The organism is Clostridia bacterium, assembly GCA_035561135.1.
GTDB lineage: Bacteria > Acidobacteriota > Terriglobia > Terriglobales > Acidobacteriaceae > DATMYA01.
Genome location: DATMYA010000079.1, coordinates 115,344 through 160,203 on the forward strand (window position 1 = coordinate 115,344; position 44,860 = coordinate 160,203).

29 protein-coding genes (1 of these 29 running past the window's edge) are annotated in these 44,860 nt (G+C 56.7%); 12 read left to right on the forward strand and 17 right to left on the reverse strand.

Going from position 1 to position 44,860, the window contains the following annotated elements:
• The 4 genes from VN622_16320 to VN622_16335 form a co-directional block, all read right to left on the reverse strand.
• On the reverse strand, positions 1–599 hold the beginning of the coding sequence (locus VN622_16320; GenBank protein HWR37428.1) for an MFS transporter. 709 nt of this gene lie to the left of the window's left edge; 599 of the gene's 1,308 nt are visible here — the first part of the coding sequence; its start codon is at positions 597–599; its stop codon lies off the left edge, out of view.
• Positions 600–752: 153 nt separating this feature from the next.
• Positions 753–2,204 (reverse strand): NADP-dependent phosphogluconate dehydrogenase, encoded by a 1,452-nt coding sequence (gndA, locus tag VN622_16325; protein HWR37429.1) that lies wholly within the window; start codon positions 2,202–2,204, stop codon positions 753–755.
• A gap of 8 nt (positions 2,205–2,212) precedes the next feature.
• Positions 2,213–3,481 carry a lactate racemase domain-containing protein gene (locus tag VN622_16330; GenBank protein ID HWR37430.1) on the reverse strand — a complete coding sequence of 423 codons (1,269 nt, stop codon included), beginning with the start codon at positions 3,479–3,481 and terminating at the stop codon, positions 2,213–2,215.
• 39 nt (positions 3,482–3,520) lie between these two features.
• Complete coding sequence (locus tag VN622_16335) at positions 3,521–4,408, reverse strand: SDR family oxidoreductase (GenBank protein ID HWR37431.1); 888 nt, start codon at positions 4,406–4,408, stop codon at positions 3,521–3,523.
• 119 nt (positions 4,409–4,527) lie between these two features.
• On the opposite strand from VN622_16335, the gene VN622_16340 reads away from it, so the two are divergent.
• The 3 genes from VN622_16340 to VN622_16350 all read left to right on the forward strand — a co-directional run bounded on the left by VN622_16340 (position 4,528) and on the right by VN622_16350 (position 8,648).
• Entirely contained in the window at positions 4,528–5,916 is a 1,389-nt protein-coding gene (locus VN622_16340; GenBank protein ID HWR37432.1) for a tagaturonate epimerase family protein, read from the forward strand.
• Between the two features lie 22 nt (positions 5,917–5,938).
• A complete protein-coding gene (gene uxaC, locus VN622_16345) occupies positions 5,939–7,378 on the forward strand; it encodes a glucuronate isomerase (protein HWR37433.1) in 1,440 nt (479 codons plus the stop codon).
• Positions 7,379–7,538: 160 nt separating this feature from the next.
• The gene (locus VN622_16350) at positions 7,539–8,648 is read left to right on the forward strand and encodes a DUF4861 domain-containing protein (protein ID HWR37434.1); all 1,110 of its coding nucleotides are present in this window, start codon (positions 7,539–7,541) and stop codon (positions 8,646–8,648) included.
• Between the two features lie 505 nt (positions 8,649–9,153).
• Here the strand turns inward: VN622_16350 and VN622_16355 are convergent.
• From VN622_16355 to VN622_16380, 6 genes are all read right to left on the reverse strand, one after another.
• Positions 9,154–12,987 (reverse strand): TonB-dependent receptor, encoded by a 3,834-nt coding sequence (locus VN622_16355; protein HWR37435.1) that lies wholly within the window; start codon positions 12,985–12,987, stop codon positions 9,154–9,156.
• Positions 12,988–13,398: 411 nt separating this feature from the next.
• The gene (locus tag VN622_16360; protein HWR37436.1) at positions 13,399–14,922 is read right to left on the reverse strand and encodes a glycoside hydrolase family 28 protein; all 1,524 of its coding nucleotides are present in this window, start codon (positions 14,920–14,922) and stop codon (positions 13,399–13,401) included.
• A gap of 263 nt (positions 14,923–15,185) precedes the next feature.
• On the reverse strand, positions 15,186–16,799 hold the full coding sequence (locus VN622_16365; GenBank protein ID HWR37437.1) for a glycoside hydrolase family 28 protein: 1,614 nt from the start codon (positions 16,797–16,799) through the stop codon (positions 15,186–15,188).
• 193 nt (positions 16,800–16,992) lie between these two features.
• Entirely contained in the window at positions 16,993–18,300 is a 1,308-nt protein-coding gene (locus tag VN622_16370; GenBank protein HWR37438.1) for a glycoside hydrolase family 88 protein, read from the reverse strand.
• Between the two features lie 28 nt (positions 18,301–18,328).
• Positions 18,329–20,563 (reverse strand): endo-alpha-N-acetylgalactosaminidase family protein, encoded by a 2,235-nt coding sequence (locus VN622_16375; GenBank protein HWR37439.1) that lies wholly within the window; start codon positions 20,561–20,563, stop codon positions 18,329–18,331.
• A gap of 212 nt (positions 20,564–20,775) precedes the next feature.
• Positions 20,776–21,600: a DeoR/GlpR family DNA-binding transcription regulator gene (locus VN622_16380; GenBank protein ID HWR37440.1), complete on the reverse strand. Its 825-nt coding sequence runs from the start codon at positions 21,598–21,600 to the stop codon at positions 20,776–20,778.
• A 235-nt stretch (positions 21,601–21,835) separates the two neighbouring features.
• Between VN622_16380 and VN622_16385 the strand changes: the two genes are divergently transcribed.
• Complete coding sequence (locus VN622_16385; GenBank protein HWR37441.1) at positions 21,836–23,200, forward strand: alpha-L-fucosidase; 1,365 nt, start codon at positions 21,836–21,838, stop codon at positions 23,198–23,200.
• A gap of 96 nt (positions 23,201–23,296) precedes the next feature.
• Entirely contained in the window at positions 23,297–24,994 is a 1,698-nt protein-coding gene (locus VN622_16390) for a glycosyl hydrolase family 28 protein (GenBank protein ID HWR37442.1), read from the forward strand.
• A 118-nt stretch (positions 24,995–25,112) separates the two neighbouring features.
• On the opposite strand, the gene VN622_16395 is transcribed toward VN622_16390, so the two are convergent.
• Together VN622_16395 and VN622_16400 are read right to left on the reverse strand one after the other, a co-directional pair.
• Positions 25,113–26,489 (reverse strand): alpha-L-fucosidase, encoded by a 1,377-nt coding sequence (locus tag VN622_16395; GenBank protein ID HWR37443.1) that lies wholly within the window; start codon positions 26,487–26,489, stop codon positions 25,113–25,115.
• Between the two features lie 68 nt (positions 26,490–26,557).
• Entirely contained in the window at positions 26,558–27,619 is a 1,062-nt protein-coding gene (locus VN622_16400) for a glycoside hydrolase family 88 protein (GenBank protein ID HWR37444.1), read from the reverse strand.
• A 167-nt stretch (positions 27,620–27,786) separates the two neighbouring features.
• On the opposite strand from VN622_16400, the gene VN622_16405 reads away from it, so the two are divergent.
• The 4 genes from VN622_16405 (at position 27,787) to VN622_16420 (ending at position 32,812) form a co-directional block, all read left to right on the forward strand.
• The gene (locus VN622_16405) at positions 27,787–28,476 is read left to right on the forward strand and encodes a (2Fe-2S)-binding protein (GenBank protein ID HWR37445.1); all 690 of its coding nucleotides are present in this window, start codon (positions 27,787–27,789) and stop codon (positions 28,474–28,476) included.
• A gap of 3 nt (positions 28,477–28,479) precedes the next feature.
• The gene (locus tag VN622_16410; GenBank protein HWR37446.1) at positions 28,480–30,858 is read left to right on the forward strand and encodes a xanthine dehydrogenase family protein molybdopterin-binding subunit; all 2,379 of its coding nucleotides are present in this window, start codon (positions 28,480–28,482) and stop codon (positions 30,856–30,858) included.
• Positions 30,855–31,844, forward strand: coding sequence for an FAD binding domain-containing protein (locus VN622_16415; GenBank protein ID HWR37447.1), 990 nt, complete (start codon positions 30,855–30,857; stop codon positions 31,842–31,844). Before VN622_16410 ends, VN622_16415 begins: the two co-directional genes overlap by 4 nt.
• 314 nt (positions 31,845–32,158) lie before the next feature.
• Positions 32,159–32,812, forward strand: a complete 654-nt coding sequence (locus tag VN622_16420) for a hypothetical protein (protein ID HWR37448.1) — start codon at positions 32,159–32,161, stop codon at positions 32,810–32,812.
• Between the two features lie 89 nt (positions 32,813–32,901).
• On the opposite strand, the gene VN622_16425 is transcribed toward VN622_16420, so the two are convergent.
• From VN622_16425 to VN622_16435, 3 genes are all read right to left on the reverse strand, one after another.
• Positions 32,902–35,061: an LUD domain-containing protein gene (locus tag VN622_16425; GenBank protein ID HWR37449.1), complete on the reverse strand. Its 2,160-nt coding sequence runs from the start codon at positions 35,059–35,061 to the stop codon at positions 32,902–32,904.
• A gap of 10 nt (positions 35,062–35,071) precedes the next feature.
• Positions 35,072–35,617, reverse strand: a complete 546-nt coding sequence (locus tag VN622_16430) for a lactate utilization protein (protein HWR37450.1) — start codon at positions 35,615–35,617, stop codon at positions 35,072–35,074.
• Between the two features lie 130 nt (positions 35,618–35,747).
• Positions 35,748–37,472 carry an alpha-L-fucosidase gene (locus VN622_16435; protein ID HWR37451.1) on the reverse strand — a complete coding sequence of 575 codons (1,725 nt, stop codon included), beginning with the start codon at positions 37,470–37,472 and terminating at the stop codon, positions 35,748–35,750.
• 297 nt (positions 37,473–37,769) lie between these two features.
• On the opposite strand from VN622_16435, the gene VN622_16440 reads away from it, so the two are divergent.
• On the forward strand, positions 37,770–39,197 hold the full coding sequence (locus VN622_16440; protein HWR37452.1) for a polysaccharide lyase 6 family protein: 1,428 nt from the start codon (positions 37,770–37,772) through the stop codon (positions 39,195–39,197).
• An 84-nt stretch (positions 39,198–39,281) separates the two neighbouring features.
• On the opposite strand, the gene VN622_16445 is transcribed toward VN622_16440, so the two are convergent.
• A complete protein-coding gene (locus tag VN622_16445) occupies positions 39,282–40,760 on the reverse strand; it encodes a DUF362 domain-containing protein (GenBank protein ID HWR37453.1) in 1,479 nt (492 codons plus the stop codon).
• 245 nt (positions 40,761–41,005) lie between these two features.
• On the opposite strand from VN622_16445, the gene VN622_16450 reads away from it, so the two are divergent.
• Positions 41,006–41,542 (forward strand): YgjV family protein, encoded by a 537-nt coding sequence (locus VN622_16450; GenBank protein ID HWR37454.1) that lies wholly within the window; start codon positions 41,006–41,008, stop codon positions 41,540–41,542.
• 231 nt (positions 41,543–41,773) lie between these two features.
• Here the strand turns inward: VN622_16450 and VN622_16455 are convergent, their stop codons facing one another.
• On the reverse strand, positions 41,774–42,064 hold the full coding sequence (locus VN622_16455) for a hypothetical protein (GenBank protein HWR37455.1): 291 nt from the start codon (positions 42,062–42,064) through the stop codon (positions 41,774–41,776).
• Between VN622_16455 and VN622_16460 the strand changes: the two genes are divergently transcribed.
• On the forward strand, positions 42,063–44,860 hold a 2,798-nt coding region (locus tag VN622_16460; GenBank protein ID HWR37456.1), incomplete at its 3' end, for a beta-L-arabinofuranosidase domain-containing protein. The genes VN622_16455 and VN622_16460 overlap by 2 nt on opposite strands.

A 44,860-nucleotide genomic window follows, 5' to 3' on the forward strand; every position in this document is an offset into this window, starting at 1 on the left:
CAGAACGCGAGCCACACAAAGCCAATCGCTCCGGTGGCAACGAATGCGCCCTGCCAACCATATGTTAGCGTCAACCATGGAATAACCAGCGGCGTTACGATCGCGCCAACATTTGTGCCGGAGTTGAACAGGCCCGTGGCGAGCGCCCGCTCTTTTTTCGGGAACCACTCTGCCACCGTCTTTATGGAAGCCGGAAAACTACCAGATTCGCCCAACCCGAGTCCGAAACGGGCCAGGCTGAAGGTGAATACTGAACGCGCCCCGGCATGGGCCATCGCCGCCAGGCTCCAGAGGAAAACGGCCAGCGAGAAACCTTTCCGTGTACCCAGCCAATCCATCACCCGGCCCACGACAATCAACCCAATGGCATAGGCCAGCTGAAACGAAAAAACGATGTTGCTGTAATCGATCTCGTTCCAGTGCAGGTCAGCCTGCAACGTGGGTTTCAGAAGCCCGATTACCTGACGGTCGATGTAATTGACTGTCGCCGCGAAGAACAACAATGCACAAACTACCCAGCGCTGGCGTCCTGCGGACGAAGATGGCCCAGGCTCGGGGATATGAACTTCCGTTACGGCGGCCGCGCTTTTCGCTGCCATGCTATTTCTCCAAACAACCGGCACTACGCAAACCTATGACACTCGTTACTGCGATTTTTGACCGATGCGACACTGCATTCCTGCGTATCGCAATATGAAACTCTGTTCCGAATAGCGAACTTCTGCGCAGGTTCTCACCTGCGAAGCTAACTGTCAAGCAGAGTTCCCGGAACGCTTTGCTTTTTCAGTTGCAGGCGCACTCGACCAATCTGTGTGGAATGTGCCCTCTCGATCAACGCGGCGATAGGTGTGTGCCCCAAAGTAGTCGCGTTGGGCCTGGGTGAGATTTGCAGGGAGGCATTCGCAGCGGTATGCGTCGAAGTACGCCAGCGACGAACTCATCGCGAGCACAGGAATCCCGATGCCGATACCGGTTTGCACCACCAACCGCCATGCTTCTTGCCGGCTTTCGACGGCCTCCCGGAATGCGGGATCAAGCAACAGGTTGATCAGCGCCGGATCGCGACGATAGGCCCCCATGATTTCGTGCAGCAGAGTCGCGCGGATGATGCACCCTGCACGCCAGAGCCCGGCGATTTCTCCAGGTTGCAAGTCATATTTGTATTCGGCGGAAGCGATCCGCATTAGGCCCAAGCCCTGCGCATACGACGTGATCTTGCTGGCGTACAACGCCTGCTCAATAGCGCTAATGAGTTTCTTGCGATCTCCGCTGTAGGACGGCGAAGGACCCCGCAGGATCTTGCTGGCGGCCACGCGCTCTGGCTTCAGTGCCGACAATATACGGCTTTCCACTGCCGCATTGATCGTGGGAATGGGCGCGCCGATATCGAGCGAATTCTGGCTCGCCCACTTGCCGGTTCCCTTCTGCTGTGCTTCGTCGAGAATCACATCAACGATCGGCTTGCCGGTAAGATCATCGCGCTTCCCAAAGATGCTGGCTGTGATTTCGATCAGATACGACTTGAGCTCACGCTGATTCCACTCGTTGAAGATGTCGTGCAATTCGTCGGCGGGAATACCCAACCCGCGGCGCATCAGGTCGTAGCATTCGGCAATCAACTGCATGTCGCCGTACTCGATCCCGTTGTGAACCATTTTGACGTAGTGTCCGGCGCCTCGTGGCCCGATGTACTTGACGCAAGGTTCACCATCTTCCGCACGCGCTGCCATGGCGCGCAGGATGGGTGCGACCGCCTCCCACGCATCCGTTTGTCCGCCGGGCATGATGGCAGGTCCCCAAAGCGCTCCCTCTTCGCCGCCGGACACACCTGTGCCGATGAAGTTGATCCCCTCAGCCTCAAGCTCTTTGCTGCGCCGTTCCGTGTCGAGAAAATACGAGTTTCCGCCGTCCATCAGAATGTCACCGGGTTCGACATGCGGCTTCAGGTGAGCAATGGCACTATCCACAGCGGAACCCGCTGGCACCATAATCAGGATGCGCCGAGACTTCTCGAGAACTTGCATCAGAGCCGCCGGCGTATCGACCGCGATTATTTCTTTCCCCCTGGCCCGGCGTTCAACGAAGTCACGTCTTTTTTCAGGATCCAGGTCGTAGCCCGCCACCGGAAAGCCGTTCCGCTCCATGTTGAGCGCCAGGTTCGCACCCATCACGCCCAACCCTACAACACCGATCTTGTATCTCATCCTGCCTCCTACTGTGCTGCTGCGCTCTGCTGTTTCAAGCGGAACAACGTCTCACCGGCGCGCGGGATCATCATGATGCCCTCATGCTCACGGCCGCGCCATTCGTCCATGTTGATGGTTGCGGGGTTCAGATATCCGAGATTGATTCGGCGGCAGCGCTCTTCCGGGATGCCGGTCGCAAGCGTCACGCGAATGCGCGGGGTCTCTACACCCGTTGACGCGTTGTACTGACCCAAGCCCTTGACGTGAGTCGAGTGCGCAAGCACCCCACCGGGATAGTGCTTGAAACGTTCCCATTGGTTGAGGAAGTAATCACGGCAGTGGTAACCAACCTCGTCGATTAGTTTGCCGTGCGTGTAGCTGACCTCGGTGATATTCGGACTGTAGATGACAACCTCACCGCCATCGGCGATCGCGGGTTCCAGCTTGTAGGTGCCCTTCGCCGCCGTCCAGAGGTCGTCATACATTTCCGGCATGACGGCGAGCACACGACGGAGAGGCTTATCCATATAAACGATGTGCTTTTTTGCGGACAGAGCCGATGCTGCTGTCCATGCTTCCTGCGGCGATCCGAAATACAGGCCAGCAATGCCTTCGTGCGTGACCACCAGTGCGAAGCAGGACGTCGGACGCGGAATGAGTGCTGCCGCTCGATCGATAACCGCCCGCACCGGCGTATATCCCGCGCCGATCACGTGATAGCTGGTGATGAGCGCACCGAGCCAATGCGTGAAGTTGATAATTTCGGAACCGCCAATGCCTGGGAAGAAGTACTTGTTCCCGCCCGAGAAACCGACAACTTCGTGCGGGAAAACCGGGCCGCAAATCAGGATATGGTCATAGTCGAGGATCAGCTTATTGAGAGTTACCGAGACATCCCGCGACAGCAGACCGCCGCTGATCTGCGAAATTTCATTTGCGGGAATCTCGCCGAGCTTAACGAACGTAGCGGGGTCCTCCCAATGGTGATTGAAGATTCGGGTATCCCCGACCTTCCCATCCAAAACCGGCTGACCGACGAGTTTCGTCAGCTGCGCATCGGTCATTGGCGGATGCGTCCCGAGAGCGACGAGATAGTCCAGCTTATTTGTCCGCGGCCGCAGCAGTTCCTGGAGATTGGCGAACATTTCCGGCATGGGCATGGTGCGCGTGCCATCCGGAATGATGACCAACACTCGTTTGCCGTCCAAGGGTGCTGAGGCAAGCGCGTCGACGACGATCTGGCGTGTCTCCTCGGCAGTCAAATACCTATCTGCAAATCCAGTTCCTACCGGCATACGTCCACTCCTTGCGAGCGTGCTCCGAGCTAGTAACGATTACACGCCGCTGTATGCGGCAAAACCGCCGTCAACCGCAATCACCGAGCCGGTTACGAAGGAAGAAGCCGGGGACAACAACCACAACACCGCGCCGAACAGGTCCTCCGGCTCGCCGAACCGCGCCATTGGAGTGTGGCTAATGATTGACTTGCCGCGAGGCGTTAACCCGCCCGTTTCGCGATCGGTCAGCAGAAAACGGTTCTGATTCGTCAGGAAGAAGCCTGGAGCGATCGCGTTCACGCGAATTCGAGGCGAATACTCCTGGGCCATGTGCACTGCGAGCCACTGCGTAAAGTTGCTCACGCCCGCTTTAGCAGCCGAATATGCCGGAATCCTCGTCAACGGCCGGAACGCATTCATCGACGAAACGTTCAAGATGGTTCCGTGCCCCTGCTCCGCCATCACCTTCCCGAAGATCTGGCACGGCAGAATAGTTCCGAGGATATTCAGGTCAAAGACCCAGCGCAGTGCGTCGGTAGGAAGGTCAAAGAACTTCAGGTCGGCGCCGGTGGTGGCTTGTGGCTTGTTGCCCCCGGCGGCGTTGATCACACAGTCAATCTTTCCGAACCGGGCCTTGACTTCGGCGGCCGCCTTGTTCAGGCTTTCGGTCTGAAGCACATTACATGCGAATAGTTCGGCTTGTGAGGCCCGCTCTCCCATCCGCTCCAGAAGCGCCTTGCCCGACTCCAGGTTGAGATCCAGGATGGCAACCTGGGCACCGCACCCAACCAGCGCGCACGCTATATCCCCGCCGAGAATGCCCGCGCCACCGGTAACTACTACGGTCTGCCCGGTGAAGTCGTACATGGCAGTGAGCTTTTGCAAATCGAAGGGCGTCGGCGATTCAGGACTTTTAGATTTCGTATCAGTTTCCAGTTGTGGCATAGAACCTCCCGTTGGTGACCGGCGGCCACGGCTGGTCGCTGGAATTGGCCTGCAAAGATGAGAGTTGACACACAGTAGAAAACACGAAAATATCACCTTTGTCAAACAAACGCTTCAAAATGATTCATAACGTTTCACAATGTGAGTTTAAGCGGTTTTCAAGGGGACACTTGAACCACAGAAGGACCAACCAAATGAGAGACTCACGCTTACACCTGCAGTGTAGTGCCGACTACTTACGCCTGGCGAAGTTTTCTTTCGGAGTAGGGGATCGGTTTGTCAAGGAGGCCAAAGCCCAATTGAAGGCGTGCATGCTGGCCGGGGAGAGTGGTGTCGAAATCGTTCCCGTGTGGAACAAGTCAAACCGCGAGCACAGCATTGTGGGCTCTCTACCCCTCGCCACGCGCGCCGCGGCAGATGCCGCCGTACGCGAACTCGGATGGACTAAGCCTTACCACGTTGATGCGGACCACATCACACTCGCGAATGTAGATAAGTTTCTGGCCGCGAGCGACTATTACACGCTGGACGTTGCCGATGCGATCGCCAAGCCGGCCGCCGAAAATGATGTATATGCCTTTCTCAACCGCCACCCCGAACTGATTGGAACCAGCGAACTCCCCGGAGTTGCAGTCCCCATCACCCTGTCAAAATCGAATGTAGCTGAAATTGCCCGCAAATACCTGGTCGCGGCAAGGGAAGCGGGACAAATCTATCGCCGAATTGTCGCTGCCAAAGGCGCGGGCTGTTTCATCACCGAAGTATCGATGGACGAAACCGATGCTCCGCAGACTCCAGCCGAATTGCTGGTTATCCTGGCAGCGCTTGCAGACGAGCAGGTCCCGGTCCAGGCGATCGCGCCGAAGTTCACCGGCCGCTTCAATAAGGGCGTGGACTACGTTGGCGACGCTGCACAGTTCGAAGCCGAGTTCCGCGGCGATATAGCAGTCATCGCACACGCCGTCATCGCCTATGGGCTGCCGAAAGAGCTGAAGCTCAGCGTTCACTCGGGCAGCGATAAGTTTTCGATTTACCCGGCGATTCGGCGGGCTATTCAGGACTTCAACGCCGGTGTTCACGTAAAGACCGCCGGCACCACTTGGCTCGAAGAAGTAATCGGGCTTGCCGAGGGGGGCTCTGACGGCCTCGCTCTAGCCAAAGAGATTTACGCGCAAGCCTTTGAACACCGCGAAGATTTGTGCGCGCCGTACGCGACCGTGATCGACATAGACCTCGCCAAGCTGCCTGCCCCCGCTCACGTAAGAGCGTGGACTGCCGAGCAGTATGCCAACGCCTTGCGCCATAACCAGCAATGTCCCGAGTACAACCCGAGCTTCAGGCAACTCATTCACGTGGGCTACAAGGTTGCCGCCAAGTTCGGCGACCGGTACCTCGACATGCTGGATGCATGCGCCGAAACGATTTCACGCAACGTAACTACCAATCTTTTCGAGCGGCATTTAAAGCCCCTCTTCCTGCCGGAAGCAAAATCCACAACGGCACGGTAACTGCACGATGAAAGGATTCGCAATGCCATTCATCCACGATGATTTCCTGCTGCACTCGGAGCAGGCCAACCGTCTTTATCACACCTATGCTGCATCAGAACCGATCCTTGACTACCATTGCCACCTCTCTCCGCGAGAGATTGCGGAAGACCGTCGCTTCGATACCCTGACTGCGATCTGGCTCGATGGCGATCACTACAAGTGGCGCGCTATGCGCACGAACGGCGTGGCCGAGCGGTACTGCACGGGCGATGCCGAGCCGTTCGATAAGTTCATGGCATGGGCACGGACCGTCCCCCAGACACTGCGAAACCCGCTGTATCACTGGACTCACCTGGAGTTGAAGCGCTACTTCGGGATCGACGATCTGCTCGACGAACGCAGCGCACCAGCTGTCTGGGAGAGAGCGAACTCGCTGCTGGGCAGTCTGCGAGCCCACGACATTCTGAGAAAATTCAATGTCAAGGCGGTATGCACCACGGATGATCCGACGGACGATCTTTCGGCTCACCGCCAGCTCGCCGCGTCGCCCCTGTCAACGCGCGTGTTCCCTACGTTTCGTCCGGACAAAGCGCTCAACGCCGGCGACCCGGAACAGTTCAACGCCTGGGTTGACCGGCTCTCGGCAGCTGCAAACATAAACATCTCGCGGCTCAGTGACCTGCTTGCTGCTCTGCGTCAGCGGCACGACTATTTCCACCAGATGGGCTGTCGGCTTTCTGACCACGGCTTGAGCCATTGCTATGCCGACTTCTGCTCCGAAACAACGGCCGGTGCCATCTTCGAGCGAGTACGAAGCGGAGCCACGATCGATGCGCGAGAACGAGAGCAGTTTGCTTCTTTCATGATGCTGTTCTTCGGCCACCTCGATGCAGAAAAGGGCTGGACCAAGCAGTTGCACCTGGGAGCGCGGCGAAATAATAACGCCCGCATGATGACGGCTCTTGGGCCGGACACCGGGTTCGACTCGATTGGCGACTGGCCCCAGGCCGACCTGCTCGGCGCGTATCTGGATCGCCTTAACAGTGATGGCGCGTTACCCAAAACGATTATCTACAACCTAAATCCCGCCGACGACTACGTTATCGCCGCGATGATCGGCAACTTCCAGGACGGATCGATTGCCGGGAAGATCCAGTTCGGCAGCGGCTGGTGGTTCCTTGATCAGAAAGAAGGCATGGAACTTCAGCTCAACGCCTTGTCGAATGTCGGCTTGCTGTCGCGCTTTATCGGAATGTTGACCGATTCGCGCTCTTTCATGTCATACCCGCGGCATGAGTACTTCCGTCGCGTCTTGTGCAACCTGCTCGGCTCGAACATGCAACTTGGCGAACTGCCGAATGACGACGCCATGATCGGCAGCCTCGTCCGCAATATCTGCTACAAGAACGCGAAACAATACTTGGGTCTAAATGTTGCGGAGAAAAGTGCGGATATGCAGGCTGTGGCCGCGCCCAAATAAGGTTCTTGGCTCACGAGTCATGCAGGAGTACTAAAGAACTGTCGTTCAGTTTCGAAGGTGTTTAGTCACAGGCTGAATGAACCTTTGAAACGGGAGAATCATGAGAGTGCCTTTACGGCCCGTTCTTATTGCTTTCGCTCTATTCTGTGCGACGGCCTCAGTGGCAGCGGCTCCTCCCGCTGCCACTGTAACCGTGCGCAATCCCGCCAGCGTCACTCGGACGAGTGAGACCATCGTGCTGGATGCGGAACAACTACGCGGAATGTTAGGTCTGAAAGATGTCAGGCGCGTACACGTGCGTGACGAAGCTTCCGGAAAGGAGCTTCTGATTCAGGCAGTCGATACAGACGACGATGGAACTTTTGAGGAACTTATTTTTCAGACTGACTTGGCGCCCGGCGAGACGCGCAAATTTGTCTTGAGCACGGGTGAGCGTCAGGTTCCGCGCCGCGAAGACTTCAAAGCTTATGGCCGGTTCGTGCGGGAGCGGCGTGATGATTTCGCCTGGGAGAACGACCGGATTGCTCACCGTATGTATGGCGCGGCGCTTGAAACCTGGGCGCAGGAGCCCCTCACAAGTAGTGCTGTCGATGTGTGGACAAAGCGTGGCCCTGGGCTGGTGATCGACGCATGGTACATGGTGGACGACTATCATCGCGACCACGGCCAGGGCGGGGACTTCTATTCGGCCGGGCCCAGTCGCGGTTGCGGCGGAAGCGGCATCTGGTCCGGTGGACGACTCTATCCTTCAGCAAACTTCCGCGGGTCGCGTGTACTGGCCAACGGGCCCATTCGGGTGATTTTTGAACTTACGTACGAGAGCTGGGATGCAGGCGGCGTTCGCGTCTCGGAGGTGAAGCGCATCACGCTCGATGCTGGGCACCAGTTCTCCCGATTCGAGTCGCGTTATAGAGTCGTCGCTGGCGACCCGCAGACGCTTACGTACGCCGTAGGTATCAAGAAGGGCCTCGGCACCGCTAGTTCGACGCTGCGCGAGCAGGGCGCACTACGCACGTGGGAGTCGCTTAAGGAAAACGGCCAACTCGGTTGCGCGATCATCATTGATCCCGCCAACGTCCTCAGCTTCACGGAGGACAAGGCCAATTTCCTGATTACTGGGAAGGCGCTTCCCGGCAATACGGCCGTCTACTACGCCGGCTTCGGTTGGAGCAAAGCTCACTTCCCTACAGTGGAAGACTGGGACCGCCACGTCGAGAACTACGCCACCAGGCTGAAGCCACCGGTTCAAGTCACGCTGAGCGCACAATAGGCGCATCGGTCCATTCTCAACCGTGGGGGATCATATCTGATTCCCCCATCCCTTCCCTAGTAATGGGTAATGGCCCGCTGAAGCCGTCCCCTTTCAAACCTGCCAAGCCGAGCCTTGCAAAAACAGCACTGCGGTCTGGGTTAGCGAATCCCGGATACAACGACGGCTTACCTCCGCGTGCTTCACAGGCTCTGAAAAAGTATGCTGGAAGCTCTCGTTGTTCCGTGACGCCAATTTTCCAGCTTCAAGTTTTTCTCTGCAAGTGCTTGTAGCCCCGCAGAAGCACTTCCCCCGTGCTACAGCTCAGGAGGACACGGCTTCCTGTAGTTCAGCGACTCAGTAGCTCAGTAGCTCAGTAGCTCCTTGTCTTCCCGGGCGGAGCGACTCAGTCGCGGGGTCGAAGGATTTTTCTAATCGTATTGCCGAAAAGGAAACGCCGCTCCAGCAGCAGCCTATTGGCTGCTACTGGAGCGGCGGCATGGAGGCAACTTATGCCTTGCTGACCTTAGAACGTGAAGCGTGCAGATAGCTGCAATCTGCGCGCGCCGCGTTCGCCATCAACCTGACCAAAGGTAGCGGTAGCGGGCGATTTCACCTGTCCGCAACCGTTGGCGCCGTTCAAACCGCTTGTCTGGCAGGAGCTGCTGGTGTCGAAAGGCAGAGCCATATCTACACTGTTAAATGAGACATGGTTGAAGACGTTGTACGCCTCGACGCGGATGGTGAACTTCATCTGTTCGCGGATCGGGATGTTCTTCTGCAACGCCATGTCCCAATTGTTGATTCCGGGGCCGCGGCCAATATTGAGGCGGGTCATGCCGTAGGTATTAGGTGTCGGCAGGAATCCCACTTCCTTGCAATTCGCCACTGCAATTGCCTCAGTGGACATCCCTGGCGCGCACGGCAGGAACCACACGTTCGGGTTGATGAACTGCAGGGTGTCGTGGATCTGATCCTTCGGCGCATACGGATCGCCGAAGAGCAGAGGACGCGCACCATCGCCGCCGCCAGTAAGGTTGGCTGCACCGCTATCGTCAACTCTGAGAGGTTCGCCGGTCTGGAATTGCGCGATACCCGACCATTCCCAATTGTCGCCGATCGCCTTCAACACTTTGTTATTCCAAAGACTGCTGGCCTTCGGCAGATTCGCAGTCCAGTGGAAGACGAAGTTGTGGGAGCGATCGAAGTCGGCCAAACCGTAATTCCAGAACTTGCGATCCTGGAAGTTGGCGACCGAGCCGTTCACCGTGTCCATATAGGTGAGCACCTTGGACCAGGTGTACGAGGCTCCGAACTGCAATCCCTTGGTAAAGCGACGGTTGACTGACGTCTGAAGGGCGTTGTAGTTGGAGGTTGCTCCATAATCCCGGAGATTGACGGCACCGTAGCCAGGATATGCCCGGAAATAGTTGTCGCTCAGAAGCTTCGGCTGGCAATACAGATCGCTTCCGCTGGCAGCCTTTCCGAAGTAGCAGTTCTTACTCGTCTGGGATGGATCAATCCACGCGGGGTTCCACGCCGTACCATACGCAGCGTTGGGATCGAACTGGGCCCCATACGGAATTGCGTTCAGGTTAACTTGCTGGTTGAGGTGCCGTCCGAAGGTACCGACGTAAGCCACATCGACTACTGTACTGAACCCGATGTTGCGCTGGACTCCGAGATTGACGCCTAGTGTGGATTCGACGGCTCGATTCGGCTGCAGAATCCTAGTGTCAACCGGGCCGGCATTTACTTTCGTCGCAGTACCGTAACAACTACCGTCTGATCCGCAGCCAGGCTTGAAGGACTCCTGCGTAATCTGGCCAAAACCGACTGAAGCATTCGTTACGAGGGGAGCTATAAGCGAGTAGTCACCCACAGTGCCGCCGCCCTCGCGGGTGTTGTAGTAAAGGCCCGCGCCTAGGCGGATCGCGGTCTTCCCATCCTTGAAAGGATCCCAAGAAACACCAAAACGAGGCGCAAGGAGCACTCCGTTGCCGTAGCGCAGAGAGCTCGGATAGCTCGGATCGGTATTGATCACCGTACCGCTATAGTTAAACGGATTCACGAATGTGCCGATGAACGCATCAGACTTGATGTCTGCGGGGTTGTTCGGGTTCTGTGCACAGCGGCTTGGGGTGGAACGAGAAAGGCCTTTGCAGGCTGTTTTCGCAGTGGCGGACAGACTGTTGTAGGCTACCGGCTTATACAAATTCGGAGCCTGCGACGGATCGTACCGGTCCGGAACGAAGCCGGCACCCATCCCAGACTGCAACTCAGTTGGCAGGTCATAAGTGAAGCGTATTCCGTAGCTCACCGTGAGGTTTGACTTTACCCTCCAGCTATCCTGCCCGTACCACTCGAGGATGTGCCAGCGAGGAGCATAGTTGACGATGTTCGAGCCCTCCTGGTAGGAGCCGTAGCTGCCCAGCAGCAGGTTGGAATATGCGTACTGGGTATCGTACGGGCTGGAGCTGTTCGCGCCAAAATTGAAGTTTCCGCTGAATACGGAGCCAATGTGGCGCTGAGTGTAGTTGCCGAGCTGGAAGTAAACTCCACCTTTGAACGTGTGATTGTTCCAGACTTTAGTCAACCCGTCTGTGATCTCCCACGTGCCGGTGGAATTGTCCATCGGGAAGCGATTATCAAAGTTGATTTCGGGAGCCCTCTTCAACTGGAAAGTACCACTTGAACCGCCGCTGCTCATGCCCGTAATTCTGGGTAGCAGGTTCAAAGGGTTCTGGTCCGGATTGTTCTGGCCCAGGGTAACGCCAAGAGCGCTCCTCGACAGTTTTTCAACATCCGCGGCGACATCGAAACCCTGTTGTTCTGCCCAGCTCGCATACCCAACCGTGAATTCGTTTACCAGGGTAGGGCTTGCGATATAGGTCACGTTAATTCCGGCATTCTTCGATGGCGTTGAGTAATAAGTGGGAATGCCCCATTGGTGCTTATTGGTGGTGGAGTTAAGTCCGCGGTTCTCCCTGTTGATTCTCATTCCGCGGAAGTACATCTTCCATTTGCTGCTGAGGTTGTAATCGAGTCTCAACAGGATCTGGTCCGACGGGTCCTCTCTAGGTCCGGTGATTTCGTAGTTGTACGGGTCGCCACTGGTACCGTTGGTTAGCGGACATGGTGTCCCTCCGCCTGCGCCATTGATCACGCAGTCAATGTTGGGCAGGGGGAAGACATTCATGACCTTCTGGGTGTTGAGATTAATCCGGTCGGTCGGAATAATGTTGCCGGGGAAACAGGCAGCCTGGTTGCTTGCGCTGCATGTCCCGCTCAGCAGTGGATCGCGAACGTATACCTTGTTCCCTTTGAAATCGTAGGTCTTCGAGAAGTCGCCCTTGCGCTCGGCGGCAGTCGGCATCAAGTATCTTTGAGGGCCGGTGCTTCCTTTTGTAGGCCACTTCTCCTGCGAGTAGAAGAAGAAGAGCTTGTCCTTCTTGCTATTGAACTTGTTCGGCACGAAAATTGGACCGCCAACGTTCCATCCGTATGTGTTGTAGCGGTACCTCTGCCTGGGCGTGCCTTCGTAATTGTTTAACCAACTGTTGGCGTTTAACGCCTCATTGCGGCCATAGTAGTAGGCGGCGCCATGAAAGTCCTGGGTGCCGGACTTGGTCGTCATGTTGATGATCGCGCCGGCGCTCTGGCCATACTCGGCCTGATAGCTGTTCAGAACAACTTTGACTTCGGCGACAGCATCCATGGCAACCGGCGTATCCAGCTTGTTTCCGTCGCCTCTCGGATTGCCGTTCACACCATCGATGCTGACGGCGTTGCTGCTCTCGCGGACACCCGCGATGGTTCCGGCGCCCTGGGTGCCGAATCCGTTAGAACCGTTGTCGTCCTTAACCACACCAGGGAGAATTCGGAGAAGAGCCAGAGGATCACGTCCCAAGCTCATCAAGGTGGACATTTCCTTGCTGTCGATCAATGCGGAGCGTTCCGAACTGTCCACTTGAACGGTTGTGGCCTCAGCCTCGACGCTGACCGTTTGTGAAACTGCGCCGACCTCCAGGACAATCGTACCTGCGGACAAGCGGTCTGATGCGCTCAGCTTCAGTTCCCGCTTCTCGGATTGCTTAAAGCCGGGCGCCTCGATGATGATTGCGAATGTACCCGGCTGCACGGCCACGAATACAAAATCGCCCGTACCATTCGTTTGAGTCTTGCGCGTATCGCCGGTGGATTGACTTGTTAAAGTGACGCGGGCATTGACCACGACAGCATTTCCTGGGTCAACGACTCGGCCTCTGATTTCGCCGCTGGACGTCTGCGCGAAAGCGATACTGGCAATCATTAAGAAACTCGCCAGCACCGCGAGGATACAGTAAAGCCGATGCTTCATAGCGCTATCTCCTCCAAACACTTCACGCGGGCATCTCGGGTCGCTCTCTAGGCCTTGATAGCAACTCCGGACGTCACCCACGCAGAACACTACCGTCGGCAACGACAAACATTGCCGAGTTTCACAACATTAGAGACGAACAGCTTGGAATAAGCCGCGGCTAAGTTAAACCGCAAAGTTTCACAATGCAACCAAAAAAATTCTAAACGGTTCACATCGTGAAAACTTATTTTCGAATTGGGCCTTGGAACAATAACTCGGGAGCTGAACCTAAAGAAGCGATTCTTTACTCAGTCGCTGACTTACCCTATCTAGGCGAACGGGGGATGCGTAAGCGTCGCGTAAAAAAGGGCACCACCGACGAGACGTCGGCGGTGCCTTTGACACTTCAAGCCATAAAGGTCGATCACTTTAGAACTGCTTTTGCTTCACGCTACCCAACTTCAAGTCGGGCAGTGACCCGCTGTGAAAGAGGGTGAACCCGTCTACATCCTGCAATGAGAATGTCGGGACTCCGGGCGCCTGCTGCGCTTTCACCAGGTTGAAATCGGCGTCCTTCACGTTGTGGAGGACAAACGCTGGGCGAAGGTCAGGGGTGATAGTGCTGACCTCCACATTCGTAAATTCGATGCCCTTGACGTGCCGGATGAAGAAGCCATACGACGGCATTTCGCCGTGGCGATACGGCTCGGGGTACTCTTTCTCTTTTTCCGGAGGAATGATGGCGGCCTGTTCCTTGGTGCCACCGCCTCTTTGGTAAATACGGATGTTGCTCAGTTTTACGTCTTCGATGTCGTGTCCCGGGATGCCCATGATCATCGAACCGTAGCGAGGATCCGCGTCGTAAACAACGATGTTACTGATATTCACGCGGTGCAACGTTCCTACCGGTACGCCTTCAGGAGCGCGCATACGGGCGCCCAGGCGGATGTAGATAGGAGCATTCGAGATGTCGCGCATGGTGATGTTGCTGATACTGACGTCTGAGATCTCGGCGCCGTCCACGGTCTCTAAAGCGAGGCCGCGGGAGTAGTCAAAGACGCAATTGGAGATCGTGATATTGCGGAATGCACCTTCGGATTCCGTGCCAATCTTAATCCGGCCAGTCGGACCGTTGCGCTCGGGCGGCGGTCCGCTCTTCTTATAGGTGCCGTTTAGGAACGTGCCATTCTCAAACCCGCTCACTTCGCAGTTGGTGATCGTCACGTCTTCGGTATCACGGGCAAAGCCGAGCGCGTGTGACCCTTTCAGCACGATTGCGTCATCCCACGGCGAGTTAACGGACACGTTCGAGATGCGCACGTGGCGGCAGGAATCGATATCGATTCCGTCGCGGTTGGTGTCGATCTTTATGTTATCGATCGTCAGGTTGTCTACGCCGGTGGCGAGGATGGCGAAGTGGCCGCCCATCAACATGGAAATGTCGCGGATTATGACGTTGCGCGCAAACTTCAGTGAGATGGCTTTATTACCTACGCGCTTGTTGGCCGTGCGGGTCAGGCCCTTGCCGTAAATCATGCCGGGGCCGAGGATCGCCACGTCATGCACGTTCTCGCCCCAGATCAGGCTATTGTGAAAGTAGGTGTGACCGAAATCCTGGTACTTGTCCCACTGCTTCTGGCTCTCTTCAATAGGGTCGTAAGCCTCGGGATCGGAGGTTGCTTCGATTACGGCGCCCTGATCGAGATAGAGCGTAATGTTGCTTTTCAGATGAATCGAGCCGGAAAGATAGGTTCCGGCCGAGAAGAAAACAGTTCCGCCACCCGCCGCATTGGCGGCATCGATAGCCTTGTTGATCGCCGCGGTGTCGAGCGTCTTTCCGTCAGCTGCCGCACCGTACGCCTTAACGTCGAAAACTGGTGGCCGCGTCTGCGCGCTGACGACGGAGACTAGCGCCAGCAATATGAAAAAGAAAATTCCAGCACGCTTGATCATCTTCCCTCCTTGGGTTCTGGGAAACTAAGCACTTCAACAGGCGCGCGGAAGCCAACTAGAACTGCACCAACAAACTGGTTTACGCGGCTGAGAACGACTGGATTATACCAACGACCTTGCCACGATTAGCACAACTATGAATCACTATGATTGATTGTGGAGAGTTTTATTCAGAGCTGGTGGTGCTGTGTGGCAAGAGTCATCTGTCGAAGTCCTCCGGGGTGCGAAGGTTCTTTCCCGCAACCCGGAGGATCTGGATGAATTTAAGTGAGCTTTTCCAAAACAGCTTCGGAAGCGCCATTGGTAAACGCGACGCTCTTGCTCGACTTCGCCAGGCGATTCGAGAAGAGGGTAATTCCCTGGTTGTTGTTGCCAGTGATCTCCAGGAACGTCACAGTTCCCGGGGCCGCAGTGCAGGACTGAAGTACAGCATCCTCCACTCCTGAGAGTTGAATGACGGGTTGCTGCGGATGGGGCTTTTTCGAGGTGAAGCGGGAAATCTCAAGTTCGCGTACGTTCGTAGCGCCCAGGGCAGGTGTCTCCTCCGCATTCGCGGACACGTTCTCGAATCGCAGGCCGTTCGCGCTGGAGCAAACAAATCCCTGCTTTGCCGATGTGACAGTGACGTTGCGGATGGAGACGTCTTCAATGGCGCGTTCAGGAAGGCCTTCTACAAGACCCGCGCGTTGTGCGCCGTCCACCACGATGTCGCTGAGATGTATGTTGCGGATCGTGGGAGTAAACTCGTTCACCGGCATCAGTCGCCGCTCGCCGCTGTAGAACATCGAGATATACAGAGCGGTGCGGCTGAGGTCGCGCATAATCCAGTTGGACACGCTGACGTTTTCGATGACGTTGCCGCGCCCGCGAGCGGTCTTGAGATAGAAGCCCATACGCGTGCCGATGCAAACGCAATTGCTGGCAACCACGTTGCGAATACCGCCCGCAGTCTCGCTGCCAATGCCGACGCCGGCCCATCCATCCTTGAACACACAGTTGGTGATGGTTACATTTTCAGTCGGAACGCCACCTTCCCGGTAGCGATACCCGGACTTCAGGATGATGCAATCGTCGCCGGTGCTGATGTAGCAGTTGGAAATGCGCACGTCTTTGCACGATTCCGGGTCAATGCCGTCGGTGTTCGGGGCGCGGTTCGGATTGAGAATCGTGATGCCGTCGATATTGATGTTTTCGCAAAGGACGGGGTGAACGTTCCACGATGGCGACTGCCGCACGGTGATGCCGCTCACGAGGATGTTCTTGCAGCGGTACAGGTTGATCATGCGTGGACGCGGCCATTTCAGCGGCGACCCCGGAGGATTCTCAGGTTCGCGCTCGGTGATGCCAGCCTGCTTGCGGAGCTGATTCGTTTTGCGGTTTGCTTCCCACCAGATTGGCCCCTGGCCGTCGATCGTTCCGCGACCGGTAATGGAAATGTTCTCAAGATCCAGTCCGGTGAACAATGATGCGAAGATGGTTCGGTCATTTCCCTCCCATCGGCCCTGGATGGTCGGGTAATCGTCGAAGTTGGGGCTGGCGAGGATGGTGGCCCCGGCAAGAATCTCGAATTCGACATTGCTGCGCAGGAAGATCGGGCCGCTTAAAAAGACTCCGGGCGTGACAAGGACTTTGCCTCCGCCTGCCTTGCCGCAGTCATCCACTGCATTCTGTATCGCTTTCGTGGACAGTGTCTTGCCGTCGGGGACGGCGCCGTAATCAACCACGTTGAAGATGTAATTTGGCGTCGATTTCTGTCCTTTTACGGTGCGTGGCGCACTGGTGGCGCCGCCGAACGGACTGGCGGCGAAAGCTGCGGCGGGAACGGCTACTGCTAACCCGGTCGCGAGGTGTTGGATGAACTTGCGGCGTTGACTCATCGCTTGCCTATTCCTCTGTCGTGGTTCTGTGGTTAGGAAGGTTAAGAAGTACAGAGGGGCGCTGAAACGCTCACCTCAAGGTTAAGAACCAATCAGCTTCGCTGACTTGGACTGCAGCAGACACGCTGCAGAAAAAAATCTATATCGGGTCACTCTGAGACGCGCTGAAGCACGCCCCCTCACAGAGAGTGTGTTACTTCGCCAGCTTCGAAAGTACGCCTTTCTTTTTTGTCTTTGCCTCGCGGCCGTCCAACTCGATCGAGGACTTCGCGGTCATGGCGTGCTCGTTCATTAGCAGAAACGCTCCAAGACCGTGGAAATCGTTCACCGGGCGTTTGCGGCCGAAGTAGTAAGCGCGATCCGAGACGTTCGTACCTTCGCAGATGTCGCTGATATTCGTGAGTCCATCCTCGCCGAACGTCAGTTTCGTCATCACGCCACGGTATCCTTTGGAAGCGACTTTCGCGTACTTTTGGCTGACATAGCCCCGCTCCACGGACAGCGATATCACATAGGTGAACATGCTGGAACTCGACGTCTCCAACCAGTTGTTGGGGTCTGCCCCCTGATCGATTACCTGGTACCACAACCCTGTCTTGCTATCTTGATATCGCGCAATCGACTTCACAAACTCCTGAAGTGTTGCGAGCACTTCGGCTCGCTTCGGGTGGTCTTTCGGCAACACCTCGAGCACATCGACCAGGGCCATTGCGTACCATCCCATGGCACGGCACCAGAATTCGGAAGCACGGTGGGTGGTCGGGTTCGCCCATTTCTGGGCGCCGGATTCGTCGTAAGCGTGGTAGAACAACCCAGTCCGAGGATCGCGCAAGTGGCTCGCATAGATTAGTAGCTGATTTGCGGCCTCGTCATTGGCGTACTTGCTGTCGCCGAATATCTGGCCATAACGAACGAGAAATGGCATGGACATGAACAAGCCATCGGCCCACAACTGATGTTGACGGCTCGTCGCGTGCCACAACCCGCCATCCTTTGTTCGAGGATACGTATCGAAGCGCTGGCGGATTGATTCCGCGGCAATCTTGTACTTCGGTTCGCCTGTCTCTTTGTAGAGAACCAGCAGAAGGTTGCCGGGCAGCATGTAATCGAGTGCATTCATGCCGCGGTCGATCTTGCCGTTCTCATCCACATGCGAATCGATCCAGTTCTTGATGTAGCTTAGGTAGCGAGGGTCTTCTGTCCTTTTGAAAACGAGATACTGGCCAAATAGGTAGAGAGACTTCGCGTACCCCCACGAGCCCAATTCTTTGGGTCCGGGATAACGCTGCATAGTGGACTCGACCAACGCTGTGGATAGGTCAGAGCTGATCGGCGCTTTCGCGGAATTTACCCCGCTGCCGCCAACAACTGCGACCACAGCACCCGCAGTGGCGTTCTCCACCGCTTGTGCCTGCTGTCCCTGGAACGCGGAGCCGGCTGCGTAGCTTACAGTTAAGAGTAGAAATGACAACACTAACCAACGTGGCTTCCACGAACTCATCCCATGCCCTCCGGCAGGACCTTGCCTGTTATGAATTTCCATCGCGGGCTGCAAGATGCGCCCTCGCTTGTTCTCCGTCCCGATACACAAGAACCGGCCGTCCCGCAGGGACTTGCACGACCACTTTCCCGCTCTCGACGCGGTGATCAACCCGTTCGGCTTGGCCGGTGAAGAGCGCGAAGGCCGCAATCTTTTCCGTCCTCCACCCAGATGGGAGCGCAGCAGACAACTCGCCGGATTGCTGGGCGTAGAAAGCAATGCGATCGTCGCCCATTGGACAGAACGTGGCGAAAGTGCGCGCTATCTCCGCTCCGTCCGCAAAAATCGCATATGTCTTCGCTTTCCAGTTGATGTCGACGCGGGAATTCCCCTCCAGGTCGATTACGGTACGGTCACCTTCGCGCCTGTAGCCCTCGACGTTGCGCTTGTGAATCCTGAACCAGGGCGCCATCGCGAAATAGAAGAGGTCGGTAATCTGGCGCCGGTCGGTGGCGGCATGAAACATTACGTGCGGCGCTGCATTGTAGAAGAAAACCTGCAGCAACCGGTCCAGCAACTCGCCTTTTAGGCCGAATCCCCAGACTCCACTCTGGCGGTAGATGGTTGGCAGCATCGGAATCGGCTTGCCGTCAAAAGGGCAAGGCTGGGGGTTGGGCATCGTCCAGTAGAAACTGACCTTTCCGATAAACGGATACCGCACCGTTTCCGAGCTCACGTCCACGCCATGCTTGGCGAACTGTTCGAGGATCTTGTAACGGCCTTCCACCAGGTTCTTGTATCCGCTCGCCGGGTTCGCCGTGTCCCAGTCGTTGCGAACGGCGAAATACGACAGCACATCAACGTGCGTCGTTTCGCGCAGCTTATATTTTTCGCAAGTGCGATCGACGCGCGCAAGTCCAGCGGCCTTGACGTATTTCGCCATGCCGAGAATGTAGGAATCTTCGCCCGTCCAATTGCGGCTCTTCCAAAGCTCCTGATCGGGCCGCCGCGCAATCAGGTCCGGATTCCATGCTGGGCTGCTGCGATACGCGTCGTCGTAGTTGTCCGAGAAGGTGACGGTGCAGTTACGCTCGCGCCCGGCGCTCATTAGTTTCATCAGCCCGTCATAGCCGCCGATCCTCTCGTCGACTTCGTCGATTGCCGGATAGCCGGTGTCCTTACCGCGATATTGCCAGCCCCACAGGTGAACTACTTGCGCCCAGTTATCTGTGAGGGCCGCGACTTCCTGAATCAACTGCTCACATTCCTGAAATGTGGATAGAGGTTTTTCCCAGGTCGGCTCGTCGCAGCGGATTCCGTACACGAATCGATTGTCGTAGTATTCGGTCGGACTCTTCGCGATTCGGTTCCGCACGAGTTTGGCGCCGTCCAACCAGTCCACAGTTGCCCCAGGCCGGGCGGCAATGAAGTCCAATCGGCAGCTGGATTTCTGTCCAACAATAAGATTCGGGGTTCGCGAGTTTCCGGCGACGCACGGAACTTCCTTCCCCAAGTTCATGTCGTAGCAATCCCGCCCATTCACGCGGAACGTCTTTGTTGTGCCCAGCGACACCCGACGGCGGCCTTGCTCGCCATCGACGTGCAGCTCGGTGCCATCCATGAAGGCGGTGACTTCCTGGGCGCAGAGAGCGCGGTCAGTACCCACCATCACAACAGGCAGCGTACTCAGCACATTGCCCCAGAACGAGTTTCGGCGGAGCACACCGGGTTTCGCTTTGCTGAGCTGCGCGAGATTGCCACCGTCATCGCCGTGTGCCAGCCAGCCATCACCGTCTTCCTCGCACACCGTTACGAGTCGCGGCAGCTTTACATCGATCAGTTCATAGCCGTTTTGTTCTTGAACGTCTTCCAGGGTGACATGGAGAGTCGCGGCATCGAGCATGTATCTAAGCATGAAGCTGCCTGCGAGCTTGCCTTGATCCATCGCGCGATATCGGAAATCAGCCTGCTGCTGGGTAGCTTTGACCTTTTCCGGGACAATCTCCAGGTTCGTGAACTTCCATTGCGCACGTTGACAGATCGCGACCGCGACGCGCCCTGAAGACTGGTCGCCCCTGAGCCGCGCACCGTTGGAGAGGCGATACTCGAACGGCACGCCGCGCTGGCCATCGAGCACGATCTGGAGTTGGGCTGATGAAAGAACTACAGGTTCCGCAGCCTTGCTCGCCAGCGCATTCGATTCGGCAGACAGCAACGGCAGCGAACCTGAAGCCCAGCCAAGCAGGCCACAACCACTTAACCGCAGGAAGGCGCGACGACGCATGAAAGTGTTCTCCGAAAAATTGAGAGTTTGGTGGACATATTAGTCCACAACTGTTCACAAAACAACAGAGACCGATATGTCAGTTGGTTTAGGAACAAAGAAACGGCAGGCACAAGGGAGAGATCAGAACAGAGAAAGGAAGAGGACGTGGTAGTTAACGAACCACGTCCTCACATGCATTTGGCCCTAGGGCAGATTCAGAGAAGTGCGATTCACCGCGCACGGGCGGAGGGTTGAGCGACAGATCGCAATTCTGATGACATTGCGCTGCTTGCGTCGGATGCGACCAGAAAGTCGACACCGTTTTTGCGAAGCATTTCCCTGTACTCCGGAGCGAGCCCGTCGTCGGAAACAACCAGATCGATGTCCTCTAGGTCCGCAACATGAACCATCGCATCGCGGCCAAACTTCGAGTGATCAGCCACGATGATGACTTTCCTTGCCGCCTTGATCATCGACCTGATCGACTCGACGATGAGCGTATTGGTATCGCTGATACCTGCTTCCGTAATCCCGCGCACTCCCATGATCAGTACGTCGGCAGCGATACTACTGAGCATTCGTTCGCAAATGGGCCCCAGTTGGACGCCGAGCCGCGGATACACGTACCCGCCTGTCAAAGTCACCTCGACGCGTTTGCAGTCCCAGAAAATTTGCGCCACTGGGATCGAATTCGTAATGACCTGGATAGGACGATCAAACAGGTTGCGAGCGACTTCGACGACAGTGGAGCCGCCACCGAGCAGCACCGTTTGTCCATCTTCAATCAGTCGTGCGGCGACCTTGCCGATCTGTACCTTCTCTTCCTGGCAGCTGCTGGAGAGTCGTCCAAAATCCAGGATCTCGTCCCGTACCTGAAGGGAGATAGCGCCACCATGGACCCTGCGCACCAGGCCTTCCTGTTCGAGTTCGATCAGGTCCCGGCGAATACTTGAACGGGAGGCGTTTAGCCTTTTACAAAGTTCGTTCAGATCGATGAATTCTTCTTCCTTTGCAAAGAATTCCTTGACCTTCAGTTTGCGTTCGGCAGGTCTCATTCGAAAAATTATAGCACCCAGTGTTCAAGACCGGAATGGAGGTTTGAATTTTCCTGATTGAGATGTGAACGCTTTTGCACTATTTTGTTGAACGGTTCACGTTCTTCCAAGTCAGGGACATTTGTGCCTCTGCTGAAGCGCGTCACGCAGTAACAGCTTTCACCCTGCTTCGGCGCGTACGGCATTGAGGTCACCGACAAATCCGTCTTTCTGTTTCTTGAATGGAGACTCTGAAATGAGCGACAACTTTACGAGGCGCGATCTGCTGAAGGGTACAGGAGCTTCGCTGGTTGCACTGGCGGCCACTCCGGCCCTCTCAGCGCTGCAGGCCCAACCCGCTACTCAAGCGGCAACTCCGAGCGATAAGCCCTACCCCAAACCTATCGCCACGGCCATCCCCGAACGAATGCGGTGGTGGAATGAGGCACGGTTTGGCATGTTCATTCACTGGGGCCTGTACAGCGTTCTCGGCCGGCACGAATGGGCGATGGAGAACGAAGGCATTCCGGTGAAGGATTATGAGCAGCTCGCTCATCGCTTCAATCCGAATCCCAATGCAGCCCGTGCCTGGGCAAAGCTGGCAAAGCAAGCCGGGATGAAGTACATGGTGATGACCACCAAGCACCATGAAGGCTACTGCAACTTCGACACAAAACTGACGAACTTCTGCTCTACGAAACAGGCGCCGGGACGCGATCTCGTACGTGAATACGTGGATGCAGCCCGCGCCGAGGGACTTCGCGTCGGCTTCTATTACTCACTGATGGATTGGCACCACCCGGACGGCGCGCGCTGCAAACAAGATGAATCGGCCCGGAAACGGTTTGTGGAATACAGTCACGGCCTCATCCGCGAACTGATGACGAATTACGGAAAGGTCGACATCCTCTGGTACGACGTTTCGTGGCCGCTCAGTGCCGATGAGTGGGAATCCGAGCGCATGAACGAAATGGTGTTCAAACTTCAGCCTGGCATCATCGTCAACAACCGAAACAGGTTGCCGGGCGACTTCGCCACACCTGAACAGAAGATCACCGCTGAAACGCGTCCGTGGGAAGCCTGCATGACCCTGAACGACAGTTGGGGTTATCAGCCCGGGGACAATGCATGGAAAACTCCCCAGCAGGTAGTTCGTAATCTTGTCTCGTGCGTACGCGATGGCGGCAACTATTTGCTGAACATCGGACCGAAACCGGATGGCTCAATCCCCGAAGAATCGGTACGCATTCTGACCGAAGTCGGCCAATGGGTATCCAAGAACGGCGATGCTATCTACGGTTCCGATCCTTGCCAGGTGCGTCGCTCCAACTACGCCAGCTTCACGCGCAAGGGCAACACGCTCTACATGCACGTCCATTTCTGGCCCGGAGACTACGTTGCGGTAAGCGGTCTGTTGACGAAGGTGACTTCGGCAAAATTGCTGTCCACAGGGAAACCGGTCAGTTTCGAGCAGGACAAGTTCCGCGTTCGCTTCACCGGTCTTCCAAAAGAAGCACCCGATCACCCAGTCACTACGATCGCTCTCGAGTGCGAGTCCGAACCGATGCAGGACCAGTACTTTGTCCGCAACGGACGGCCTCGCGAAGGTGTCGGCACCTAGCCGACCGCTCACAACTGAATGCAATCTGAGAAGGCGGGGCCAACCCCGCCTTCTTCACGCAAAATTTTTGTTCACGTACATTTTCAAGGATGGGCCATGGCCAGTTCAGATGATCGTTTGTTATCCAGAAGGAAGTGGATGGGCGCTGCGGCGACGGCCTCGTTGGGCACGGGCTTGCTCGCGGTGACCGCGGCGGCGCAGTCGCCTAAGGCGGGTGCGGCGGGGAACACGCTTGGCGTGCGCACTTACAACATTCGGGACTTCGGCGCGAAAGGCGACGGAGCCACACTCGACACGGCTGCGCTCCAGGCGGCCATCGATATCTGCGCAAAGGAACAAGGCGGGACCGTCCTGGTGCCCGCCGGTGTGTTCGTTATCGGAACGGTCGAGATGAAGAGCAACGTAACGCTGCACATCTCGGCTGGAGGAAAACTGCTGGGCAGCGCCGATGGCAGACAGTACCACGCCATTGATGCCATCCCGCTAACCGGAGACCACACGCTCAATGATGGAAACGTTGCGCTGATCTTTGCTGTCAATGCCCGGAACGTGCGCATTGAGGGCCCGGGCACGATCGACGGGCAGGGCGCTCAGTTCCGTAGCCCGAGCAAGGGAGTGCCGCCTCCGTCGGGAATTGGCGGCAGCCGTCGCCCGTACCACATGCTGTTTTACCGTTGCGAGCATCTTGCGGTGCGGGATATTTTCCTGACCGCCTGCGCATTTCATTCGGTACGCATTATTAAGTCCAAGTACGTGAACCTGGACGGCATTCACATCCACAACCGGGTGAATAGTAACAACGACGGGTTTCACTTCGTTAGTGCCGAGCACGTACACCTCAGCAACTGCACCGTGGAATGCCAGGATGACGCCTGTGCCCTGTTCGGCAGTTGCAAATTCATAACGGTTACAAATTGCTCGTTCAGTACACGGTGGTCGGTATTTCGGTTCGGCGGCGGTGAGGCGGAAAACATCACCGTATCCAACTGCCTCATCTACGACACGTTCGGCTGTCCAATCAAACTGCGCTGCTCTTCGGGGTCACGCTTCGAGAACATTTCTTTTTCCAACCTGGTAATGAAGAACGTGACGGGTCCAATCTCCATCGGCCTCGGTCCACAACCGCGAAGGGCTGATCGTCCCGCACCAGAGACGACGACGCCTGAGAAGCCGGGTATCGTTCGCAACATTTCCTTCAGTGGAATTCACGCCACGGTGGTTGTGCCGTTTCAGCTTCCAGACGTCCCATTCCGCAGCGGGTACAACCCTGGCGAGATTAAGTCGTGCATGGCTCTGAACGGGATGAACGACGGATTCATTGAGAACGTCAGTTTCAATGATGTTCATGTAACATTCGCTGGTGGCGGGACAGCCGAGGACGCGGCCGTGCGAGATGTGCCGAAGGTGGCGGGCGAATACTACCAGGCCGGGGTATATCCGGCGTATGCCCTGTTTGCGCGCAACGTCAAAGGGCTCACGCTCAACAATATTCGGTTCGAGGTGAGCGCACCTGAACTGCGGCCAGCAATGGTGTTCGATACTGTCGAGGATGTTGCGGTGAGCGGGTTCAGCGCGCAGGGAAACCGTGAAGCGGAATCCTTGCTGCGCTTTATCGGGAGCCGAGATGTCCTGCTGAGTGCCAGCCGGCTGATTTCACCGGCGTCCGTATTCCTCCAGGTAGAAGGTGCGGCAAGCGGCGGGATCACGATCGACGGAGGAGACCTGTCAAAGGCGGCAAAGCCTTTGGCGTTCGCGGCGGGAGCGAAGGAAGAGGCTGTAAAGCTGCGTTCGTAGGCGTCGAAACAGGATGAAAAACAAAGCCCAGACTACTCATCTCATCGGATGATCAAGTCTGGGCTGTTCAACTTCAGCGCCGCCGTGCTGGCCGTGCTTCACTCTGTTCTGCTCTCTTTTACTTAATTACCGGCGCGCCTTTGAACTTCAGGACAACGGTTGAGGAGATCTTGTCCGGTGCAGTTGCGGGCAAACTCAGGACTACACCACCGTCGCTCGCAGCGGACTGGAGTCTCTTCCCGTCTGCCAGCAACGTGGCGGATTCTATAGTGTTCCTCAAACCAGGCACGAGCAGTTTTCCATCTTTGGGCCAGTCGAATACATGGAGATAGAGCGTGGTGCTGTCGCCCGAAACTTTCTTCGTGCACCGTCCCCAGTCCAACTGCTTGAACGGGCTGCCGGCAGTTCCATAGATGGACTCGCCATTCACCTTCATCCAGCTGCCGATTTCCTTCAGCCGCTCCACCGAGCCCGCGGGAATTAGGCCTTCGCCCGTTGGTCCTACATTGAGAAGGAAGTTGCCGCTCTTGCTGGCGATATCGATCAGATTGCGAACGAGTGTTTCAGTGGGCTTCCAGTTTTCGTCGCCCAAGTAGTATCCCCAATGCCGGTTCAGAGTCATGCAGGTTTCCCATGGATCGGGATAGCCGCCTTCCGGGATATTCTGTTCCGCTACTCGATAGTCGCCCATCCGGTTCCCAACACGCTGGTTGACAATGGTGTTCGGCTGTAGGCTGTGCACCAGGCGGAGAAGTTCTTCGCTCTGCGCGCGGGATATTTTTTCAGGCGTGTCGAACCACAAGATGCTCGGCTGATACTGCGTTAGCAGTTCCTTGATCTGCGGCTTGACCTTGCGCTCGAAGTATTTCGTAAAATCTTTCTTGCTCTCGTCCGGATAATCCCACGTGTTGCTTCGATAGCCGTCGCGGGTAGGCACATCAGGATCTTGCCAGTCACGCCCGAGCGAGTAATAAACACCGAACTTAAGCCCCTGCCGGCGCGCCGCATCCGCCAGTTCCTGGATGGGGTCACGCGCAAACGGCGTTCGGATCACAATGTTATAGTTCGAGGACTTGCTGTTGAACATCGCAAAGCCGTCATGGTGCTTGGACGTTATCACCATGTACTTCATCCCAGCGTCCTTCGCGATGCGCACCCATTCATCGGCGTTGAACTTTTCGGGGTCGAACTCATCGGCGATCTTCTCGTACTCGCGGAGAGGTATCTGCAAGTGCCGCATCATGTGCTCGGTCTTGCCGTCCTTCCCGTTGTACTGACAACCGTTTTGGGAGTAGAGCCCCCAATGAATGAACATGCCGAAACGCGCATCATTAAACCATTCCATGCGCTTGGCCACTTCTTCCACAGGATCAAGCTTTATAAGCGAACGGTCAGCATGAGCGTCGCCAGTATCGACCGGCGTAGCGGCATTCTGGCCGATGGCACACAGGCTTAGTATTACGACAAAAAGTAGAGCTTTTACGAACCTAATCATCACTTCCTCCGAACCTTTGTAAAACTGGATTTCAGAACCTGACAGGCGTTACAACCTGGAATTCACGCTTACCGCAGCAGAGCCGACGCGCACCATAAGACGGGCGCTTGGCCGTGAAAATCGCCTGTTCTCCGCTTGCGCGCGAGGTAATAACCCATGTCGTTCTTCTTGTTGGTCCCTTCGCAAACGTTGGTGACGTCCGAGTTCTGGTCGATGTAACCGACCAGTGCCAGCCATCCGGTTCGCGCCGCAAGGCCGTAGGTGTCTTCATCCAGCCAGCCGCTCTTGACGCCGGTAATCATCGCGAACGTAAACATGCCCGTGCTGGATGTTTCAGGCCAGGATTCCGGCTTGTCGATCAACTGCCGCCACATGCCATCCTTTCCCTGGAAGTCCAAAAGCGACTTCATCATCTTTTGATAGCCGCTCATGATTCGGGCGCGCCTGGGATGGTCTGCCGGGAGGGAGCGCAACAACTCCGCCATTCCTGCCGCGACCCAGCCGTTTCCGCGTCCCCAGAAAAATGGCACATCGGGTGCGTGATAGAACAGGCCATTTGGCTGCTGAAGCTTGTCGAGGTACACAGACATCTCCAACGCTGCCCGGTCGAGATATTTCTTGTCCCCAGTGGCCCGATACGCCTGTACCTGAAGAGCCGTGATCATATACATGTCATCGATCCAGAAGCGCGTCTCCTTGGTCAATCCGTCAGGAGTTGGCTCCTCCCACTGGCGGTCGGCAATTGCCTGTCCCATCTCGAGATATTTCTGCTCCTTTGTGTACATGTACATCTGGAGCGGCAAGGCGCCGAACACGGAAGCATCCACGTGACGAGACTTAGGGATGAGCCTGGATTCCGGCTCTGTGAAGAGCGGATCGAAGCGCTTGATCAATCCCGCGGCGAGTTGTTTGTCGCCAGTTAGTTCTGCGAAGGTCATGCCGCCGTACCAGGAACAGGTCTCGGGATAACCGATCTGCTTCGGCCACATATGCGGGCTTGTGACAAAGTGCTCCGCAACACGTTTGCCAACCTCTTCCGGTGCTGTACCATCAGGCCAGTTGGTGAAGTGCTTTTGCTGGGCTGTGACGAGTTGGGAATTCAGCAGAATTAGTCCTACAATCAGGAACATTAGTACTTGGAAATGTCTCCGCATATGGCCTGTTCTTTCGCGATTTCAGAGTAGTGGAATCCGGAACATCAATGTATCCTAATGTGAACAGAAATTTCCAAATTACTTCTGAATGCTGCACCATCGCTCCAGTGGAATGCAACTTGAGTTTTTGCTGAGGCAAACGAATGAGTGACGAAGATTTCAAGCTGAACGACGAGACTGGGCTCGGCCTATCGCGTCGAAGCTTTCTGAAATTGGGTGCCGCGACTGCGGCCGTTCAAATCGCCGGTCCCCGGATGGTGGCAATCGGGGGGAAAGAAGTTCCGGTGTACGGACCGGGCAAAGTGCCGGTGACGCTGGAAGTGAATGGCAAGAAATTGTCCGCCGATCTTGAACCGAGCACAACGCTGCTCGATGCCTTGCGCGACCGGTTCAACCTGACGGGAGCCAAGCGCGTCTGTGATCGCGGCGAATGCGGCGCATGCACCGTAATTATGGACGGGCGGGCCGTGTACGCTTGCCAGACTCTCGCAATCGATGCGCAAGGCAAAAAGATCAAGACCGTCGAGTCACTGGTTTTGCAGGAGGGCGCGGGAGCGAGAGGCGGCCACGTATCTCTGGAAGGCTGGAAGTTGGACCCGATACAGCAGGCATTCGTGCAACACGACGCGCAACAGTGCGGGTTCTGCACTCCCGGTTTCGTGATGGCTTCCAAGGCCCTGCTGGATCGGAACCCCAAGCCCACACCGGAACAAGTGATTCAAGGCCTCAGCGGTAACTATTGCCGCTGTGGAACCTACAAGGGATTAAAGGCGGCGCTTGCGAGTGTGGCTTCGCATTCCGCAGCAGATATTAATAAGAAGAGGGGGAAGTAACGGATGCCTCCGACTAGAACACCCTATTCCTGGCCCGACGCCCCCGAGCGCAAACTTATTGGCAAGCGTGTCACTCGCGTTGACGGCGCGATCAAAGCGGCCGGCGCGGCAAAATACACGTACGATCAGCATCCGGCAGGCATGATTTATGCACGCATGCTGGGCTGTCCCCACGCGCACGCACGCATCACAGCGCTCGACACAAGCGCAGCGGAGAAAATTGCAGGCGTTCGTGCCGTGTACATAATCCAGAAGCCCGGGACGGAAATCTTCTGGGCCGGTGATGAAATCGTCGCCGTTGCTGCCGACAGCGAGAGAATCGTCGATCGGGCGATCGATGCAATCAAGGTGGAGTACGAAGTACTTCCGCACCTCGTCTCTGATCATGAACCACCGGCAAACATCGCGAGCACGTCCGGTCCAGCCTCTGTAGAAGACTTGCGGGGGATGTTCGAGAACCAAACGCCGGATGGCGAGATCATCGCGTACGTCGCGACGAACGGGATCAGTTTCCAACCGACAGAAGACATGCTGAAAACCATGGCTGGGTTCGGCGTGGCACCGGCTGTTTTGAACGCCATAAAGGGCGCCACGGAGAAGCCCGCAGTCCCTAAGCAGCCAAGCTTCTACAAGCAGTCGCCGGCGCAAGTGGAGGGTACTCCGGATTCCGCGTTCAAGCAGGACGGGGTTGTTGTTTCCGAGGGCGTCTACGGCGCGTCTGTCATCGCCCACTGCTGCATGGAGGCACACGGTACGGTTTGCGAGTGGCCGGATAAAGATAGTCTCAACGTCTTCATATCCACGCAGAACGTGTCCGGCATTGCTCCCCAGATGGCCGGTCCATTGAAGATTAGCGCCGACAAGATTCACGTCCACCAGGACCACATGGGTGGCGGGTTCGGCAGCAAGTTCGGTCCCGACCGCTGGGGAATTGTGAATGCGGAACTTTCGCGCATGGCGGGCGGCAAGCCCGTCCGCCTAATGCTCGATCGCGATCGCGAACTGCAAGTCGCGGGCGCGCGTCCCTCCGCTTACGCTCGCGTCAAGATCGCTGCTCAAAAGGATGGCGCGATTGTCGCGTGGCAATCCTTTGGATGGGGCACTGGCGGACCAGGCGGTGGCGGATCTCCGCCTCTTCCCTACGTGTTTGAAATCCCCAACAGGCGAGTCCAGCACACGGCAGTCGTGAACCATATTGGCCCGGCGCGCGCATGGCGTGCTCCGAACCATCCGCAGGCAGCGCTCATTACCATGTCGGCGTTGGACGACCTGGCTGCTGCTCTGCACATGGACCCACTCGATTTCTTCCTGAAGAACATCGACATGACCGGCGCACGCTCGGCGAATTACAGCGAGGAGTTTGGAATTGCTGCCGACCTCATGGGATGGAAATCCAAGTGGCGCTCACGAGAAGTGAATTCGAAAGACAAGAGCACAGTCAAACGCGGGCTTGGGCTCTCATTACACACATGGGGTGGACGCGGTCACCGCTCCGAGTGCGACCTTACAATCCATCCTGATGGCGCTGTTGAGATCAAGACGGGCACACAGGACCTTGGCACCGGCACTCGAACCTGCATCCTGATGGTCGCCGCCGATACGCTCGGTGTCCCAATGAGTCAGTTAAGTCTTCTCATTGGCGATAACAAGTACCCGGTATCTGGGACTTCCGGCGGTTCCACCACGATCGGCGGAGTCAGTGCGGCGACCCGGCGCGCGGCAGTGGACGCCCGTGCTGCGCTGCTGGAACGCGTTGCCCCGGCACTCGAGGCCAAACCAGAAGAACTCGATATTGCTGACGGCGCGATCTACGTGAAGGCTGCACCCTCGCGCAAGCTGACGTGGAAGCAAGCCTGCCAGAAGATCGGTCCCGTGCCACTGACGATACGTGGCGTAAATCCGGATCGTAGCAAGCTCCCCGACCTGACAAATGCGGGAGTAGCCGGCGTACAGATGGCTGAAGTCACAGTGGACACGGAAACCGGCATCGTGCGCGTGAAGAAGATGGTAGCCGTGCAGGACTGCGGCCTGATCGTGGACCTCGAGACCGCAGAGTCGCAAATTAACGGTGCGCTGATTATGGGCATCAGCTCGGCTCTGTATGAAGAAAAGATCCACGATCCAAACACGGGGCGCATGCTGAACCCGAATTTGGAGTTCTATCGACTGGCTGGCATTGGCGACATCCCTGAATTGGCCGTCCACATGATGACCGGCAAGGGCTACGATGAGCGCGGCGTCATTGGGCTTGGCGAGCCGCCTGTGATCTCGCCTGCCGCTGCAATCTCGAATGCCGTCGCCAACGCTATTGGCGTCCGCGTCGGCATGATCCCACTCACGCCCGAACGCGTACTTGCGGCGCTGGAGAGGACACAAGCATGAAGGCTTTCGAATACGCGAGTCCTGTCGATGTGAACCAAGTCTCGGTCCTGCTAGAACGCGGGAAAGGCGCTATTCTGGCCGGTGGTACGGACTTGCTTGCGCTGATAAAGGGCGCGGTGGTCGAACCGAAGCGCCTCGTCAACATTAAAAGTATCGAGGGGCTCGAAGGCGTCGCATCGAGTAAGGGAGGGTTGCGCATTGGCGCCCTCGCTCGCCTGCAAGACCTGGCCGATAACGCGATAATTCGCACATCGTACCCTGCACTGGCTGAGGCATTGGACGAGGCAGCAAGTCCTCAGATACGCAACATGGCCACGATTGGCGGAAACCTTCTCCAGCGGCCGCGTTGCTGGTATTTCCGCAGCGGCTTCGGCCTGCTGGCACTGGATAGCACTGGTGAATCACTCGTGTTGAAGGGCGACAACCGGTATCACGCCATTCTCGGAAACGACGGCCCTGCCTACTTTGTTTCGCCGTCGACCATTGCTCCCGCTCTGATCGCGTACGATGCGAAGGTCACGATCCTCGGGAACAATGGCAAGCGGCGAATCACCCCGCTTCAGGACCTCTACCGCATTCCGAAGCAGAGAGAAGATGTCGAGCACGCCCTGACGCCCGGCGAAGTGCTTACGGAAATCAACATCCCCCCGGCGGCAGCGAACACAAAGGCGGCCGTCTACGAGGTAAGACAGAAGCATGCTTTCGATTGGCCGCTTGCTACTGCTGCTGTCGTGCTTCGGATGAATGGCAATACTGTGCAATCCGCTCGTGTAGCAATGGGACATGTGGCTCCGATTCCGTGGATCTCGACAGAAGCAGAGGCCGTCCTCGCAGGCAAGCCGCTCAACGAACAGACGATCTTTGCCGCGGCCAGCGCTGCGGTCCAGAAGGCAAAGAGCCTCGGCCAAAACGGCCACAAGATTCAGTGCGCACGGACCGCCGTAAAGCGCGCGATCATGAAGGCTGCCGGACTTCCGGTGGCATAGGAGAACAAAGTTTCCATGCTTTGCGATTCCGACCGCTTCGATAAGAACCGCCCGGACCTTTGCCCCTCACTGCGGTGGAAGGGCATGTTTATATTGGCGGAACGAGATCCCTCCGTTCCGCCCACCAACGACGGCCTGTGCTGGTGTGGGCACACGCAGAACTGCATAGGCCCTGACGGCAGACTCGCAGAGCCGGGTGAGTGCTCGGACACTACCCGCAACTGTCACGGCAGCAACTGCGATTAGATCGGTGCTTCGCGAGTGGACGCCGGCTGCTATCGCGGTTGTCACTCTACACACTCTTGGAGAAGTGGATGTTTCGTAAAATTCTCGTCGCAATCAGCTTCATGCTTTTCGCAACCTTGGCCTTGGCGGCCGGACCGGGGAAGGTGGAACAGACGGCAGCATTTTCCGATGCGTCTGCGCCTGCGAACATCACGGCGGCACTCGCGCCTCAAGGCTATCGGCTGACGCTCTATGACGGCACCGTGGTGGACGTGTGGCTGCGCAATTCGATTCCTGTCGTTAAGCAGGCGAATTCAGCAGCCGTCTATCCTGAGCTCGCGCCATCCACATTCGTTGGGGTAATCAGTTTCCGTACTCAAAGAAGCGACTTCCGCGGACTCCCGGTGAAAGCCGGCACGTACACGATGAGGTACGAAGCGCTGCCCGAAGACGGCAACCACATGGGAGTGGCGGCCCAACCGGATTTTGTGCTGCTGGTTCCCATCGGTGCCGATCCCGGTCCTGACGCCAAGCCATCAACGGCCGAACTGCTGAAACTCAGCGCAAAGGCCACAGGCATATCCCATCCTGCCTCGTTCAGCATGGTTCCGATTGAGGGTGCAAGTGGATTCCCATCGCTGTTCTACACCTCGGAGGGATTCGCGGCGTTCGCCGCCGAGGCAACCACGCAATCGGGCAAGCTGCCCTTGGCGCTGGTGGTGAAAGGCGTAGCGCAGCAATAGCATATTTTCAGAACTCACTTCGGTAACAGCGTAGGTCGTAGTTCGACTTCGCCCGCGCATATCGACGAGAGAGAACGTTTGGCGCTCGTTTATAAGAATGACAAACTTTCAGACATAGCTTCCAGTTCTTCGGCCAATCGTTCCGCAGTATGCTCTACCTTTATGTCTGATCCGCACTTGTCCAGCCCTCCGCGGATCTGCATCATGCATCCAGGGCAGTCCATCAATACCAGGGAACTGCCCGTTTCGCTGATGTTCTTCACCTTGCGCTCAAGGATTGGGGCTGAGATTTCCGGCAGTTTCAGCGAATACGACCCACCCATTCCGCAACACGTATCGCATTCCGCCATTTCGACCAGTTCATAACCAGCCTTCGTCATGAGCTCACGAGGCGGCTGGTCAGCCTTCAGCGTCCGTTTGAGGTGGCAGGAGTCGTGATAAGTGAAGGTGCTCATTTTCTTTCCGGGCTTGAATCTGAGCCGTCCCTCGTCAACAAGCTTCTTTACTAATGTAGAAAAGTCGATCACCTTGGCCGAGAGTTCCCTGGCAGCTTCAATGCACTCGGTTTGGCCGAGGCTCTGGAACGTGCTGATGAAATCCTGCTTCAGTGCCACGGTGCAGGTGGGACAGGCCGAGACAACATATTGCACACCTTCTTCGAGCAACGCTGAGATGTTGTCCTCGGCATTCTTGGCAGCGACCTCATAGGCGCCGCTGTAGCGCGCAGGCGCTCCGCAGCAAGTCTGCTTCTCGGGGAAGGTAACTTCGATTCCTGCCTTGTTCAAAATCTTAATAACGGACTCGCCAATTTCCGGATAAGCAAAGTCCACGAGACAGCCGGCATAAAACGCCGCTTTTTCCTTGCACTTAGGCTGATTGATTTTCTTGAACCGGTCCCGCAGAGGCTCTTCCGCAATTGCCGGGAGGCTTCGGAAGCTGGTCATATCCGACAGGAACATCGGAAGATGGCGGATAAGCCCGTTCTTGTTGAAGGGCTTCTGCGCGAGAGAGGCGGCGCGCAGCATGGAGTGAAACAGCTTGCGATTATTCACCACCGAGAAGATGGCCTTCTGCGCCCGAGGCTGACCCTTTTCGACGGCAATCCGCCGTCGCAGTTCCAGAATTAGTGCCGGAATGTCGATCTTGCCCGGGCAGACCTCGGCGCAGTTGCCACACTGAATACACAGGCTTTGGATATCATCCGCGGCTTCGAGCCCGTCGAAGCAGGCCGTGAGAATGATGCCGATGCCGCCCGTATACACCTTGCCGAACACGTGACCGCCCACCAACCGGAATACTGGGCAGACGTTCAAGCACGATGCGCAGCGCACACATTGGAGCGCCTGCTTGAACTTCGGGTCCTGCGCCGTTTCCGTGCGGCGGCTGTCCATGAGGATAATGTGCAGGTCCTTAGGCGTGCCGTCTGTATTGGGCACCGGGCCGCTAATGATCGACACGTAGCTGGTCAGCAACTGGGCGGTCGCGCTTCGGGGCAGTGCGGTCAGGATCGGCACTACGTCGTCGAACTTCGCCAGGAGCTTTTCGATTCCTACGATCGCTACGTGAATCCTTGGCAGCGTGGTGACCAGCCGAGCGTTGCCTTCGTTGGTGACGATGACGATGCTGCCGGTTTCCGCCACCGCCATATTGGCGCCCGTGATGCCCAAATCAGCGTCAAGGAATTTTGCGCGCAGCTTCTCGCGCGCAAACGCCACCAACCGGGGAATATCCGGGGGTTGCCCTGCCTCCACTTCCCTGCTGAATGTTTCGGCGACCTCTTCCTTGAGCATGTGTATCGCCGGCATAACCATGTGCGAAGGCGTCTGGTGTGCCAGTTGAATAATCCACTCCCCCAGATCGGTCTCGTTGACTGCAATGCCGGCCTTCTCGAGGTAGGGATTCAGATGTATCTCCTCGGATGCCATCGACTTCGACTTGACCACGGTCTTAACGCCGTTGTGCTGCGCGAGCCTGAGGATGTAATCCCTTACCGCTTCAGGACTGTTGGCTCGGAACACCTTGGCTCCGCGTGCCTCCGCATTGAATTTGAATTGCTCTGCCAGCTCTTCAAGATGTGCAGCGGCGTACGATTTTCGTTCTGCGATCTGCGTGCGGAGCGTCTCGAATTCGATGCCCTCGTAAGCTTTGGACCGGCTTACGCGGTAAGCCTCAGAAAATCTACCTAGCGCGCCCGTGAGGTTCGGATTGTTAATGGCCGTGTTGATTGACTGGCGGAACTCTTTTTTCATCACCGAATCCTTACGTGAGCTCATCGACAGCGACGATAACCAGTCGCTTTGGTCCATGCACGCCGATGGTAAGCACGCGTTCGATATCGGCTGTGCGACTGGGTCCGGTGATGAAGGAGAAATAGTTAATTTCTTTTATGTTCACCCTGGACAGGAGTGCTGGTAAGTCGGGCAGGATGTTGCCGGTTGCCACGATTGCGATGTGAATTTCGGGGAGTGTCGAGACCAAGCGCTGTTCGACCGCGGTGGCATCCTGGACGAGCGTGCCAGTGTTCGAAATGCCCCAGTGCATCTGGCTGATCCCGATTCTCGCTCCGGCCGCATTCTCGCGATTCACATTGAATCGTAGGCCGGGCACTTCTTCGCAAAGTCGGCTCTTGTCGAATCCATTCAGAAGCGGGCAGTCGGCCCACAATGCGAATCCATTGCTCTCACTTGTCTCGTGCGCGACGAAATTACAGATGAAATCGACTGCCTGCGCCTTTGCAGCAAAGCGGTACACTTCTGCGCTCACCGTCGCCGCTCTTGTCTTGAAGAGATCAAATATCGGGTCCATGCTCACCAGCAAACTCCGAAGATGGAATCATCGTTTCGATTCGAGCGGAATAAGAAAACCGTGCGGCACACTTGTCTTGCATCACGCGTGGCCGCACGGTCAGTGTCAACATCACATCGCTCTTCTCTGCTTATTTCACGGGAACGAGTTTCACGGAAACCAGCGTCAGCCCGAGATTTTGCGCAGCTTCTATCTTCTCCGGCATCAGGTTGAGCGTGTATTGCCCTGCCTTGTCGATTTTCACGCGCCCGATGTTTGAAACAACATGCTTCCAGTAGGGGCTGGTGGGGTCCTGCTCAACGTTGTCGCGATTGACCGTGCCCGCCACCTGCTGGCCGGCAACTTCGACGCCCACCTTGTGTCCACCTTCCCACGCCTTGCCATACTTCTGTTCCGAGCTCAAGAGTTGAACCTCAAATTCTCCAGGACGGCTGACGCGAACTTTCCAGCTCATCCATTCTCCCGTGTTCGTCCAACGCTCCACGACGCCGCGGCTGTCGAAGCGCAGTCCTGGCCCAGAGGCGGTTTTGTGGACCTCGCCGAGAAATGCGGGCAAGGCCAATTGTCCGTTGGGCTGCTGAACAACTGCACGCTCAACCTTGGGTGCTCCGTCGATCTCAAGCACCACGACGGAATCAATTGCGTCGGGTGCGGATGACGGGAGAGCCACGTGTAATGAACCGTCGGTTCTTTTCGTCACATTAAGGTTGCGTTTGTTTGCTAGAAGGTAGGCCTTCTTCACTTTGTTCTGCAGCCCGTTGAGGACGATTTCGTTTCGCCAATCGAACAGGTGGAGGTAAAGCTTGCCCGGCTTTGAAGTGATCAAGCCGAAGTCCTGCTCGTACCGGAAAATGCTGCCTCCGGCGCCGTAGATCGATTCGCCATTGACGCTGAGCCACTTACCGACTTCCGCAAGTCGCTCTACGCTCGGTGCAGGAATGACGCCGGTGGCGTCAGGCCCAACGTTCAGCAGGTAGTTGCCGCCCCCGCTGACCGTTCGTACTAACTGGCGGACCAGAACCGGCACGGGCTTCCAGTCGGAGTCGTTCTTCTTGAAGCCCCAAGTGTGGTTCATCGTTACGGGCGCTTCCCAGTCCTTCTTCACAACGCCGACCGTAATCTGGTTGTCGCCGGTCGAGTCATAGTCGCCTACACCGTTGCCAACGCGACCGCTAACCAGACAACTCGGCTGTAGTTTGTGAACGAAATTCGCCAGGTCCTGGCTTTGCTCTTTGTCCATGATCTTGGGCGTGTCAAACCAGATCAGGCTGATCGGACCGTAGTTCGTCAGCAGTTCACGTACCTGCGGTTTTACTTTCGCTTCAAGGTAAGCAGAAAAAGCCTCCTTGGACGGCTCCTTAAAATCCCAGTCGTTGCCGAAACCATTCGGCTCGTGCCAGTCCTGCGTCTGGGAATAATAGAAGCCAAGCTTAATGCCGGCCTTCTGGCAGGCGGCGGCCAGTTCCTTCAGCGGGTCACGGCGGAATGGTGTCGCGTCAACGATGTTGAACTTGCTGGCGTCACTCTTGAAGATCGCAAACCCGTCATGGTGTTTCGAGGTGATGACGATGTACTTCACGCCAGCTTGCTTTGCGATCCGCACCCACTCCTCGGCGTTGAACTTCGTTGGATTGAATTGCGGGGCGAGAGCCTCATACTCAGAAACCGGAATCTTGGCGCGGTTCATGATCCACTCGCCGATTCCGGGAACTTCACGCCCCTTCCATTCACCGGCAGGCACTGCGTACAGTCCCCAATGGATAAACATTCCAAACCGCGCTTCGCGCCACGATTGCAACGCCTTCTCGGTAGCCGGGGATAAGGCCGGTTTCCGGCCCCAGGCAGTACTAGCCATAGCCAACAGCAACAGAACTGTAATAGAAAGCCTACGTATCATGATTCCACCTGCATCACTTCTGTTGGTTTGAGCAACTTACTTCCACTCTTATACGCTCTTCCAGTAAAAAGCCCAATAATAACGCTAACGTGATCGCAGCCAGCTACTCTAGAATGCAAAAGCGCATCCAGCGCAGGGCAGGCTTTTGTTGGCCGTCCGAGGCCAGCCGCCTTTAGCACGTGGAACCAGCGTTGCGCATCACGCAGTAGCGAATTCATCGTAATTACATGCCCCAAGAGAGGACCCTTAAATTTAATGTCGATGCATATAGGCCGGACGTGCCGTTTGATGTTCCTGGTTTTCCTGCTGAGCTATCAGTCGTTCGCTGCGTTAAGCGCTAAGCAACCGACGGCGGACTCGAGTGTCGGGTCCTTCAAGCAGGTCTCGAATGCGGAAGAACTCAAGGCTGCAATAGTGTCGGCTAAGCCCGGCGACACCATCGCCATGCGCGATGGGACCTGGAAGGATATCAACATCGTCCTTAGTGCCGCGGGGACAGCATCAGCACCAGTCACCCTGCGCGCGCAGACTCCAGGAAAAGTGATTCTAACGGGTGGATCTACCCTGACGTACACCGCGCCGTATGTAAACGTGGAAGGCCTTTTATTCCGCGACGGCGCGCTGACCTCCGGCTCCGTGGTGACATTCAAGTCCGATCACGGCAAGTTATTGAGTAGCGCAATCATCAACTACAACCCACCGGACCCGCTTACCAAGTACTACTGGGTGTTCTTCGAGGGCAGCGACAACCTTGTCGAACGCTGCTCCTTCAAGGAGAAGACCAACATGCAGCCGTTGATAGGCAACGGCATTCAGGGAGCGCGCCGCAACGCTGTTGTCCGAAACCACATCAGCGACATGGGCTCAAGCCATGGCCGCAATGGAATGGAGATGTTCCGCATCTGGGGCTACGGCGGTAGTGAGGAACTGGGGGACGACGGCGCCTACTTCACAGTCGCCGAGAATCTCTTGGAACGCGCTGATGGCGAAGGCATGGAGATCATCTCGCTGAAATCAAACCGCAATCGCGTATTGAATAACACCATTCGCGATACGATCGGCGGCATTACCAATCGCAGCGGCAATTTCAATACAATCGCCGGCAACGTTATCCTCTGTGGCGGCCGGCGCGGGGCCTATGGGATGCGTACCACGGGCCAGCAGCAGCGCATTTACGACAACTATATTTCCAATTGCGAATACGGAATCATGCTAATGAGCGGCGAATATATCGACCGCGATTTGACGGGCAAATACGAGCCGATCAAGCGTGAAGGAACGCCGCTGGGCCGTGTACCGCGCTACGGATGGGTAAAGCAAATCGAGGTCGCGCGCAATACCCTGGTGGACAATTCCGGCCCCGACATCACCGTCGGCGGCAACTACAAGAGTGGCTGGCCTGGCGCTCAGCGCGTGCTTTTACCCGAGGACAATTTGATCGCAAACAATCTGATCATAAAGACTAAGGGCAGCACGGTTCTTGAGACGACAGTTCAGGACAGCCAAGCCCCGCTTGACGGATTCAGCTTCAAGCCCAACCGGTTCGCTTCGAATGTTGTATTCGGAGGTGAAGCTGTGATCCCGGAGGGGTTCACACGGGCTGGAGCGGACAAGATGCCCCCGGCTCCGCAAGTTAAACCCCTGACGGTCGCCGACGTGGGTCCGGAGTGGATGAGGAAATAATCGGTACGCAACAGAAGTCGAACAAAAGAGTAACCCCGTCTGTGCAGGCGGGGTTACTCTTTGGTTCCATGTGGGCGCATTGCGCTACGTCCTGGTTTGACGCCGTTCGTCGTGAACGGCGACCAGTTCGATGCCTTTTCCCCTGGAACTGAGGTTGCGGCTGTATTGCTTATCCTTCCCATTGTTCCAGTGCTCATGAACACCGAGGCTGGCCAGCGCCGTGCCGTCCGGTTTGTAAACCGTGCCCGATGCCGCCTTTGAAGCCTGCGCAGCTTCGTGCAGATAATTGTCGGCATGAAGGTCGTGACCGCGGCCTCGACTTGAAGCCAAGTACCCGCCAAACTCCGAATGCAGGAAATCCAGGCCGACGGAATCGATAGCTACCGGATCTAATGACATCAAATAGCTGCTCGACCACTGGCCGCCAAAGAGCCTGGCCCAGCCGGCAAATTCCGCAATGACTGGGTCGTTCGCGTCCCGCGTGCCAAAAAGCGCGTCCACCATGAACAGGATCGTCTTGCCACCGAGCTGCCGCGTGCCGATCAAATCGACAAACGGGTTGTAAATGCCCATCTTGTGCTGCCACGTGTTGATGAACATCTTATGGTCACGCCCGTCGATGGAACCGTAATGGTTTTTGGCTGTTAGTGTGAACCCGCACGTGGGATGGCCTTTGAGCAGCGCCATGTTGATGATGTACTTGGACTGAAAAACTACTTCCGGAACGCTCGTACCGCAGGTGTTGTTTTCCGTCACCGAATATGAGAAGGCATTCTTATGCCAGGTTAGTGGCTGCCGGCCATTCACTCCGTCACCCTTCGAATCCATCCAGATGACCTTGGGGAACTCGGCGTGACACGGCTTGTAAATTCGGTCAGGGATCACGCGCACGGCTTCATACACGACGATGTTGTCCTGAGGCACGCCCGCGTTATGGACAAGCTGGCGCAAGATCGCCAAGACTGACTGCGGAGCTGCATCAACCTGGTCGTCCACGTCGGCGTAGCCGGCATAACAGTTGTTGCAATTAACCTTGAGAGCGACCACCTCGCCCTTGCGATACCCAACATTGCCGCTTTTGTTAGTCCGGTTGTGATGGTGGAAGATTTTTTCCCAGGCTTGGCGGTCATTCTTTGCCCCTGCCAGGGCTCGCAGAGAGCGTGAAACCATGCTATCAACTGCGGTCTGATTGATTCCGGTATTGTCATCCCACCAATGTGAGCCAGTGTTGAGATCGCCCTTCCACGGCGTTGCAGAGGAATCGCGCACCCAAACAACGCGTCCGGGGAAAATACCTTTGGCGTCACCGATGGGCGAGTTGGGCGGGTCGCTCGGCACCCAACCTGGAGTGCGATCCGGGAGTTCGGCGACCGGTTTATCAGCCTTTTCGGGCACCTCGGCCGCATGGAGTAAGCGTTCAGGCAAAAGCGAACAGCACAAGCCGATCATGCCGGCAGATGATTCCAAAAATCGGCGGCGTCCAGAGTCGCCCTGCTTGCCAATCGAGCGACTGCCTGTTACAAAGTTCCGCCACGACTTCATTGCGATATCGAATAATTTCATTTGCGTAGCAGAGTACCTGAAACGGTTTGGATGCGCTACGTCGGTCTACAGAAGACGTTCAATGGAGGGTGGCAGCGAAACAAAAGTCGCCAAATCATCCTTTTCCGAATGACGTATTATGAATCATAGGAAGGTCAGAACCGAGATTGATTCAGGATTCGAAACTTCGCTTCGTCTCTCACCTTGTGACATTACCTGCGAAATACTCGGATTGCGTTTCGGCCTGGTTCGGCAATCGATAAAAGATGGAACTATTTTCTGGTGCTCAGTGTGTCGGGTATGCTGCTTTTGTCCTCGGCGTGGCGGCCTTCGTTCAGAAAAACGATCGGCGACTAAAAGGTCTTAATGCAATCCAAGGTCTCTTTTACGCTTTGCATTTCTTCCTGTTGGGCAATCTGCCCGCCTCTTCCAGCTCGTTCATATCGGGCTGCCGGTCGTTTCTGGCATTGAAAAGCCGCTCGCCGTGGCTGGCGGCGTTCATCGTAGCTGTGAATGTCGCGGTTGGCGCCGCGCTTGCCAGCAGTGGTCTCGGTTGGCTGCCCATAATCGGCTCGAGCGCCGCAACCTATGCCATGTTCAGGATGCAAGGTGTCCCTATGCGGCTTGTTCTGCTGACCTGCACTTTTCTCTGGCTGGCGAACAACATTGTGAGCCATTCGATCGGCGGCACCCTGCTCGAATCTGTTATCGCGATCACCAACATCTCAACCATGATTCGGGTGCTCAGATCGCAGGAACAAAGATCGCCGGTGACCGCAGAGGTCGTACCGGCGGGCGACTAACTTTGCTGTGCTTCGGGCGCGCTGCCCGGCGGTCGCGGGAACGACGGAGGCCGGCAGCAGAGCAGCGTCACTGACGGCCTCGTCCCTGTTCTTAGCTCCACGTTAAGATCGTGATGGAATCGGACGGAAGAGTCACTGCGAGTACAGAGTGCCCGATGACGCGTATCGCCGGCTGCGGAGCATTGGCACGGTTCGTCAGCACAGCCGTATAGCTGCCCGATCGATCCCTCGTTACCACGTGATGAACATCCGCCGTGCCTCCGCGCTCGATGTGCCGAGAAAGTGCTCCATCGCCCAGTGCTGCCCGCTGTAGGTGATCGCGCACAGCGCCTCATGGGGACACGTGTTTACGATCGCGTCAATCTGCAGGGCGAAGCCTGTCGCGGAAAGTTGTACTCCGTGTTGCAACTTGTGATAATGAGAGGATAGATACCACAAGCTATGCCGTGCCCACCCAAGTGGAGAGTGCGACACCTTTTGTTCGCGCTCATAAATGTCATTACGAAGGAACGCTTTCATCATGTCCAGAAAAACTTCTGTAGGCAACGAGGATCACCTGCCCTCTGCTCAACAATCAAACAATCACATCTGCGAGACTGATAGCGTTGCCGATACCGATATCGGCTGTGACTGTCACCGTTTGTTCAGCCGGCGCACCTTCCTCGCCGGAGTCGCTGGGACCGCTCTCATTGCGGCCGCGGGGCCTCTCGCAACCGTTGCCTGGGCCGAAGACGGCCCTTTAAACCTCGCAACCGTCGCAACGCCTTCTAGCTTATTCACGTCTGGCGACAGCAAGCTCTCGGCGCTGAACGATGACCTCACTCCGGCCAACTCCCGCGACGACCATCATGGTTCCTATGGAAATTGGCCGAAGGTCGACACCCAGTGGGTCCAGTACGACTGGAGCAAGCCTGTCACCACCAACAAGATCGACGTCTACTGGTGGGTCGATGGCAGAGACGTTGGCGCGCCGACCTCCTGCCGCGTGCTTTACTGGGATGGCAGAGACTTCGTTCCTGTGCCGAATGCTAGCGGCCTGGGGGTTGTGCCAAACCAGTTCAATACCACCACATTTGCCCCGGTGAAGACTGATAAGCTGCGCCTAGAAATCGTTTCCGACGGCAAGCGTTCGACCGGCATTCTTGAGTGGAAGGTTTACAACTTCGGCCCGGTTCCCGCTTTGCTCCCGGTTGTCGATGCCGGCATCGACCGCGTCGTCGTTCTTGGCGGGCAGACCTACTTAACTGGCAAGGCGCTGTGGCTCGTGCCCACCTCCGCCAATCGGGTGCAGTGGACGAAGGAATCCGGCCCCGGCCGAGTAGCCTTCGCCAACGCTGCCGCGCCCGAAACCGCCGCAACTTTCACCACGCCCGGCGAGTATGTCCTCAAGCTGACGGCCGGCCGAGGGAAGGAGCAGACGGTCTCGACGCTTAATGTTTACGCTGAGCCAGCCCCGCCGAAGGAGCGGCTCGATGTCGTCTACACGACGAAGTACGCGATTGACAGCCCGTTTTGGAACAAGCGCGCCAAGGCGCTCATCACCAGTTGGATTCCTCATTGCATCGAGTATTGCGAGCGCACGGACCTGAAGACCGGTCAGGGCGGTCTCGACAACTTCATCGAAACCGCGAAGGCGCTTCGCGGCGAGCCGCACGGCCGTCACCTGGGCTATGTATTCTCCAATGCCTGGGTCCATCAGACGGTCGAGTCCATGTGCATTGCGCTGATGGTCGATCCCCAGGGCGATGCGGACATCATCGCCGCGCAGGCGAAGATGCGGGACACGCTTGAAAAGTGGATTCCCATCATCCTCTCTGCGCAGGAACCCGATGGTTATCTGCAGACGGCCTTCACGCTGGCCGACCGCAAACGCTGGCCCGAACGATGGTCGCCCGAGCAGCGTGGCAATCACGAAGGCTACGTTGCCGGATACTTCATCGAGTCGGCCATCAATCATTACACTCTGACCGACGGCAAGGATCTGCGGCTGTACAACGCCGCCAAGAAACTGTCTGACTGCTGGGTCGCCAACATCGGCCCCGGCAAGAAGGAATGGTTCGACGGCCACCAGGAGATGGAGCAGGCGCTGGTACGCTTCGGCCGCTTCGTCAACGACATGGAAGGCAACGGACGTGGCGATGCCTACATTAAGCTCGCCAAGTTTCTGTTGGACTCTCGTCGTGGTGGGCAGGAGTACGACCAGAGCCATCTGCCGCCCGGACGTCAATACGAGGCCGTGGGCCACGCCGTCCGCGCAGTCTATTACTATTCGGGAATGGCCGACATCGCCGCCGAGACCGGCGATATCGATTACCAGAGCGCCGTTATGTCGCTCTGGGACAACATGGTCAATAAGAAGTACTACGTGACCGGCGGCATCGGCAGCGGCGAAACGTCCGAAGGCTTCGGCCCGAACTACTCGCTGCGCAACAACGCGTATTGCGAATCCTGCTCCAGCTGCGGGCTCATTTTCTTCCAGTACAAGAACAACCTGGCATACCACGACGCCAAGTTCGCCGACCTGTACGAGGAGACGATGTACAACGCGCTGCTCGGCGGCGTGGATCTGGAGGGCAAGAATTTCGCCTACACCAACCCGCTGATCAATACAACACGCACTCCGTGGCACGCCTGCCCGTGCTGCGTCGGCAACATTCCTCGCACTCTGCTCATGGTTCCTACCTGGACCTACGTGAAGAGCAAGGATGCGCTCTACGTCAATATGTTCGTCGGCAGCCGCATCAACGTCGGCAAGGTCGCGGGCACAGATGTAGAGATGGTTCAGAAGACGAACTATCCGTGGAACGGAGCGGTTGAAATTACGGTCAATCCAAAGCAGGCCAAAACCTTCTCTGTTTACGTGCGCGTTCCAAACCGTGCCACCAGCAAACTTTACACAGCGACGCCGGCTGTAAGCGGTCTCAAGAGCTTTGCAGTCAATGGCCAGGCTGTGAAGCCACGGATCGAGAAAGGCTACGCCGTGATTACGCGCGAGTGGAAAGCCGGGGATCGCATCGAAGTGGAGTTCCCAATGGAACCTCAGCGCGTGAAAGCGGACAGCCGGATTAAAGCGGATGTTGGTTTGGTGGCGCTCCGCTATGGGCCGCTCGTCTACAACGTGGAGAAAGCGGATCAGCCCGATATCGACAAGCCGCTGAGTGCTGCTCCGTTAAGAACGGAATGGCATGGCGATCTGCTCGGTGGCGTGTTGACCATCAACGGTAAGTGGCAGGATGGGAAGCCGATGCTCGCAATACCGAACTACGCGCGCATGAACAGAGTTGAACCGGAGCCAGTGGAAACTGCCGCCGGCGAACC

Excerpts from the sequence above, each read along its gene's own strand:
- gndA (HWR37429.1), bottom strand. The coding sequence starts at position 2,204 with ATGAGATACAAGATCGGTGTTGTAGGGTTGGGCGTGATGGGTGCGAAC.
- VN622_16330 (HWR37430.1), bottom strand. The coding sequence starts at position 3,481 with ATGCCGGTAGGAACTGGATTTGCAGATAGGTATTTGACTGCCGAGGAG.
- VN622_16335 (HWR37431.1), bottom strand. The coding sequence starts at position 4,408 with ATGCCACAACTGGAAACTGATACGAAATCTAAAAGTCCTGAATCGCCG.
- VN622_16340 (HWR37432.1), top strand. The coding sequence starts at position 4,528 with ATGATTCATAACGTTTCACAATGTGAGTTTAAGCGGTTTTCAAGGGGA.
- uxaC (HWR37433.1), top strand. The coding sequence starts at position 5,939 with ATGCCATTCATCCACGATGATTTCCTGCTGCACTCGGAGCAGGCCAAC.
- VN622_16355 (HWR37435.1), bottom strand. The coding sequence starts at position 12,987 with ATGAAGCATCGGCTTTACTGTATCCTCGCGGTGCTGGCGAGTTTCTTA.
- VN622_16360 (HWR37436.1), bottom strand. The coding sequence starts at position 14,922 with ATGATCAAGCGTGCTGGAATTTTCTTTTTCATATTGCTGGCGCTAGTC.
- VN622_16365 (HWR37437.1), bottom strand. The coding sequence starts at position 16,799 with ATGAGTCAACGCCGCAAGTTCATCCAACACCTCGCGACCGGGTTAGCA.
- VN622_16370 (HWR37438.1), bottom strand. The coding sequence starts at position 18,300 with ATGAGTTCGTGGAAGCCACGTTGGTTAGTGTTGTCATTTCTACTCTTA.
- VN622_16375 (HWR37439.1), bottom strand. The coding sequence starts at position 20,563 with ATGCGTCGTCGCGCCTTCCTGCGGTTAAGTGGTTGTGGCCTGCTTGGC.
- VN622_16380 (HWR37440.1), bottom strand. The coding sequence starts at position 21,600 with ATGAGACCTGCCGAACGCAAACTGAAGGTCAAGGAATTCTTTGCAAAG.
- VN622_16385 (HWR37441.1), top strand. The coding sequence starts at position 21,836 with ATGAGCGACAACTTTACGAGGCGCGATCTGCTGAAGGGTACAGGAGCT.
- VN622_16390 (HWR37442.1), top strand. The coding sequence starts at position 23,297 with ATGGCCAGTTCAGATGATCGTTTGTTATCCAGAAGGAAGTGGATGGGC.
- VN622_16395 (HWR37443.1), bottom strand. The coding sequence starts at position 26,489 with ATGATTAGGTTCGTAAAAGCTCTACTTTTTGTCGTAATACTAAGCCTG.
- VN622_16400 (HWR37444.1), bottom strand. The coding sequence starts at position 27,619 with ATGTTCCTGATTGTAGGACTAATTCTGCTGAATTCCCAACTCGTCACA.
- VN622_16405 (HWR37445.1), top strand. The coding sequence starts at position 27,787 with ATGAGTGACGAAGATTTCAAGCTGAACGACGAGACTGGGCTCGGCCTA.
- VN622_16410 (HWR37446.1), top strand. The coding sequence starts at position 28,480 with ATGCCTCCGACTAGAACACCCTATTCCTGGCCCGACGCCCCCGAGCGC.
- VN622_16415 (HWR37447.1), top strand. The coding sequence starts at position 30,855 with ATGAAGGCTTTCGAATACGCGAGTCCTGTCGATGTGAACCAAGTCTCG.
- VN622_16420 (HWR37448.1), top strand. The coding sequence starts at position 32,159 with ATGTTTCGTAAAATTCTCGTCGCAATCAGCTTCATGCTTTTCGCAACC.
- VN622_16425 (HWR37449.1), bottom strand. The coding sequence starts at position 35,061 with ATGAAAAAAGAGTTCCGCCAGTCAATCAACACGGCCATTAACAATCCG.
- VN622_16430 (HWR37450.1), bottom strand. The coding sequence starts at position 35,617 with ATGGACCCGATATTTGATCTCTTCAAGACAAGAGCGGCGACGGTGAGC.
- VN622_16435 (HWR37451.1), bottom strand. The coding sequence starts at position 37,472 with ATGGCTAGTACTGCCTGGGGCCGGAAACCGGCCTTATCCCCGGCTACC.
- VN622_16440 (HWR37452.1), top strand. The coding sequence starts at position 37,770 with ATGTCGATGCATATAGGCCGGACGTGCCGTTTGATGTTCCTGGTTTTC.
- VN622_16445 (HWR37453.1), bottom strand. The coding sequence starts at position 40,760 with ATGAAATTATTCGATATCGCAATGAAGTCGTGGCGGAACTTTGTAACA.
- VN622_16450 (HWR37454.1), top strand. The coding sequence starts at position 41,006 with ATGGAACTATTTTCTGGTGCTCAGTGTGTCGGGTATGCTGCTTTTGTC.
- VN622_16455 (HWR37455.1), bottom strand. The coding sequence starts at position 42,064 with ATGATGAAAGCGTTCCTTCGTAATGACATTTATGAGCGCGAACAAAAG.